At 34.7% G+C, this 57,671-nt stretch carries 54 protein-coding genes and 1 pseudogene (2 of these 55 running past the window's edge); 25 read left to right on the top strand and 30 right to left on the bottom strand.

The window, feature by feature from the left end; genetic code table 11:
• The 4 genes from QWY92_RS14065 to QWY92_RS14080 form a co-directional block, all read left to right on the top strand.
• Nucleotides 1–204, top strand: partial view of a peptidylprolyl isomerase gene (locus QWY92_RS14065; protein ID WP_290272350.1) — the end only. 729 nt of this gene lie to the left of the window's left edge; the window shows 204 of its 933 coding nt (coding positions 730–933); the start codon falls outside the window, past its left edge; the stop codon is at nt 202–204.
• Nucleotides 205–441: 237 nt separating this feature from the next.
• Nucleotides 442–864, top strand: a complete 423-nt coding sequence (locus QWY92_RS14070) for a hypothetical protein (protein WP_290272352.1) — start codon at nt 442–444, stop codon at nt 862–864.
• A gap of 20 nt (nt 865–884) precedes the next feature.
• A complete protein-coding gene (locus QWY92_RS14075; protein ID WP_290272354.1) occupies nt 885–1,430 on the top strand; it encodes a YfiT family bacillithiol transferase in 546 nt (181 codons plus the stop codon).
• A gap of 1 nt (nt 1,431) precedes the next feature.
• Complete coding sequence (locus QWY92_RS14080) at nt 1,432–1,917, top strand: GNAT family N-acetyltransferase (protein ID WP_290272356.1); 486 nt, start codon at nt 1,432–1,434, stop codon at nt 1,915–1,917.
• A gap of 198 nt (nt 1,918–2,115) precedes the next feature.
• Here QWY92_RS14080 and QWY92_RS14085 read toward each other — a convergent pair whose 3' ends face one another.
• A complete protein-coding gene (locus tag QWY92_RS14085) occupies nt 2,116–2,670 on the bottom strand; it encodes a thioredoxin family protein (RefSeq protein ID WP_290272372.1) in 555 nt (184 codons plus the stop codon).
• 47 nt (nt 2,671–2,717) lie between these two features.
• Between QWY92_RS14085 and QWY92_RS14090 the strand changes: the two genes are divergently transcribed.
• The gene (locus tag QWY92_RS14090; RefSeq protein WP_290272374.1) at nt 2,718–3,053 is read left to right on the top strand and encodes a tRNA-binding protein; all 336 of its coding nucleotides are present in this window, start codon (nt 2,718–2,720) and stop codon (nt 3,051–3,053) included.
• A 98-nt stretch (nt 3,054–3,151) separates the two neighbouring features.
• Here QWY92_RS14090 and QWY92_RS14095 read toward each other — a convergent pair whose 3' ends face one another.
• Together QWY92_RS14095 and QWY92_RS14100 are read right to left on the bottom strand one after the other, a co-directional pair.
• Entirely contained in the window at nt 3,152–3,562 is a 411-nt protein-coding gene (locus tag QWY92_RS14095; RefSeq protein ID WP_290272375.1) for a PUR family DNA/RNA-binding protein, read from the bottom strand.
• Between the two features lie 151 nt (nt 3,563–3,713).
• Nucleotides 3,714–5,471 (bottom strand): ABC transporter ATP-binding protein, encoded by a 1,758-nt coding sequence (locus tag QWY92_RS14100; RefSeq protein ID WP_290272377.1) that lies wholly within the window; start codon nt 5,469–5,471, stop codon nt 3,714–3,716.
• A gap of 196 nt (nt 5,472–5,667) precedes the next feature.
• Between QWY92_RS14100 and nusB the strand changes: the two genes are divergently transcribed.
• From nusB to yajC, 3 genes are all read left to right on the top strand, one after another.
• Complete coding sequence (gene nusB / locus QWY92_RS14105; protein WP_290272379.1) at nt 5,668–6,615, top strand: transcription antitermination factor NusB; 948 nt, start codon at nt 5,668–5,670, stop codon at nt 6,613–6,615.
• Nucleotides 6,616–6,702: 87 nt separating this feature from the next.
• Nucleotides 6,703–7,179, top strand: coding sequence for a DUF1573 domain-containing protein (locus QWY92_RS14110; RefSeq protein WP_290272382.1), 477 nt, complete (start codon nt 6,703–6,705; stop codon nt 7,177–7,179).
• 10 nt (nt 7,180–7,189) lie between these two features.
• Nucleotides 7,190–7,489 (top strand): preprotein translocase subunit YajC, encoded by a 300-nt coding sequence (yajC, locus tag QWY92_RS14115; RefSeq protein WP_290272383.1) that lies wholly within the window; start codon nt 7,190–7,192, stop codon nt 7,487–7,489.
• A gap of 108 nt (nt 7,490–7,597) precedes the next feature.
• Here yajC and QWY92_RS14120 read toward each other — a convergent pair whose 3' ends face one another.
• Nucleotides 7,598–8,839 carry a DEAD/DEAH box helicase gene (locus QWY92_RS14120; RefSeq protein WP_290272386.1) on the bottom strand — a complete coding sequence of 414 codons (1,242 nt, stop codon included), beginning with the start codon at nt 8,837–8,839 and terminating at the stop codon, nt 7,598–7,600.
• A 42-nt stretch (nt 8,840–8,881) separates the two neighbouring features.
• A complete protein-coding gene (locus tag QWY92_RS14125) occupies nt 8,882–9,517 on the bottom strand; it encodes an MOSC domain-containing protein (protein WP_290272388.1) in 636 nt (211 codons plus the stop codon).
• 241 nt (nt 9,518–9,758) lie between these two features.
• On the opposite strand from QWY92_RS14125, the gene QWY92_RS14130 reads away from it, so the two are divergent.
• From QWY92_RS14130 to QWY92_RS14150, 5 genes are all read left to right on the top strand, one after another.
• A complete protein-coding gene (locus QWY92_RS14130) occupies nt 9,759–10,766 on the top strand; it encodes a sugar kinase (RefSeq protein WP_290272390.1) in 1,008 nt (335 codons plus the stop codon).
• Between the two features lie 191 nt (nt 10,767–10,957).
• Entirely contained in the window at nt 10,958–11,686 is a 729-nt protein-coding gene (locus QWY92_RS14135) for an energy transducer TonB (protein ID WP_290272392.1), read from the top strand.
• A gap of 210 nt (nt 11,687–11,896) precedes the next feature.
• Entirely contained in the window at nt 11,897–13,240 is a 1,344-nt protein-coding gene (locus QWY92_RS14140; RefSeq protein WP_290272394.1) for a histidine kinase, read from the top strand.
• A gap of 5 nt (nt 13,241–13,245) precedes the next feature.
• A complete protein-coding gene (locus tag QWY92_RS14145) occupies nt 13,246–13,563 on the top strand; it encodes a 2TM domain-containing protein (protein WP_290272396.1) in 318 nt (105 codons plus the stop codon).
• Nucleotides 13,564–13,784: 221 nt separating this feature from the next.
• Entirely contained in the window at nt 13,785–14,540 is a 756-nt protein-coding gene (locus tag QWY92_RS14150; protein WP_290272399.1) for a LytR/AlgR family response regulator transcription factor, read from the top strand.
• Between the two features lie 83 nt (nt 14,541–14,623).
• Here the strand turns inward: QWY92_RS14150 and lpxD are convergent, their stop codons facing one another.
• On the bottom strand, nt 14,624–15,619 hold the full coding sequence (gene lpxD, locus QWY92_RS14155; RefSeq protein WP_290272401.1) for a UDP-3-O-(3-hydroxymyristoyl)glucosamine N-acyltransferase: 996 nt from the start codon (nt 15,617–15,619) through the stop codon (nt 14,624–14,626).
• A gap of 190 nt (nt 15,620–15,809) precedes the next feature.
• Nucleotides 15,810–16,982 carry an LETM1-related biofilm-associated protein gene (locus QWY92_RS14160; protein ID WP_290272403.1) on the bottom strand — a complete coding sequence of 391 codons (1,173 nt, stop codon included), beginning with the start codon at nt 16,980–16,982 and terminating at the stop codon, nt 15,810–15,812.
• Between the two features lie 159 nt (nt 16,983–17,141).
• Between QWY92_RS14160 and QWY92_RS14165 the strand changes: the two genes are divergently transcribed.
• The 4 genes from QWY92_RS14165 to QWY92_RS14180 all read left to right on the top strand — a co-directional run bounded on the left by QWY92_RS14165 (nt 17,142) and on the right by QWY92_RS14180 (nt 21,994).
• The gene (locus QWY92_RS14165; protein WP_290272405.1) at nt 17,142–17,795 is read left to right on the top strand and encodes a DUF4331 family protein; all 654 of its coding nucleotides are present in this window, start codon (nt 17,142–17,144) and stop codon (nt 17,793–17,795) included.
• 26 nt (nt 17,796–17,821) lie between these two features.
• A complete protein-coding gene (locus QWY92_RS14170) occupies nt 17,822–18,379 on the top strand; it encodes a DUF4331 family protein (protein ID WP_290272407.1) in 558 nt (185 codons plus the stop codon).
• Nucleotides 18,380–18,467: 88 nt separating this feature from the next.
• Nucleotides 18,468–19,760: a tetratricopeptide repeat protein gene (locus tag QWY92_RS14175; RefSeq protein WP_290272409.1), complete on the top strand. Its 1,293-nt coding sequence runs from the start codon at nt 18,468–18,470 to the stop codon at nt 19,758–19,760.
• Nucleotides 19,760–21,994: a TonB-dependent receptor gene (locus tag QWY92_RS14180; RefSeq protein ID WP_290272411.1), complete on the top strand. Its 2,235-nt coding sequence runs from the start codon at nt 19,760–19,762 to the stop codon at nt 21,992–21,994. The genes QWY92_RS14175 and QWY92_RS14180 overlap by 1 nt, the downstream gene beginning before the upstream one ends.
• 381 nt (nt 21,995–22,375) lie before the next feature.
• Here QWY92_RS14180 and QWY92_RS14185 read toward each other — a convergent pair whose 3' ends face one another.
• From QWY92_RS14185 to QWY92_RS14195, 3 genes are read right to left on the bottom strand one after another with little or no spacing between them, the layout of a single operon-like run.
• The gene (locus QWY92_RS14185; protein WP_290272414.1) at nt 22,376–23,164 is read right to left on the bottom strand and encodes an anti-sigma factor; all 789 of its coding nucleotides are present in this window, start codon (nt 23,162–23,164) and stop codon (nt 22,376–22,378) included.
• A 38-nt stretch (nt 23,165–23,202) separates the two neighbouring features.
• Entirely contained in the window at nt 23,203–23,733 is a 531-nt protein-coding gene (locus QWY92_RS14190) for an RNA polymerase sigma factor (protein WP_290272416.1), read from the bottom strand.
• 46 nt (nt 23,734–23,779) lie between these two features.
• Nucleotides 23,780–24,397 carry a YceI family protein gene (locus QWY92_RS14195; RefSeq protein ID WP_290272418.1) on the bottom strand — a complete coding sequence of 206 codons (618 nt, stop codon included), beginning with the start codon at nt 24,395–24,397 and terminating at the stop codon, nt 23,780–23,782.
• Between the two features lie 123 nt (nt 24,398–24,520).
• Here QWY92_RS14195 and hemN point away from each other — a divergent pair, with 123 nt between their 5' ends.
• A complete protein-coding gene (gene hemN / locus QWY92_RS14200) occupies nt 24,521–25,885 on the top strand; it encodes an oxygen-independent coproporphyrinogen III oxidase (protein ID WP_290272420.1) in 1,365 nt (454 codons plus the stop codon).
• 63 nt (nt 25,886–25,948) lie between these two features.
• Entirely contained in the window at nt 25,949–26,782 is an 834-nt protein-coding gene (locus tag QWY92_RS14205; protein ID WP_290272422.1) for a universal stress protein, read from the top strand.
• Nucleotides 26,783–26,937: 155 nt separating this feature from the next.
• Here the strand turns inward: QWY92_RS14205 and QWY92_RS14210 are convergent, their stop codons facing one another.
• The 8 genes from QWY92_RS14210 to QWY92_RS14245 form a co-directional block, all read right to left on the bottom strand.
• Nucleotides 26,938–27,639 carry a sulfite exporter TauE/SafE family protein gene (locus QWY92_RS14210; RefSeq protein WP_290272424.1) on the bottom strand — a complete coding sequence of 234 codons (702 nt, stop codon included), beginning with the start codon at nt 27,637–27,639 and terminating at the stop codon, nt 26,938–26,940.
• A 1-nt stretch (nt 27,640) separates the two neighbouring features.
• A complete protein-coding gene (locus QWY92_RS14215; RefSeq protein ID WP_290272426.1) occupies nt 27,641–28,090 on the bottom strand; it encodes a FixH family protein in 450 nt (149 codons plus the stop codon).
• A 187-nt stretch (nt 28,091–28,277) separates the two neighbouring features.
• Nucleotides 28,278–29,702, bottom strand: a complete 1,425-nt coding sequence (ccoG, locus tag QWY92_RS14220) for a cytochrome c oxidase accessory protein CcoG (protein WP_290272428.1) — start codon at nt 29,700–29,702, stop codon at nt 28,278–28,280.
• Between the two features lie 69 nt (nt 29,703–29,771).
• Entirely contained in the window at nt 29,772–30,671 is a 900-nt protein-coding gene (locus QWY92_RS14225) for a cbb3-type cytochrome c oxidase N-terminal domain-containing protein (RefSeq protein ID WP_290272429.1), read from the bottom strand.
• Complete coding sequence (locus QWY92_RS14230; RefSeq protein WP_290272431.1) at nt 30,668–30,853, bottom strand: CcoQ/FixQ family Cbb3-type cytochrome c oxidase assembly chaperone; 186 nt, start codon at nt 30,851–30,853, stop codon at nt 30,668–30,670. Before QWY92_RS14230 ends, QWY92_RS14225 begins: the two co-directional genes overlap by 4 nt.
• Before the next feature lie 24 nt (nt 30,854–30,877).
• Nucleotides 30,878–33,070 (bottom strand): cytochrome-c oxidase, cbb3-type subunit I, encoded by a 2,193-nt coding sequence (gene ccoN, locus QWY92_RS14235; RefSeq protein ID WP_290272433.1) that lies wholly within the window; start codon nt 33,068–33,070, stop codon nt 30,878–30,880.
• 11 nt (nt 33,071–33,081) lie between these two features.
• The gene (gene ccoS / locus QWY92_RS14240) at nt 33,082–33,267 is read right to left on the bottom strand and encodes a cbb3-type cytochrome oxidase assembly protein CcoS (RefSeq protein ID WP_290272435.1); all 186 of its coding nucleotides are present in this window, start codon (nt 33,265–33,267) and stop codon (nt 33,082–33,084) included.
• Between the two features lie 316 nt (nt 33,268–33,583).
• Nucleotides 33,584–35,986 (bottom strand): heavy metal translocating P-type ATPase, encoded by a 2,403-nt coding sequence (locus tag QWY92_RS14245; RefSeq protein ID WP_290272437.1) that lies wholly within the window; start codon nt 35,984–35,986, stop codon nt 33,584–33,586.
• A gap of 117 nt (nt 35,987–36,103) precedes the next feature.
• On the opposite strand from QWY92_RS14245, the gene QWY92_RS14250 reads away from it, so the two are divergent.
• The 5 genes and pseudogenes from QWY92_RS14250 to QWY92_RS14270 all read left to right on the top strand — a co-directional run.
• Nucleotides 36,104–36,781: a Crp/Fnr family transcriptional regulator gene (locus QWY92_RS14250; RefSeq protein ID WP_290272440.1), complete on the top strand. Its 678-nt coding sequence runs from the start codon at nt 36,104–36,106 to the stop codon at nt 36,779–36,781.
• Nucleotides 36,782–36,872: 91 nt separating this feature from the next.
• A complete protein-coding gene (locus tag QWY92_RS14255) occupies nt 36,873–37,997 on the top strand; it encodes a vWA domain-containing protein (RefSeq protein WP_290272441.1) in 1,125 nt (374 codons plus the stop codon).
• Between the two features lie 90 nt (nt 37,998–38,087).
• Nucleotides 38,088–39,554 carry a MoxR family ATPase gene (locus QWY92_RS14260; RefSeq protein ID WP_290272444.1) on the top strand — a complete coding sequence of 489 codons (1,467 nt, stop codon included), beginning with the start codon at nt 38,088–38,090 and terminating at the stop codon, nt 39,552–39,554.
• Between the two features lie 260 nt (nt 39,555–39,814).
• Nucleotides 39,815–41,902, top strand: coding sequence for an HAD-IIB family hydrolase (locus QWY92_RS14265; RefSeq protein WP_290272446.1), 2,088 nt, complete (start codon nt 39,815–39,817; stop codon nt 41,900–41,902).
• A gap of 16 nt (nt 41,903–41,918) precedes the next feature.
• A pseudogene (locus QWY92_RS14270) lies at nt 41,919–43,202 on the top strand (glycosyltransferase); the annotation flags it as partial.
• A 14-nt stretch (nt 43,203–43,216) separates the two neighbouring features.
• Here the strand turns inward: QWY92_RS14270 and QWY92_RS14275 are convergent.
• From QWY92_RS14275 to QWY92_RS14330, 12 genes are all read right to left on the bottom strand, one after another.
• Nucleotides 43,217–43,795, bottom strand: coding sequence for a YdeI/OmpD-associated family protein (locus tag QWY92_RS14275; protein ID WP_290272450.1), 579 nt, complete (start codon nt 43,793–43,795; stop codon nt 43,217–43,219).
• On the bottom strand, nt 43,795–45,441 hold the full coding sequence (locus QWY92_RS14280) for a M1 family metallopeptidase (RefSeq protein WP_290272452.1): 1,647 nt from the start codon (nt 45,439–45,441) through the stop codon (nt 43,795–43,797). The genes QWY92_RS14275 and QWY92_RS14280 overlap by 1 nt, the downstream gene beginning before the upstream one ends.
• A 7-nt stretch (nt 45,442–45,448) precedes the next feature.
• Nucleotides 45,449–46,780 (bottom strand): M28 family peptidase, encoded by a 1,332-nt coding sequence (locus tag QWY92_RS14285; protein ID WP_290272454.1) that lies wholly within the window; start codon nt 46,778–46,780, stop codon nt 45,449–45,451.
• A gap of 243 nt (nt 46,781–47,023) precedes the next feature.
• Complete coding sequence (locus tag QWY92_RS14290) at nt 47,024–47,299, bottom strand: chaperone modulator CbpM (protein ID WP_290272456.1); 276 nt, start codon at nt 47,297–47,299, stop codon at nt 47,024–47,026.
• 13 nt (nt 47,300–47,312) lie between these two features.
• Nucleotides 47,313–48,200, bottom strand: a complete 888-nt coding sequence (locus QWY92_RS14295; RefSeq protein ID WP_290272458.1) for a DnaJ C-terminal domain-containing protein — start codon at nt 48,198–48,200, stop codon at nt 47,313–47,315.
• 310 nt (nt 48,201–48,510) lie between these two features.
• Nucleotides 48,511–50,319 (bottom strand): acyl-CoA dehydrogenase FadE, encoded by a 1,809-nt coding sequence (locus QWY92_RS14300; protein WP_290272460.1) that lies wholly within the window; start codon nt 50,317–50,319, stop codon nt 48,511–48,513.
• A gap of 35 nt (nt 50,320–50,354) precedes the next feature.
• Nucleotides 50,355–50,711: a four helix bundle protein gene (locus QWY92_RS14305; RefSeq protein WP_290272463.1), complete on the bottom strand. Its 357-nt coding sequence runs from the start codon at nt 50,709–50,711 to the stop codon at nt 50,355–50,357.
• A 48-nt stretch (nt 50,712–50,759) separates the two neighbouring features.
• On the bottom strand, nt 50,760–51,956 hold the full coding sequence (locus tag QWY92_RS14310; protein WP_290272466.1) for an acetyl-CoA C-acyltransferase: 1,197 nt from the start codon (nt 51,954–51,956) through the stop codon (nt 50,760–50,762).
• Between the two features lie 29 nt (nt 51,957–51,985).
• Complete coding sequence (locus QWY92_RS14315) at nt 51,986–52,342, bottom strand: four helix bundle protein (protein ID WP_290272468.1); 357 nt, start codon at nt 52,340–52,342, stop codon at nt 51,986–51,988.
• 90 nt (nt 52,343–52,432) lie between these two features.
• On the bottom strand, nt 52,433–54,841 hold the full coding sequence (locus tag QWY92_RS14320) for a 3-hydroxyacyl-CoA dehydrogenase/enoyl-CoA hydratase family protein (RefSeq protein ID WP_290272471.1): 2,409 nt from the start codon (nt 54,839–54,841) through the stop codon (nt 52,433–52,435).
• 8 nt (nt 54,842–54,849) lie between these two features.
• On the bottom strand, nt 54,850–55,296 hold the full coding sequence (locus QWY92_RS14325; protein WP_290272473.1) for a MarR family winged helix-turn-helix transcriptional regulator: 447 nt from the start codon (nt 55,294–55,296) through the stop codon (nt 54,850–54,852).
• A 98-nt stretch (nt 55,297–55,394) separates the two neighbouring features.
• On the bottom strand, nt 55,395–57,164 hold the full coding sequence (locus tag QWY92_RS14330) for an AMP-dependent synthetase/ligase (protein WP_290272475.1): 1,770 nt from the start codon (nt 57,162–57,164) through the stop codon (nt 55,395–55,397).
• A 301-nt stretch (nt 57,165–57,465) separates the two neighbouring features.
• Between QWY92_RS14330 and QWY92_RS14335 the strand changes: the two genes are divergently transcribed.
• Nucleotides 57,466–57,671 carry the beginning of a hypothetical protein gene (locus QWY92_RS14335; RefSeq protein WP_290272476.1) on the top strand. 358 nt of this gene lie beyond the right edge of the window, so 206 of the gene's 564 nt are visible here — the first part of the coding sequence; it begins with the start codon at nt 57,466–57,468; the stop codon falls past the right edge of the window.

The raw sequence follows: 57,671 nt of genomic DNA on the forward strand, positions 1-57,671 counted from the left end.
AAACGTAACCAACCTATCGATTTTCCAATTGGTGTAGGTCAAGTTATTCCAGGATGGGACGAAGGTATTAGCTTATTAAAAGTAGGAGATAAAGCGCGCTTAGTAATTCCAAGTCACTTAGGATACGGAAGTGCAGGAGCTGGAGGCGTTATTCCACCAGATGCAACTTTAGTTTTCGATGTAGAATTAATGGATGTAAAATAAGACATCAATATCTCTATATGATGGTATAGTACAAATGAAAGCGTGAAAATAGCGAAGTGTTAATTTGCTTACCTAAGTCGTATTTGCTTTAATGTACCGTCAGAAATTATTTACAAAAAGCACCTGTAATTGGGTGCTTTTTGCATTTTTGTTTTACCAGTCACCAAGTATCTGATTATTAGTAAATTTCATCGAGTATATTATTTGTAAATAGCGACTGTAATTTACTTTTGCAGTATGATAAGCATAATTGATACAGAGTTTTATTCTCAAGTTTTGAAAGAATTTAATTATTCATTTGGGAATATTTTTATTTTTGACCAGTTTGTCGTTTCAGAAGTTAAACATGGCGTTAACTTCACCTGGGACGAACATGCGAAACCCGTAATTGCCGATGTTTTTGGTTTTCTGGGAAGTACTAATGGTGGTAAAATTAACTTTATATCGAATAGAATAAATTCTTATTCAGTCATGGCTTCAGATTGGGTAAAGTTTTATAATAACAAATACTTTTTGAAGTCTTATAGTGTAGTTTCCGATAAGTCAAGATTTTCCAATGCCAGCATAGAGAAATTATTCTTTAAAGATGATATTAAACATTTTGATGATTTAAGTATTGCCGTTAATTTTATTAAAACCAACACGCTCGCAGTTGCTTAGTATTGTTTTATATTTGTGTTATGACAGATATAGCTTTAGAAAAACTGAAATACCCTATTGGTCAGTTTGAAAGACCAGAAATTATTACTTCACAAGATATTGAGAGTTGGATTGTTGTATTAGAGCAATTCCCAGACAGGTTAGAGCTGTTAGTTCAAAATTTATCAGACGCACAATTAGATACGCCATATAGGCCAGAAGGTTGGACAATTAGGCAAGTCGTGCACCATTTATCCGATAGTCATCACCACAGTTATACTCGATTTAAGTGGGCTTTAACAGAAGATAAACCTCTAATTAAAGCTTATTACGAAGACCGCTGGGGAGAATTAGTCGATTCTAAAAAAGCACCTATAACCATGTCTTTATTACATTTGCGTGCCATTCACGTTAAATTAGTGTATTTACTAAAAACGTTATCGGAAACCGATTTAAAAGCGTGTTTTATCCATCCAGAAACCAATAGCGAAGTGCCGCTAGATGTCAATATTGGTAATTATGCGTGGCATAGCAACCACCATTATGCACACATCGAAAACCTTATGAAACAAAAAAGATGGCTTTAATATGATACGAGCAGTAAAACATAACGATACTGAGGCTTTACGCCGTATTTATAATTATTATGTGTTAAATACAACGGTTACTTTTGATGAGGAGCCTGTGAGTTTAGCCGATTATACAGAGAAGTTGAATGGCATTATTAGCCATTACCCGTTTCTTGTTTTTGAAGAAAATAATGAAATTCTGGGGTTTGCTTATGGTAGTAAATTCCGGCCAAAACCCGCTTATAACACCACTGTAGAATCTACGGTTTACGTTAAGCATGGCGAGCATGGCAAGCAAATAGGCACCCAATTATATGCCAAATTATTACAGTTATTAAAAACTCAAAATTACAGAACGGTTTTGGGCGTTTTAACCATACCCAATGCTGGCAGCGTTAAGTTGCACGAAAACTTCGGGTTTACCAAAGTGGCACATTTAAAAGAAGTCGGTTTTAAGTTTGAAACCTGGCTCGATGTTGGTATTTTTCAGTTAAAGCTAAATTAAGCAACTATTTATATGCGCCATATTCTGTTTAATTTGGGCGTTACCCTAAAAAGGGTCAGGCTTTCGGCAGTCGCTTTTTTGTGTTGCATAAGTGCAACAACACAAAAAGAGCTTCAACAATGCCTCAATCCTTAACGCCAGCAATCTGCCAAGATTTTGTATAAAACTGAGTTTAGCTCATTCCTAAAAAAAAACAAATTACTTCCATTTTATCCCACAACCAATACTTGGTTTTTGTGGTGTGTTATTTGTTTTTCCTTCAATTAAGCAATCTATCGCATGGCTTAAATCTTTAGCGGTAACAGGAATACCATTTCCAGGACGCGAATCGTCTAATTGTCCGCGGTAGGTTAAACTTAAATTAGCATCAAATAAATAAAAATCAGGCGTGCAAGCCGCATCATAAGCCTTTGCAGTATCTTGACTTTCATCATATAAATAGGGGAAAGGATACTTTTCTTTTTTAGAATGAAGGGCCATGTTTTCAGGGCTGTCTTGCGGATAGTTCACCACATCATTACTAGAAATAGCAACGAAGCTAATCCCTTTTTCAGCATAAGAATTTGCCATAGAAACTAACGTCTCATTAATATGAATTACAAACGGACAATGATTGCATATAAACATAATAACGGTGCCTTTTTTACCTTTTAAATCGGAGAGCTTTAAAACCGAATTGCTCACGGTGTCCAAAAGTGAAAAATGCGGTGCTTTTGTGCCTAAAGGCAACATGTTTGAAGGTGTTCTGGCCATAACTAAAAGTTTTATGCTAAGTTCGGTATTATTTGTATTTTTAAAAAATGAACAAAGCAATAACTTTCGACGATTTTACAAAAGTAGATTTACGTGTAGGCACCATAATTAAAGTGAACGATTTTCCTGAAGCTAGAAACCCGGCTTACCAACTCACTATTGATTTTGGTGATTTAGGCGTTAAAAAAACATCGGCACAAATTACCACGCTTTATAACAAGGAAGATTTGCTACAACGACAAATTGTTGCAGTAGTTAATTTTCCGAAGAAACAAATTGCGAATTTTATGAGCGAATGTTTGGTTATGGGCGCCGTAAGCGGAAAGGATGTGATGCTGCTAAACCCAGAACATAAAGTTAAAAATGGCACTGTGGTTTCGTAAGAAATTTAAATTAATAGAATATTATTTTAAAAATATAGAGCATAAAAAAATCCGTTACAAAGTTGTAACGGATTTTTTTTATATCGTATTCGGTTTAATTAAATATCGTCGAAGCTAATATCGGTAAAGCTTTCCGGAGTTTTTAACTCGGCTTCTGTTACTCGAGATCCATCATCTTCCGCAGCGACTATAACATCGGTGTCGTATTCCTTTTTAAAATCTTTTTGATGTCTTTCACTAATTACTTCATCACCTTTTTCGTTGATGATATAATCTGTCATTTCAGCTAAAATATCTTTAAACTCAGTGAAATCTTCCTTATAAATATATATTTTGTGTTTTTTATAATGAAACGATCCGTCGTCATTTGTGAATTTTTTACTTTCAGTAATTGTTAAGTAGTAATCTTCAGCCTTCGTTGATCTTACGTCAAAAAAGTAAGTACGTCGTCCTGCCCTTAATACTTTTGAAAAAATTTCCTCTTTCTCCATCATGCCATTATTGTTCATAATTATATAGAAATTTGTTTTTAATTCTAGTGTTTCAAAAATCTAAAAAAAACATAAGGAAAGCAACAAATTATGGAGTTTCTTTTTGTTAAAAAGTGTTTTTGTTGTCGAATCGTCAAAAACGACAGTCTTTACTAGATGTTTAAAAGCTTTATTTTGAGGAGGTTTCGCTCAATTGTTTTAAGTACAAGTGTTTGTAATAGCCTTCTGTCTCAATTAAAGTATCGTGTGTACCTTGTTGCACGATTTTACCTTCATCTAAAATAATAATTTTGTCTGCATTTTTAGCTGAAGACACGCGGTGGCTCACAATAACTGTTGTTTTGCCTTGCGTAATTTTATATAAACTTTTAAGGATTTTCTCTTCGGTTTCGGTATCTACGGCAGATAAGCAATCGTCGAATAATAATATTTTAGGCGATTTAATAATAGCACGAGCAATAGAAACACGTTGTTTTTGCCCTCCAGAAAGTGTAATACCACGTTCGCCTAAAATGGTATCATACCCTTTAGAGAATTTGGTAATGTTTTTGTGTACTTGTGCATTTTTTGCAGCTTGAATTACTTCTTCATCGGTCGCGTTTTCTTTTCCAAACTTGATGTTGTTTTTTAAACTATCAGAAAATAAAAAGGCTTCCTGAGGCACATAGCCCATATTATCTCTTAAATTATTTAAGTTAAGCTGGCTAATTTCTTTGTTGTTTATCAATATGGATCCGGAATCAATATCATAAAGGCGACCAATTAAATCTAAAATAGTAGATTTTCCTGAGCCTGTTTTCCCTAAAATGGCCAGGGTTTCGCCTTCTTTAATGTCAAAACTAACATTGTTTAAGGCTTGTATATTAGTATCATCATAAGTGAAGGAAACATTTTTAAAAGTAATGTTACCATTAATTTCTGTTTCGGCTTCTACCGTGTTTTTAATTTCTGGTTCTATTTTTAGGAAGTGGTTAATTCGTTTCTGCGATGCTTCGGCTTGCTGTACAATAGACGTTACCCAACCTACAGTAGCTACTGGCCATGTTAATAAGTTAACGTAAATAATAAACTCGGCAATGGTACCTAAACTTTCAATTTCACCATTAATATATTGCATGCCTCCAATGTAAATTACAATTAAATTACTGGCGCCAATAAGGAGTACCATCATTGGGAAAAACCAAGCTTGTACGCGGGCTAAACTAATTTGTTTTTCCTTACTTTCGGCTGCTAAAGTTTCGAAATTAAGGGCCGTTTGAGTTTCTATACCATAAGCTTTTATGACTGAAATACCACTGAAGGATTCTTGCGTAAATGATGATAGTTTAGATAAATACTCTTGAACAATTGTACTGCGCTTATGTATTTCTTTACTTAATTTATAGATTACAACCGATAGAATAGGCAACGGCATAATGGTGTAAAGCGTCAACGATGGTGATTCTTTAAACATATAAATAAGGGCAATTACAAAAAGAGTTATTGTGTTTATACTGTACATTATGGCTGGGCCTGCGTACATGCGCACACGAGAAACATCTTCACTAATGCGGTTCATTAAATCACCAGTTCTATTCTTCTTATAAAAATTTAAAGAGAGTTTTTGGTATTGCTCGTAAATTTCATTTTTTAAATCGAATTCAATATAGCGCGATACATTAATAATGTACTGACGCATAAAAAAAGTAAGCACGCCACCAATAAAGGCTGCTCCAACAATATAAATGATGGCTTCGAGCAATTCGGCTTTAAAAACTTCGGTAGAAATACTATTCGCAAAATATTGTTCGATAACAATAAATACTTTTTTTACATATCGAGGTGTAAACAATAAAAACATTCGGGCAATAATAGTGATAATTACCCCTGCTATAAGATTGGTTTTGTATTTTAGAAAGTACTTATTTAAATGTTGTAATTCTTTCATTTATTTTAAAGGAAATAAGAGGCAAAGATAGGTTATTCATTATAATTAAGGAATGTCTATTTATAATGCATTTGTTAAATATAGCTTAAAGTATTTAATGAAATTAAAATGAATATTAAGCGGTGTTTTTTAAATATAGTGTTATTTTTGCCGCACGAAAGCAATAAAAAATTTCAACTTAAATAAGTTCTTTGTAATGATGCTAAATAGACGACATATTCGTGTAAAAGTAATGCAAACCATGTATGCCTTTAAGGGTACCGAAAGTGATGATTTTAGTAAAGATCAAAAATTCTTACTGTTTAGCATTGATAATATGTATAATTTATACTTATTATTAATTTCGCTTATTATCGAGGTTCAAAAAAGAGCTGAAAGTAATATCCAGAAAAAACAGAATAAACATTTAGCAACTAAAGAGGACATTGACCCAAACCGTAAGTTTGTAGATAACGCCGTTTTTAAAGTTTTATTGAATAATTTAGACTTAAAAGATAAGTTAGAACTTTACAATATCAACGATTGGGATTTGGATAGTGAATATGTTGATGTTATTTTTAAAGCCATTGTTGCTAGCGATTTGTATAAAGAATACATGGCAGCCGAAACTTCAAGCTTTAAAGAAGATAAAGATTTTATAGTAGATGTCTTTAAAGAAATTATTGCACCAAACGATAAACTTTACGAATATTTAGAAGACAAGAATTTAACTTGGTTAGACGATTTACCTACCGTGAATACAACCATTTTAAAAATTCTTAGAAAAGTAAAGCTAACATCTGCCGAAAATCATTTTACACCACGATTGTATAAAGATTTAGAAGACAAGGAATTTGCAATTTCGTTATTTAGAAAAACACTTTTGAATAGAACGGCGATTAATAAGGAAATAGATCTTAAAACTCAAAACTGGGATTCAGATCGTATTGCAAACGTCGATTTTGTGTTATTACAAATGGCTATTTGCGAAGTGAAAAACTTTCCGTCTATACCAGCTAAAGTAACTATTAACGAGTATTTAGAAATAGCTAAAGAGTATTCTACACCAAAAAGCAGTATTTTTATCAATGGTATTTTAGATAAACTGGTGAAAGAATATACAGAGGCCGGAACGCTTAATAAAATTGGGCGTGGCTTAATGTAATAAGGTTTTGTTAAGACTTTTAACAAAAATTTCAATTCGAATAAATAATTGTTATTTTTACGGTCTCAAATTTAAAATACATTTAAAATGAAAAAAGTAATATTAGGATTAAGCACATTATGTTTGGTAGCTTTTACATCTTGTAAAAACGACAATGCAGCAAAGAAAATTGAAGAAGCTAATGTAACAGCTGCAGCAGTAAGAGATGCTGTTTCTTCTAATTTTCCAGTGATTACGTTTAACGAAACAACTCACGATTTTGGAGAAATTGAAGCAAACAAATCGGTAGAAACTGTTTTTAGCTATACCAACACAGGTGATGCACCTTTAGTAATTACTAATATAGCTACAACATGTGGATGTACAGTACCTCAAGATTGGTCTAGAGAGCCTTTAGCTGTTGGTGAAACAGGAAAATTTACAGTAAAATATAATGGAAGTGGAAAAGGAAAAGTTTCTAAAAGCTTAACACTTACAGCAAATACTGAAAAAGGAAAGGAAGTTGTTAAAATTACGGCTTTTGTAAAAACTGATGACGCTGCAATATCTGCAGCAATTAAATAAATAAAAAATAATGGGAGAAGGTATTGGTAGTTTATTGCCGTTTGTATTAATGTTTGTAGTAGTGTATTTCTTTATGATTGCACCACAAATGAAACGTGCAAAGAAAGAAAAGAAATTTGCAGCCGAATTAAAACGTGGAGATAAAGTAATCACCAAAAGTGGTTTACATGCTAAAATTTTAGAGCTTAACGACAAAGATGGAAGTTGTGTTTTAGAAACCATGTCAGGCAAAGCAAAGTACGAACGTTCTGCAATTTCTTCGGAGATGAGCGAAAAGTTAAATGCACCAGCAGCAGTAGCAAAAAAATAAAGTATTTCACTTTATTTACTATATAAAACAAAAAAAGAACCTCAAATGAGGTTCTTTTTTTGTTTTATAATAAAGTTATAATTATTAAGTTGAAATGAGAGAAACGACTTAATACCAGCGTTTTTTCTTCTTTTTAGAAGCTTCACTTTTTCTACCTTTTTTGTGTTTGCTACCTGTTTTTGGAGACTTATGTATAATTGGTTTTGCTTTAGGATCTAAAGGATAAGGATGCTCATCAATCACATCAATTTGCATTTGTATCAGTTGCTGAATGGTCTGCACATAAGGTTTTTCATCTGCTGAACATAAGGAGTATGCCATTCCTGTTTTTCCAGCTCTAGCCGTTCTTCCAATACGGTGTACGTAGGTTTCGGGTACGTTAGGTAAATCGAAATTTACAACCGCATCGATATCGTTAATGTCAATACCACGCGCCGCAACATCCGTTGCAATTAAAATATTGACGGTTCCTTTTTTAAATTTATCTAAAGCGTCTTGTCTAGCCGTTTGACTTTTGTCGCCATGGATACTATCGGCATTATAGCCGTTTTTTACTAATGTCTTTTCAAGTTTATCAACACCGAATTTGGTGCGTCTAAATATAATGATTTGTCCTTTTATAGTATTTCGAAGGAGGTGCAAACCCAATTCAATTTTACTCTGTTTAGGGACGAAATATAATAACTGATTAACGTTTTTTGAAGTTGATGAATTTTGGGCAACCTCAATACGTTTTGGTTCATTTAAAATAGTATTTGCTAGTTGTTCTACCTTATAAGGTATGGTGGCCGAAAATAATAAGGTTTGCTTTTCCTTAGGGCACAGACGTTCAATTTTTTTAACATCGTCAATAAAACCCATATCGAGCATTAAATCGGCTTCGTCTAAAACTAAAGTTTCAACATAATCTAAATTAATAACATCCTGTTTATGTAAATCGAGCAAACGGCCTGGAGTTGCAATTAAAATATCAACACCTTTTTTTAGAGTCGCTATTTGTGGCTCAATGGCAGCACCACCATATATAACGGTACTTGTTAATTCGGCGTAAGTAGAATATGTTTTAAAATTATTTTCAATTTGAATGGCCAATTCTCGCGTTGGGCTAACCACAACCGCTTTTATCTTTTTACCTTTTTTAGAGGCGATTTGCTTATCAAATAATAATTGTAAAATAGGAAGTGCAAAAGCAGCTGTTTTTCCTGTTCCGGTTTGAGCCGAAACAATAACATCCTTTCTGTCTAAAACAAAAGGAATGGTTTTTTCTTGTACCAAAGTAGGATTATCATAACCGGCTTCGGCAATGGCTCTTAAAATGGGACGATTTAATTGTAAGTCTTTAAATGACATCTAAAATAATTTACTGCAAAGATACTATAAACCCCATCAACCTTATTTTATATATGTGGCTAATTTGTTTCTTTTTTTCTGCGGAAGCGCTTCATTGATAACTGCTAAAGCCAATAGCTTTTGATCTTTTTCCTTATCAAAAATCAATTTATAAGTTTCAGCAACTGTTAAAGAGTTCTGAGCTTCTTCAACTAAAACCATGGCATCGCCAGTTTTTACATGTCCTGTTTTTAAAATACGCACATAAGTTCCCGGCATACCGTGATCTATAAAGGCTTTCAATATATTTTGATTTTCGAATCTTACACCTAGCTTAAAACAAGGTTCTCTAGGTTGTGTTATTTGTACTAAGGTTTCCCCTATTTGATAGATGCTTCCAACTAAAAGTTGAGTTTCGTCTAAATCGGTAACCGTGAGGTTTTCACCAAACATACCCCAGTTCCAATCTAAATCGGGGTACTGTTTTTTCCAATAATCATAATGCTTTTCAGAAAACAAATAGCAGGCTTTAAACTCACCGCCATGATATTTTCGGTCACTAACTTCATCATTCTTAACAAGGTCTTCACCTAAAAATATAGGTGTACTGGTTGGAGTTTTATAAATACCAGTGATTACGTCTTTACCATGCCAATGGATGGTGGTCGGTTTCGCAATATTGGTGGCTCGTATGTTCATGTTTATTGAATAAAAGGTGAAATGATTTTAATGCTGTAAGTATTCTAGTAAATGCTGAGTATTAATTTTAATTCATCAATTTAACGAAAATGATTTAAATTAATTAGTTAATTGGTCTTTTATGAGAAAATCAAACATTAAATTTGTTAAAAGTTATATTTATTGCTGATTTAGTGAATTTGTGTAAAAGATTTATTCAATAAATTTAGTAAAAATAACGTTCTAAACTAAACTATATTTTATGAGTCAGGTAATCACTTTTGGAGAAGTATTAATGCGCATTTCACCGCGTGGACACAAAAAATTTATTCAATCAAACATGGTCGAATTTTACTTCGGGGGCACCGAGTTAAATGTCGGTATTTCCATTGCAAATTTCGGCGGAAGTGTAAAACACATCAGTTGCGTATCGGATGATTTTATTGGAGAAACCGCTGTGTCTTATATTAGTAAATTTGGTGTAGATACCTCGGCGCTGTGTTTTTCAAAACGTCCGTTAGGCGTATACTTTTTTGAAGTAGGGGCTGTTATGCGGCCGAGTAATATTTCGTATAACCGATCGCATTCTTCGTTTTCCGAAATTTTGCCATCCATGGTAAATTGGGAAGCATCGTTGGAAGGCGGTAAGTGGTTGCATTGGACCGGAATTACTCCAGCCTTAACTCAAGGAAGTTTTGATACTTTGAAAGAAGGTTTAAAACTAGCCAAAGCTAAAGGGTTTACCATTTCGGCCGATCCAACGTATAGAAGCGGTTTATGGAAATATGGAAAGGATCCAAAGGAAGCTTTAACGGAATTATTAAATTATTCAACCATTTTTATAGGAGGTATAAATGAAATGAACGAAGTTTTAGGCACCGACTTCTCTTATTCTAACGACGACTTTATTGAAGCAAGTAAACTACTTATAGAGCAATTTCCTTCCATAGAAAAAGTATTCGATAAAATTAGAACATCGGTAAACGCTTCATGGCATAAAATACGTGCTAGAATGTGGAACGGATCGGAATTTAGAGAAACTGAAGATTTAGATATTACTCACGTTGTAGACCGTATTGGTACGGGTGATGCCTTTGCAGCCGGTTTAATTCATGGTTTACAAGAGCTTGATAACGATTATGCAGCTATGGAATTTGCAAGTGCGGCCTGTGCTTTAAAACACACTTACGAGGGCGATGTGAACTTAGCTACCGTAAAAGAAGTTCTAGGTATTTTAGGCGGAAACACTTCAGGACGTTTAAATCGATAGACGTTTTTTTAATAAAAATTCAATTTATAAAGCAATATAAGAGGCTACCTTCATAGGTGGCCTTTTATATTATTGAAAATGAGTGGTGTTAATTAGATTCTTAAATTATCATTATTATTTTAGGAATATGATAATTATCATAGTAGTTCTCTGTCAATTCTAATAATTTTATGATACTAAAAAAGGTAATCATGGAAGTTAAAAAGAACCCAGAAATCGAAGTCGGACGAAATAGTAGTTTGTATTTTGCCATTGGACTAAATTTAATGTTATTCCTGTCTTGGCTAGCCTTAGAGCATAAAACTTATGTTTATGAGGATGTTGCTGTAGAAACTGTTAATATGGAAGTTATTTATGAAGAAGATATTCCAATTATAACATCAAAAATACCGCCAGCACCAGCACCACCGCCTATTGTTGTTAGTCAGTCTATAGAAATTGTGGACGATATGGTGGAAATAGAGGAAACCGTTATAGAAAGTACCGAAACCGGACAAGACGATGCTATCTCTGAGCATATTGTTGCTGTAGGTGATGTTATTGTGGAACGCATGGAAGAAGAAGTGGAAGTTGCTTTTGCTGTTATCGAAGAAGTACCCGTTTTTCCTGGCTGCGAAGGTTTAGATAGAGCACAAACTAAAGCATGTTTTCAAAAGAAAATGCAAGCACATGTGGTTAAAAACTTTAATTATCCACAAACCGCATTAGATATGGGAATACAGGGGCGTGTATCCGTAGTATTTATAATAAATTCAGAAGGAGTAACAACCAATGTACGTTCTCGTGGCCCAGATAAAATTCTAGAAGTAGAAGCTGAACGCATCATTAGCTTATTGCCAAAAATGCAACCCGGAAAACAACGTGGTAAAGCGGTAAAAGTAGCTTATGCTGTTCCTATATTTTTTAAATATGAAAGTTAACCTGAGGTAAATTGGTTATTTATAAAGCAGACTAATATTTTTTTAGTCTGCTTTTTTATGCGATAAACTTTCGTTTTTTTTAATGTTCAACAATTCATCCTGTAAAAATAACAATTCGGTAAATCTGGTTTTAAAACACGGCATCGCTACCCGATATTTGTAGTATAAGTTTTATTAACTTTAAACGCAAAAGTGTAGAAGCATTAAATCATGACAAAATCAAATAAATATATTATAATTACTTTCCTTCTAGGCTGTGTCGTTTTTTTAATCGGAGGTTATTTTTTCAACGATTTTAATTCGGGAAACATAAAAGAGTTAGTTACAAAATTTGCGTTTTATCAACTATACGCTTTTGTTTTGGGGTATTCAAACATGATGTTTTTCGACTATATGGAACGCCGCTCATGGGAAAAAAGTACACCGGCTACAATACAGCGTGTGGTTATTGGTATTTTAGGTTCTACTATAATTACCTTAATAGGATTGTTTTTTTTACGAGCCATAACCGCTATATATTATTTTAATCAAAGCTTCTCAGACTTTTTAGGGAATCAAAAATGGCAGAATTATCAATTCGGTTTATGGATAACCTTAAGTATCGTCATTGGTTTTCATGTGGTGTTTTTTTACAACCGTTATCAACAAAACCGAGTAAAGGAGCAAAAAGTAATTGCTGGAACTGCCAGCGCAAAATTCGACGCATTAAAAAATCAATTAGATCCGCATTTTCTTTTTAACAGCTTAAATGTTTTAACCAGTTTAATTGAAGAAAACCCGGTAAATGCTCAGAAATTTACAACTGCGCTATCCAAAGTATATCGCTACGTATTGGAGCAAAAAAACAAAGATCTTGTACTAGTAGACGATGAGTTAAAATTTGCAAAAACCTACATGGCACTACTAAAAATGCGCTTTGAGGATAGTATTATTTTCACCATGCCTGAAAAAGCACAAAACCCCGAAAGTAAAGTCATTCCATTATCGTTACAATTATTACTCGAAAATGCCGTAAAGCACAACATTGTAACCGCCAGCAAACCACTAAAAATAAAAATTTACGAAAGTGGCGACAATCTGGTAGTCGAAAACAATTTACAAGTTAAACAAATGGTGAAAACAAGTAGTGGCGTTGGACTAAACAACATAAAACAACGCTACCAATTACTCACCGATAGAACCATAAAAATCAATCAAGAACCGAGCACATTTGCAGTTAGCATCCCAATGCTCACCAAAACAACAACCATCATGTACACACAATCAAAATCAGAATTAAACGATCAATATTTGCGAGCTCGAAATCACGTCGACGAGCTTAAAGGTTTTTATTATAGCCTCATTACATACTGTTTAGTCATCCCATTTTTAGCCTACGTAAACTACAAAACCTTCTGGCAAGTCCAATGGTTTTGGTTCCCCATGATAGGTTGGGGAATCGGAATAGCTACACAAGCCTACCGCGTATTTGTAAACAATGGCATGCTAGGTAAAAACTGGGAAAAGCGAAAAATGGAAGAATTTATGAGAAACGAACAAACCAAAAACAACTAGAAATTATGACACATAACAATAGCAACAATTTCAATCAAGAAAACGCTTATATACAAGCTCAAAAACGATTAAAAGACCTCAAGGGGTTCTACTGGCACGCTTTCTTTTACGTCTTAATAAATCTGTTTTTACTCGTTATGATAGCCATTAACTCTGGCGATAATTTCTGGCATATCGGCACCTTTAGCACGCCCTTTTTCTGGGGCATTGGTCTTGCAGCGCACGCTATGGGCGTGTTCGGTAAAAACTTAATTTTTAGTAAAAACTGGGAAAACCGCAAAATCCAAGAATACATCAATAAAGATAAAACCCGTTGGGAATAGACCAGTGACATAACCCAAAAAACAAATTATTTAATTAATTTGGGCGTTACCCTGCGGGTCGGGCTTTTCGTTACAAGTCCTCGCACTTCCTGCGTCAGGCTGTGGGCTTTTCACTGCAATCCCTAACGTGGAACAAAGCGCAGTTATAAGCCGAATCATCAATCAGAACAGCGGTAATTTCGACGGCAGAAGAAATCACATAACAGTAGAAAAAATAACACATGAAAGTCATTATCATAGAAGACGAAAAACCATCAGCAAGGCGCTTACAACGCATGTTAAAAACTTTAGACATTCACGTAGAAACCTTGCTGCATTCCGTAGAAGAATCTATAGATTGGTTTCAAAATAACAATCATCCCGATTTGATATTCCTTGACATTCAATTAAGCGACGGACTTTCATTTGAAATCTTCGAAACCATCGACATCAAAAGTGCCGTGATTTTCACTACTGCTTACGATGAGTATGCGCTGCAAGCCTTTAAACTAAACAGTATCGATTATTTATTAAAACCCATTGACGATGACGATTTAGAAACGGCAGTACAAAAATATCAAGAACGTACGGCACCAAAACAAGGCGTTACCTTAGATTTCGACGATATAAAAAAACTTCTTGTAAACCCTATTGATCGTGTTTATAAAAAGCGCTTTTCAATAAAAGTAGGGCAGCACCTAAAACTTATTAATATAGAAGATATCGAATGTTTTTATAGCGAAAATAAAGGGATTTATGCTCACACAACAACAGGCCGAAATTATCTTTTAGATAGCACACTCGATCAATTAGAAAAGGAATTAGAACCGCAAACCTTCTTCCGTATAAACCGAAAATTCTTTGTAAACATCAACGCCATAAAAGACATGTTAAGCTATACCAATTCACGTTTGCAAATAAAATTAAATAACTATAACGCCGAGGAAGTTATCGTGGCTCGGGAGCGCGTAAAAGATTTTAAGAATTGGTTGGAATAGGGGATAAAAAAATAGCCTCAATTTATTATTCTTGAGGCTAAATAGTTATTTTGATATATGTTTTATTGAGAACTAAATTGGTTTTACTTTTTCACCATACGTCTCACAGCAACCCATTGTTTCAGCATATCTCTGGCATCTTGCGCAGGGTACCCTAATACAGTTTGTCCTGGTTTAATATCGCCTACAACACCTGATCCAGCACCAACCGTGGCGCCCGAACCTATTTTGGTATGGTCTTTTATAGAGGCACTTCCGCCAATAATAACGCCATCTCCTAAAGTCACCGAACCGGCAAGACCACTATGCCCCGCCATAATACAAGCGCGTCCCATAATACTGTTGTGAGCAATTTGAACGAGGTTGTCAATTTTACAACCATCGCCTATAATAGTAGAACTAAACTTGGCTCTATCAACACAAGAATTTGCGCCAATTTCAACAAAATGCCCAATAATCACGTTTCCTATTTGTGGTATTTTTACTAAACCTCTGCCATCGTCGCTAGGGTGATATCCGAAACCATCAGCACCAATACTCACGTTGGTATGAAAAATACAATGACTACCAATAATACAACGCTCGCGAATTACGGTACCCGACCAAATCGTGGTGTTATCGCCAATACTTGTTTCGTCAAAAATGCAAACATTAGGGTATAAAATAACACCGTTTCCTAATTCAACATCTTTACCAACGTAGCAGTTAGGACCAATTTTACAGCCATTTCCAATTTTTGCGCTTTCGTGAATTACAGCAGTTGGGTGAATATCGGTATCGAAAACCGGCGCAGGCGGATTGAAAAGCTCTAAAATTTTAGCCATGGCTAAGTCGGCATTTTTCACCTTAATAATAGCACGAGTATCGTCGGCTTCAATTTTTAAATTATCGTTTACTACAACAGCACAAGCTTTGGAATCGGCCCAAAGTTTTACGTATTTGGCACTTCCTATAAAGGTAATTTGGTTATTATTTGCATTTTCTAATTGCTCTGGCCCAGTTATATTTTCGGCTGTATGCCCAATTAATTCGCCTTGTAATACCGCATTAATTTCTTCTATAGTGTATGATGTCTTCAAATTTGTAGTGTTTAATTTATTATGTAGTTGTAAATCTAAAGGAAATAATATAAAAATGATAATAAATCATGAAATTAGTTACACAGATTAATTGTGTTTGCTTTTCAATTTTTAAGACTTCTTCAATTAAAATACTAAAACCAATGTGGTAGTAAGATGTCTAGGAATAGCATATTCAGAATAAAGTGTGCTACTCCTTGATTCTATTCTCATCAAAAGCCGATGGTAATAGTTTGGGAATAAATTTAATAACCAGTGGTAATAAAATAGCACCTCCAGGTAGTAAAAAGATAGCTAAACTAGGAATGGATTTAAAAATATCTAAAAGCTGATCTTGAACTTTTTTTTGTTCTTCTTTATTTAAATCGCGTACAGTAGATTGTGTTAGTAAAACCATGAGTTCCTTGCTATCCTTGAGCTCTTGATACAATCGTTTGCTGTTTCGGCTAATAAGTTTGTACACCATTTTACTGGAGTTATTGTAAAAACTCTGCACAATGTTTTTAGAACTTAGCAGTGCAATATTGTCTTTATTGGCCGTGTAAAAAGAGTTTACAGTTTCAATAGATTTTCGAATGCGTTTCGAGTCTAGGCGTACATCATTCCCTAAATTTAGTAAAAATTGATGTTCTTTTTCGTCAATTAACTCATCGCTCCATGATGCCATACAAGCTATATCTAAAATATAATAAGCTTCTTTAGAGGTTTTTACCGAGGCAATGGCAGTGTCATAATCTAATAATTTGTCTTTTTGATATCTTAAAGAGGATTCAAAAAGTTTAATTAAACTATCGTCGTATTTATTTTTTGAGGCTTTAGAGTTTAAAACTTCCAAAGAAATAGAGGTAATCGCTGCTTCTAAATTTTTTAAATATTCAACCGAAATCGTGTGGTTTTTCAAATAGGTTTTATAGGCTAACACATCTATATATAAGAGTGCGTTTATAATAAAGTAGTTGAAATTCTTTGTGAGCACATTAGCATCTAGCTGTACGCGGTTGTTAAAAATTTTCTCTAGTTGCTCGCTAGATTTTTTTCCACCTAATAAATCTTGAAAGAAAGAAATTTTCAATTCGTTAATGGCCGTATAGAAGCTTACAACGCTGTCTGTGAAAGGGATGTCTTGTTCTGTTTCTTTATAAGTGTATAAAAAAGCAAGACATAAATTGGTTTTACAGCGCTCGTCTTCAGTGAGTTTCGTTTTGTCAAAAGCTTGCCCAACAACCTCCTGATTACTTCCGTAAATAAAACCAGAATGCCTTAAGGCTTCATAAAAAGCGGTTTTATCTAAACTAAAGAGTGCGTCGTTTTTACTAACATCTAGCAGTAATTTATTTATCCAACCTGAGGCTGATGGGTTCATGTAATAATGAGGTTTTAATATTGTGTAAAGATAAATTTTATCTCGAATAAATCGGTGGTTTTTCGTTTTAACATAATTTTAACAAAACCGCTCGTTTCATTTCTTCGTAGGTATGCGTGAATTCAAAATAACAATAACAGTAACCAAAATTTCAAAAACATGAAAAATTTAAAAAAAGTATTAGGTATTGGAGTGGTAGCAGTGGCTAGTGTCTTCGTTTTAGCAGCAGATCATATCGATGCGCCTGCCGTTCAAGGTGGCACAAGTGATATTACCGATTTTTATGCCTTTCAAGGTGAAGACAACGACAATTTAGTTTTTGTAGCCAATGTGCAAGGTTTAATTAGCCCCAGTGGAACGGCAAGTGCCGCTTTTGACGAAAATGTATTAGTAGAAATTAATATTGATACGAATGATGATAAGGAGGAAGATTTAGTAATTCAAGCCATTCCAAGAGATGGTAAAATGTATTTCTTTGGTCCAACGGCTCCATCTCAAACCGGATTAAACAGTACCGTTCAAACTATGGCAACCAATACTGGTGTTGTAGATGTAACCACGTACGGGGCGGCTGCTCAATTAGGAACAAACACGATGGGCATGAAATTTTTTGCAGGCCCACGTGACGATCCTTTCTTTATGGATTTTGCGCAGTATTCTGCCATTATTGCTGGTGATGCCACAGGCTTCAATACGCCTGGCGATGATACATTTGCTGGAACTAACGTGATGTCTATTGTAGTAGAAGTACCAAAATCAATGATTGGAACTTCGGGAACAATTAACACTTGGGTAGAATCTAAATCAAAATAATTAACAACCAATTTAAAATTAAAATTATGAAAACTATAAAGAAAATAAGTATTGTATTCGGATTATCACTTTTAGCGTTTAACTGTTCTTCGGATGACGATAATACAGAAATGATGGTTGTAGAACCTGATTTCTCTGGAACCTATGTTCAAAAAGATCAAATGGGACGCCCTGCTGTAAATACCGTATTTGTATCGGCAGCCAGTAAAGATGCTTTTAATGTAACCATTCCTTCGGAACAAAACGCCGCTTTCCAAAGCATGTTTCAAACTAATTTAGAAGCTTTAAGTCCTGCTTACGGTAACGATGGCGATAAAAATGCTTTACAATTAGATGCTGCAACATTTACGGGGCTTTTGGCTACCGATGTTTTAAATGTATCCTTAGACGGAACAACCACATTTTACGATGGCGATAATGTTTTAACGGGTCGTAATCTAACTGATGATGTTATTACTGTCGAATTATTATTGATTTTTGGTGGTGAAACTTTTATGGAAAACCCAGAATTATCTAATGATAATGTTGATGCCAACGACAAAACCTTTTTGACCTCATTTCCTTACCTAGCTTCGCCTTGGTAGTACCTACTTGAGGTTGTCTGGATGGATTTTTTATCTAGACAGCCTCTTTTTTTTTCACCTAACAAATCACTCAAAAAACTAATAAATCATGAAAATTATAAACATATTTACGGTTATAGCATTAGCGCTGCTAAGTTTTAACTGTAATCAAACAGATAAGATTATTACAAATGCAGAAGAATATAATGTCTATTTGAATCTCGATGAAAACAAAGAATTAGAATTAACAAAAGCCGATTTACATTTTTGGACTAAAAAACTAGTGGCACACCCAAACCAGTTTCCTTATTTGTCTAAAATTTCAGCATCACAATCGCAAATATTTAATAAAACCGGGCAAATAGCCTCTTTAATAGAAGCCGAAAATAGCTTGATTCAAGTTAACGAAACCACACACTATAATAAAGCGGGCTATTTAAGAGCTTTAGCTAGAAATTATATTTCTCAACATAAATTTAAACCAGCCTTGGATTTGCTTAAAAAAGCAGAAGTACATGGTGAAGGTTTAGAAAGTTCCCAAAAAATGTTATTCGACATTAATTTAGAATTAGGCGATTTTGAAACGGCTAAAGTCTATTTAGAAAAATTTAAAGATTTTTCAGATTTCGATTATTTAATTCGTTTATCAAAATGGTCCGATCATCGTGGTGATTTGGGTGCGGCTATAAAGTATATGGAACAAGCCAAAACCATCGCAGAGCATGCTAATATACCTGTAACTAAACAGTGGGTTTATACTAATTTAGCCGATTATTACGGACATGCTGGTGAAATTTCAAATTCTTATATCCATTATTTAAAAGCTTTGGAGTTAGATCCAGAAGATGCTTATGCTAAAAAGGGAATTGCATGGATTGTATATTCTCATGAGAAAAATGCCGACGAAGCGATGCGTATTTTAAACAGTATTACCAAAACCTATAATGCGCCCGATTATTTTTTATTGAAAGCAGAATTGGCCGAGTATTTAGGAGATAATATATTGAAAGAAGAGCTGTTGAAATTATATAAAACTGCCGTTAATAACCCACAATATGGAGTGATGTACAATAAATATAACGCCCTTTTATATGCTGAAAATAAAGCAACAGTAAATGAAGCTTTAGAAATTGCTTATCAGGAAATTGAAAATAGACCAACACCGCAATCATACGATTTATTGGCTTGGTCACTTTACAACGATGGTAAAGCTGAAAAAGCACTAGAAATTATGGAAATACATGTCGTAGGGCACACCTCAGAACCGGATGTTTTATTACATTTGGCGCAAATTTATAAAGCTAACGGTAAATTGAAAGAAGCTCAAGCTTTAAAAGCAGAATTAGATTCAAGTATATTCGAATTAGGCCCTTTAACCGCAGTTGCAATTAATAATATTTAATGGATACTTTACAGAAAATTTTTATTTTATCGGTCGTTTTTTTTACGCACTTAACTCATGCTCAAGATTTAAAAGGTTGGGTTTTAAATGAGGAAAACCAACCACTAGAAGCGGCTTATTTATATAATTTAAGCTCGAAAACTCACGCGCATACTGCCGAAAACGGCTTGTTTATTTTAGAACGTAGCCAAGTTGGTGATTCTATAAAAGTGGGATTATTAGGTTATCAAAACCGAATTTTAGTTTTAGATACATTGGCTTTTAATTCAGCCTTAAAAATCAGCTTAAAGACGAAAGTGTTTCAGCTAAAAGAATTGCAAATTAACGAGCAGTTAAATGCCTTGAATACCATTTCTAGGTTAGATTTAAATACGAGCCCTGTAAATTCTTCACAAGAAGTTTTAAGGCAAGTGCCTGGTTTAGTTATTGGTCAGCACGCAGGTGGAGGTAAAGCGGAACAATTATTTTTACGTGGTTTCGATATCGATCATGGTACCGATGTGGCTATTTCAGTAGATGGAATGCCAGTAAATATGGTGTCGCATGCACATGGACAAGGTTATAGCGATTTACACTTTTTAATCCCGGAAACGGTAAGTAAAATAGATTTTGGAAAAGGGGCATATTACGCCGACAAAGGAGATTTTAATACCGCAGGCTATGTCGATTTTAAAACGAAAGATTACTTAAAAGATAGTGAGATTTCAGTATCTATAGGACAGTTTAATGCGTTAAGGACTTTAGGTATGTTCGATTTATTGGGCGATACCAAAAACAAAAGTGCTTACATGGCTATTGAATATTTAGAAAATGACGGCCCTTTTGAGTCGCCTCAAAATTTTAATAGATTGAATGTGTTTGGTAAATACACCACATTTTCACCATTGAATAATAAATTCAGTTTAACCTTATCTCATTTTACAAGTCGTTGGGATGCGTCGGGACAAATTCCGCAGCGCGAAGTAGACAATGGAAATATTTCTAGATTTGGTGCTATCGATGATACCGAGGGAGGTACCACGTCACGCACTAATTTAAACGCAGAGTTTAGTAAATATATTTCGGATAAAACCCGTTTAAAAACCAATGTGTTTTATACGCATTATGAGTTTGAATTGTTTTCCAATTTCACGTTCTTTTTAGAAGATCCTATTAATGGCGATCAAATTAAGCAAAAGGAAAATCGTGATATTTTTGGTGCAAACACGGTATTGACACACAATACTTATGTAGGGAACATGCCTGTAACTATAAATTCTGGGCTTGGTGTTAGAAATGATATTGCAAATGATACGGAGTTATCTAAAACATTGAACAGAACGTCTACGATAGAACAGGTGCAACTTGGCGATATTAATCAAACCAATTTAAATGCATTTGTTAATGCCGAAATAGAATTGGGTAAATTTAAAATAGCGCCTGCTTTACGCTTAGATTATTTTAAGTTTATATATGATGATAAGTTGCAGCCAACCTATACATCGCTTTCTGAAACTAAAGCGATAATTAGTCCTAAATTGAATTTCTTTTTTGAAGCGCAAAACAATTTGCAGTTGTATTTAAAATCGGGTATTGGGTTTCACTCAAATGACACACGTGTTGTGGTTAGTAATCTTGATAAACCGGTATTACCAAAAGCTTACGGCGTAGATTTAGGAACTATTTGGAAGCCTATTCCAGAATTGGTGGTGAATTCGGCCTTATGGTATTTGTTTTTAGAACAAGAATTTGTTTATGTTGGCGATGCTGGAATTGTTGAGCCAAGCGGAGAAACCAGACGTTATGGTTTAGATTTAGGTTTACGCTATCAGTTTAACGATTGGTTGTATTTAAATTCGGATGCCACTTTAACCAAAGCGCGAAGTGTTGCCGATCCTGATGGTGAAAACTACATTCCTTTAGCTCCCGATTTTACATTGTCTGGAGGGGTTTCTGTTAAGAATTTAAAACATTTTTCAGGCGGATTTCAGTATCGATATATAGATGATAGACCTGCAAACGAAGATAATAGCATTGTTGCAGACGGCTATTTTATAACCGATTTTAATGCAAACTACACGATAAAGGATATCACTTTTGGTGTTAGAATAGAAAACGTATTTGATACCGAATGGAACGAAACGCAGTTTGCTACCGAATCGCGTTTGCAAAATGAAGCACAATCGGTTGAAGAAATTCATTTTACACCGGGGACTCCATTTTCTTTAAAAGGAACGATCTCGTATCGGTTTTAAAAATGATTAATCCCATTCTATTAAAAAGGTTTAGTTGAATAAAATTTAAATATAATACAGTTACAGAGCCAGGATTTTTAGTGATTTATTGTTTTGGTTTATGTTAGGTGAAGGCACTTGGTTATAGAAATATAATCAAGTGTTTTTTTTGTTATATGATAATATGATGTAATTTTTTTTATTGAACTTATTTAGATCGAAGTTGTTCAGTTTGAAATACCTCATGTTAGCCGTCTTATAAGGATAAAGTTGAGGTCTTTTCATATAAATCAATATGATTTATATAGCCAATTAGGCTACGATATTTAAGAATACAAAGTATCCCATTCCAAAATGAATTCAATATTAAAAGCTTAAATAATAGGTGAGAAAGATGCGGAATTAACTAACGACTCCTAGCGTGTATAGAAACTCCATCGTTGGCGATTCACTACCTCCGGCAGGCTCTAAAGTGATACCAAAGGCTTCACTGTCGTTGTTATTTGCAATTTCAAATATTTTATTAGCATCTGTTGCAAAATTGTCTATCGTACCTAAACTTGTAGGTGTTAACGGACTCATTTTTAAAGACCAAACTTGATAAACCTTGCCTTCAGGAGGTTCTGGTAAACCTTGAGCATCTAAAAATATACGCTGCGCTTGTTTGTCCCAATATACTTTAGCATAAGTATTGGCGAAGTTGCCTTGCCCGGCTAATGGTATTTTTGCTATGGCATCGTCTCGTAAAACGCTAACCAAAGTATTGGCTTCTTTTAAACTGTTCTTAGAATTTGCAATTTGAGTTTCTAATAAGGTTTGCGAGCTTTTCGCTACTTCAATATCCGATTGTAATTGGTTGTTTTGGTTTACCATCCAAAATAAACCTGTGGCAAAAACTACAGAAGCAGCCCAGCCAGCATAAGTTACCCAATTGTATTTAGAGATGAATATAACTTTTACATCAGCATCAAATCCTAAAGTTTTTTGGATGTTTTCTAAAATAGTATGTTTTCTCTTTGGAGCAGTTGCGCTGGTAAGTTTAATAACCGCGGCTTCAATATCTAAAACTTCTTGTAAAACTTCTGGATGTTTTTTCATCATAGCATGCACGTCTTTGTTCTCTTCTTCAGAAAGCGAACCAGCTACGTAGAGCTCTAAAATTCCGGATTGTATGTATGCGTTAATATCCATAATGATTATAAAAATAGTTTATAAAGCGAGTGTTTGCTTTAGTTTAAAACCATATTTCGAAGTTCTTTTATACAATTTCTATTTCTTGTTTTAATGGTGCCAATAGGCATGTCAAGAGTTTCCGATGCTTCGGATTGTGTGTAGCCTTTAAAATATAGAAGTTCAATAACTTCAATACATTTTTTTGCGAGCTTACTCACATAATTTTTTATTCCTATTGCATCTGTTTTGCTATCTAAACTATCGCTGGTTTCAAGGATATCTACGAAAAAAGTAGCATCAAGGTTTTGTTTGGAGTTCTTAAAACTTTTTGAACGGGTTTTATCAATGGCAGCGTTTCTGGCAATATTTAATATCCACGTAAAAAATCGACCTTTAGTACTAGAGTAGGTATCGGCCTTATGCCAGGCTTTAATAAACACATCCTGCATCACTTCTTCAGCAATGTCGTGGTTTCTAACAATATTGTAGATAACACCATGCATGCTTTCACTATACATAGTATACAAACTCTCAAAAGCTTTTTCGTCTTTCTGTTTAAATTTTTCAACTAGAATATCTAGATTCATATAAGCTCTTGAGAGTTTGTTAATACTGGTTTTTTATGCTGAAATTTTATTTATCGCGTAAAAAAGTGGTTACTTTAATAGCCACATCTTCCCATGTTTTACTAACACCATCTGGGCCTTTATGTAAATCGAAACATACTTTGTTTAAAGATTCTAAGGCACCAAGGGCATCCCAATCTTTTAAGCTCATAACACCTGATAAGGTTACACGTCTTTCATCGGTAATACTTACTTCTAAAAGTAAATTGTTTGTTACACCATTCATGGTAATTGATGCTACGTAAGTATCATTTTCAACAGAAATGGTTCCTTTTAAAATTTCGGTGTCTAACATGGCTCCAAAAAATGACGCTTTAAGTTTTACATCACGCGTGTCATCTTTAGTAAATAAACTGCTTACAGGTATAGAGAACTCTAAATTGTTTAAAGCTTCTTGTGGAGTTGTTCCCGATTGTTCTTCAAAATTTACCGTTGTAAATTCACCACCAACAGGTAATTTTTCGGTGGTTTTGTAGGCCGTCCAAGTTACCGAAGTCCCTTCAGACTTAATTACAAAGTTTTTAGCCGCTTCAGCTTCAGCAGGAGTGGCAGTCTCTTTTTTTTCATTTTTACAAGATGTTAAGCTCATGGCTAACACTACAAAAAGGATACTGATATTTTTCATTTTAATAAGATTTTTATTTAGTCGAAAGTTAAGTCAATAATACGGGACAAGCAAGATTATACATGATATATATCATATTTTTAACAATCATTTTCTTGTAATTTTGAATATTAAATGTTAGGTATGAATAATTTATTGATTAATAAGTATAATGTTTCGGGACCGCGATATACAAGTTATCCCACGGTGCCGTATTGGGATAATGAAACCTTTTCGCTAAAATTGTGGAAAGCGTCTTTAAAACAATCATTTAAAGAAAGTAATGCTAAAGAAGGTATTGGTCTTTACATTCATTTACCTTTCTGCGAAAGCTTATGTACGTTTTGCGGATGTAACAAGCGCATCACCAAACAGCACAGTGTAGAAGCACCATATATTGATGCCGTTTTAAAGGAATGGGATTTATATTTAGAGTTGTTTGACGAAAAACCAGTGATTAAAGAGTTGCATTTAGGAGGTGGTACTCCAACCTTTTTTAGCCCAGAGCATTTAAAACGACTGATTAATGGCATTTTAAAACGATCGGTTTTAGCCGATAATTATGAGTTTAGTTTTGAAGGGCACCCCAATAATACCACGCGCGAACATTTGCAAGCGCTTTTCGATGTTGGGTTTCGTAGGGTGAGTTATGGTGTGCAAGATTATAATGAAACGGTACAAAAAGCCATCCATCGTATTCAGCCTTTTGAAAACGTAGAACGCGCAACTAATTTGGCTCGAGAAATAGGATACACTTCGGTGGGGCACGACATTATTTTTGGACTGCCGTTTCAGAATTTAGATCACGTGAAATCTACTATTTTGAAAACAAAAGCATTGTTGCCCGATAGATTAGCATTTTACAGTTATGCCCATGTACCATGGATAAAAGGTAATGGACAACGTGGATTTAATGATAACGATTTACCAACACCAGAATTAAAAAGAAAGCAATACGAATTAGGAAAACAACTCCTTGCTGAGGTAGGATATCACGAAATTGGCATGGACCATTTTGCATTAAAAACCGATAGCCTTTTTCAGTCTATGGAAAATGGAAATCTACATCGAAACTTTATGGGCTATACGGCCTCTAAAACACAGGCGATGATTGGTTTGGGCGTGTCATCCATTAGCGATAGTTGGTATGGCTTTTCGCAAAATGTAAAAGGCATAGAAAGTTACTATAATTTACTGAAGGATGATATTATTCCAGTATATCGAGGACATATTTTAAATGAAGAAGATTTAATCATCAGGCAACATATTCTGAATTTAATGTGTCGTTTTAAAACCAGTTGGGAAGACACCAATTTATACTTTAAAGAATTGCCAGATGCCTTAATTATGTTGAAAGAAATGGAAATCGATGGTTTAGTTAATATACACGCTAAGCATCTTGAAGTTACTGAAAAAGGACAACCCTTTGTACGAAATATTTGTATGGCTTTCGATGTCTTATTACAACGTAAACAACCCGACGCGCAATTGTTTTCCATGACAGTTTAGTGCTTCGGAATATTAAAAAATGATTAAATTAAAAAGAATTAATAACTTCTAAAACCTTAAAAAATGAAACGTATCATTGTACCCATCGATTTTTCAGAACAGTCAGAATATGCATTAAAAACCGCTGCAAGATTGGCAAAAAAACATGATGCAGAAATTTTGGTTTTACACATGCTAGAAATAGACAATTTGGCACTCACAGCATCTGCGTCACGCCTTGGAGAGCAAACTGTTTATTTTCTAAAAATAGCCGAACAGCGTTTCGAGAAATTCTTAAATAAACCCTATTTAAAAGATGTTAAAATTACGCCTATTATTAAACATTTTAAAGTGTTTAGTGAGGTTAATGATGTTGCCAAAGAACGTGAAGCCGATATTATCATTATGGGGTCTCATGGCACCAGCGGCGTGCAGGAAATGTTTATAGGTTCCAATACAGAAAAAGTAGTGCGTAACTCCGAAATACCTGTGTTGGTTGTAAAAAACAACATCCCAGATATTAATTTTGAAGTTATTGTTTTGGCTTGTGATTTTAGTAAAGAGTCTATGGCACCGTATATTAACACGGTTAAAATGTTCGAAAAAATTGTGTCAAAAATTTACGTAGTACATGTTAATTTACCAAACGAAAAATTTAGAAGCTCGGTAGAATTAGAAAAAAGAGCAGTTGACTTTTTCAACAAAGCAGACGGCCATTTAAAACGTATGGAGGATGTACATTATGTTGCTGATTACACCGTAGATGAAGGCATTTTAAGCTTCTCTAATAAATATGGAGCCGATTTAATTGTAATGCCAACACATGGCAGAAAAGGCTTGGCTCACTTCTTTCAAGGTAGCGTGAGCGAAGATGTTGTTAACCATTCTACATTACCCGTACTTACCTTAAAAATATAAAGAATAAGGTTCTGTTGTGAGAGGTATAATTTCGTCAGCCTTCAAAGTAGGAAGGTTGGCGAGGTTATATTTTTTAAAAAGCCAAATTTTTAAACTCTAAAGTAGATTCTATTTTAGAGTTTTTTTTGTATTGTAAAAGAGGGTAGAAGTGAGGTTTAATGGCAATCAATACTATTAGTAACCAGATCGTAAACAGGAGTAGGCGATAGGTAAGGAATGCCTAACCCTAAACCGCGAATAATAAATAGAACACCAATAATCACCACAAAAACAGGAATAGCTTTCTGTATTTTTTGGCGTGCGGCACCTTTTAAAAATTGCGAAAAGTAAATCGCTGTGGTCATTAACGGGATGGTTCCTAAACCAAAAACCGCCATATATAAAGCACCATTTAAGGCATGTCCGCTAGCAATAGCGGCAAAAACCGCCATATAAACCAAACCACAAGGTAAAAAGCCGTTTAAAAAACCAATAGTTAAAAAGGTATCCATTGTTTTTTTCTTCATGGCCGCTCCTAAGCCCGATTTCACTTTCGAAATAATACGATAAACCGGTTTGGAGAAATTATATTTATTGAATGTTTTCTGTGGAATAATAACCACTAAAATCATTAAAATGCCAATAAAAATAGAAAGCTGTTGCTGAAATCCAAAAATAAATAAACTCTTTCCTATAAGTCCGAAAACGAGTCCAATAACACTGTAGGCAAGCAGTTTACCAAAATGATAAACGCCAATTTGCAATGCTTTTTTTAGAGGATTGGTTCGGTCTACCGGAAGCATGAAAGCAATAGGGCCACACATGCCAACGCAGTGAAAACTACCTAGAAGTCCGAGTATAAATGCCGAAACAAGCATATTAATAAATTATAGATTCTTTGAATAGGTACGAATTTCCATTATATTGCCAATCAATTTTAATGTTCCAACGACCATCTACCAAACGTTTGTCAGGTATGAGCAAAGTAGAATCAGACAGTGAAACAATAGAAGTTTCAAAGTCTAGTTGTTTGTTAGATGGTCTATATAGGAACACTTTTCCTGTAATTTTTTTGTAATCGAAACCCTTTGGGAATACCACTTTTATGCCCTCGTTAGTGCGGAAATAATTGACATTAACCGTTAATTCTTCCGCTTTTTCAAGCTTATATATATCCTTTTGGTACAAAACTTCTGCGCCATAATAATCTTCGGTAACCAGTTCGTTTTTAAATCTATTGTCCGAAAACATGGTTATAACAAAGTATAAAATAAAGGCTATAAAGCCTATAAATGCTAGTATTATTCCGGTTCCCCAATTAAATTTCATCTCAATAATATTTTTTTATTTCCGCGAAAGCGAAAACGTCATTATTACTCGTTTTATGTTTAGGGCATTACCCTACGGGTCGGGCTATCACTACTCGCTCCCTTCCTTTGGTCGGGGAGCTCAAACATACCGTTCTATCCCTAATGCAACTACCTGCCAAATTACTTTTCAGTTCTTAACAGCAGGCTTACTTAAAACTTCTTGGGCCTAAAAAGTTAGCTGTAGTGGTTTCAATTAATTTATCTCCAGAGTAAACTCCAATTTTAATTTTATTTCTATCGCCACTTAAAGCCGAGTTATTTATTTCAACAAATAAAGTCCCTTTAGATATTTCTTGTTTAGGTACTACAAAGTGATCGTTTGTTGCCACCAATTTTAATTCTCCTTTATGTGAAAGTAATTTAAAGCTTACGCCCTCAATAGCTTCCGATGTTTTATTTACTAATTTATAAGTAAACACATTACTAATAATATTGTTATCCTTGTGCTCGTATAGTTGACCAGGTAATCTTAAAATAGTAGCTTCTACATCGTTTCGTAAAAAAAGCATACCTACAAGTAAGCCTGTTAAAATGGCTAATACCGCGATGTAACCTTTAATTCTTGGAGTTAGTTTAAACGGTACTTTCTTTTCTATATTTTCTTCACTCGTATATCTAATTAAACCTTTTGGCAGGTTAATGCTTTCCATAATATGGTCGCACTCATCAATGCAAGCCGTACAGTTTACACATTCTAACTGTGTACCGTTTCTAATGTCTATACCGGTAGGGCAAACATTAACACATTGCATACAATCGATACAATCGCCATGGCCTAAAGCCTCACGATCTTCAGTTTTTCTGAATTTTTTTCTACCATTTTCTGCCTCTCCACGTTTATGGTCGTATGCCACAACAATAGATTTTGTGTCTAAAAGAACACCTTGCAACCTACCGTAAGGGCAAGCAATAATACAAACCTGTTCTCTAAACCAAGCAAAAACAAAATAAAATACGGCTGTAAATATGGTTAACGATATTAACGTACTGGAATGTTCTGTAGGGCCATCGGTGATGTAAGATATAAGCTTGTCGCTTCCTATTAAATACGCCAAAAACACATTGGCGATGATAAAGGAAATCAAAATAAAAATAATTGTTTTTATTGTTTTTTTTCTAATCTTCTCGGCATTCCAATGTTGTTTGGCTAACCGCATTTGTTTACCACGATCGCCTTCAATCCAATATTCAATACGTCTAAATACCATTTCCATAAAAATGGTTTGTGGACAAATCCATCCGCAGAAAATACGTCCGAAGGATACTGTAAAAAGTGCAATAAACACAACACCAATAATCATCGAAATTACAAATAGATGAAAATCTTGAGGCCAAAACGGGAAACTAAAAATATTAAAACGCCTTTCTAAAATATTAAACATTAAAAACTGGTTGCCATTAATTTTAATAAATGGTGCCAATAGTAAAAATGCTAATAAGGCGTAGCTTACGTATTTACGATACTTGTAAAACTTGCCACTTGGTTTTTTAGGAAATACCCATGCGCGTTTACCGTCTTCGGTAACCGTGCCTATGGAGTCTCTAAATGTTTCGTTGTCTGGCGTTTCCACGTTGTTTGGTGTTTATAAACCTGCTAGTAAAAAACTAACAGGTTTAAGGTATATTGAGTTAGTGTATGCTTAATTTACAGCTGCAGGTGCGTCACTTTCAGCTGTCCAAATATCGCCTTGTGGCTCTTTTGGGTTTGCAGGCGTTGTACCTTGCAGACTTAAAACGTAACTAGAAACCTGAGCAATTTGTGCTGGTTTTAGTTGTGCTTTCCAGGCAATCATTCCTTTTCCAGAACGTCCACCTTCAGATATGGTTTTAAATACATGTTTAACATCGCCACCTAAAATCCAGTTCGGGTCGGTTAGGTTCGGGCCAATTCCACCACCACCATCAGCCATGTGGCATGCCACACAGTTAGTCTCGAAAATGGTTTTTCCGGCTTTTAAGTCTGATGCTTCAGTTAATAACGTTACAGTATTAAAATCGACTAAATCTTTTGCCGTTTTTTTGTATTCTTCAATGGCTATTCTAGCTTCTGCTAATTCTGTTTCTAATTCATCAATTTGATTGTCACCATTAAAAACTTCATATTTCAACATGTAAACAATAGCAAAAACGATGGAGATGTAAAAGGCGTATACCCACCATGGTGGTAAATTGTTATCTAGTTCTTTGATGCCATCGTAACTGTGATCTAAAATAATTTCAGCTTCTTGTTCTATTGGTTTTTGACCTAGTAATTTGGTATAAGTTTCTTTTATCCAAGTGAATTTATAGCCCAATTCTTTTTCAGCTAAAAAACGAGCTTTAGCCGCTTCGTCTAATTTATGAAGCATTACATTTTCCAATGCTCCAACAACACCTTCAATAGCTATTAAAATTAGAAGTACTAAAATTAAAAATAATTGAACGGCAGTATATTCAATAAAAGCCGGCTTTTCGCCAGAATCTACACAGTATTCTGTTGCAGCGAAAATTATTAAAAAGGCTACGGGAATTCGTATCCAAGATGGAATTAGTTTTCTCATAATGTATCGTCGTTTTGAGTTTCTAAAGGCAGGTTGCTAACGTTTTGTATATAGTCTTTTTTCGCAGTAATAACCCACCAAAAAAGGAGTACAAAAAATGAAAAGAATATCACTAACGAAATTATTGGATAAATCTCGATACCGTCAATAGTTTCCATGTGGTATTTTATAAATTTCAACATGATTTTATATTGTTTTGGTGGTTATTATTTTTGTTCTGGTTTCACGTGAATATCGGTACCTAAGCGCTGTAAATAAGCAATAAGTGCCACAATTTCTCTGTTTTTCATTTCTATAAAAGGCTCTCCATTGTCGGCTGCATATTTTTTATCCGCTTCATAGGTTTTTGCAAAATCAGGATCTTGATATAGGTTTTGCTCAATTTGCCCACCTTGCTCTAACATAGCTTGTTGTGCATTATTAATTTCCTCTTGCGTGTATGGTACGCCTAGGGTTACCATAGCTTCCATTTTTCTTTCGGTTAACGATTTATCTAACTCACTACCTTCTCCGGTGATTAACCAAGGGTATCTTGGCATAATAGAACCTGATGAGGTACTTTGTGGATCGTACATGTGGTTAAAGTGCCAGTTATCTGAATATTTAGCGCCAATTCTATGTAAATCTGGTCCGGTACGTTTTGATCCCCAAAGGAATGGATGATCGTAAACAAATTCTCCTGCTTTAGAGTATTCACCGTAACGTTCAACCTCGTGTCTAAACGGACGAATCATTTGAGTATGGCAGCCTACACAACCTTCACGGATATAAATATCACGACCTTCTAATTCTAATGGTGAGTATGGTTTTACTGTTGAAATGGTTGGTATATTAGATTTTACCATAATGGTTGGTACAATTTGAACCACACCACCAATTAAAATAGCAATAGTTGCTAAAATGGTTAATTGAATTGGTTTACGTTCTAACCAAGTGTGCCATCCTTCATTAGCTGTTCTGCTTTTAGAAACACGTTCTAATGCTGGAGCTTCGGCTAATTCATCTTCAACTTTGCTACCTTGTCTAACAGTCATAATCACGTTATAAACCAAGATAAACATACCAATAATATATAAAGTACCACCAACAGCACGCATCATGTACATTGGCATAATTTCAGTAACGGTTTCTAAAAAGTTACCATAAACTAAAGTACCATCTGGATTAAATTGTTGCCACATAGAATACTGAGTAAAACCGGCAACATATAACGGTAAAGCATACATGATAATACCTAATGTGCCTACCCAAAAGTGCACATTAGTTAAAGATGCAGAATACATTTTTGTTTTAAATAGACGTGGAATTAAGTAATAAATTAATCCAAAAGCCATAAAACCGTTCCAAGCTAATGCACCAACGTGTACGTGGGCAACAATCCAATCTGTAAAATGCGCTACCGCATTCACACTTTTTAGCGAAAGCAATGGGCCTTCAAAGGTCGCCATACCATAACCGGTAATGGCAACAACCATAAATTTTAAAACAGGATCTGTACGAACTTTATCCCATGCACCACGCAAGGTTAATAAACCATTGATCATACCACCCCAAGACGGCATTAGTAACATTACTGAAAATGCAACACCTAAATTTTGTGCCCATTCTGGTAATGCCGTATATAATAAATGGTGAGGTCCAGCCCAGATATAAATAAAAATAAGAGACCAAAAGTGTACAATAGATAATCTATAAGAGTATACAGGTCTGTTTGCTGCTTTAGGTACAAAGTAATACATCAAACCTAAATACGGAGTTGTTAAAAAGAAGGCTACCGCATTGTGGCCGTACCACCATTGCACTAAAGCATCTTGAACACCAGCGTACACAGAGTAACTTTTAAAAGCACTTACAGGAAGTTCTAAACTATTAAAAACATGCAGTACTGCAACAGTAACAAACGTTGCTAAGTAAAACCAAATGGCTACATATAAGTGGCGTTGTCTACGCTTTAAAATAGTCCAAATCATGTTGATACCAAAAACCAACCAAATAATAGTGATTGCAATATCAATAGGCCATTCTAATTCCGCATATTCTTTAGTTGATGTATAACCTAAAGGCAATGTAATAGCTGCTGCAACAATAATAAGCTGCCAACCCCAAAAGTTAATGTTACTTAATAAATCACTAGCCATTCTCGCCTTAAGCAAACGCTGTAACGAGTAATAAATACCCGCAAACATCGCATTACCAACAAAAGCAAAAATTACAGCATTGGTGTGTAGTGGTCTTAAACGACCAAAACTTAACCAAGGAATACCATCGGTTAAATTTGGGAATAAAAACAAGAACGCCAGTAGCAAACCTACCGCCATACCTACAACGCCAAACACAATCGTGGCGTAAATAAATTTTGTAACGATTTTATTATCGTACTTAAACTGTTGCATTTCCATAAATTAAAATGTTAATCTTTCTTAGTTAAAATTGTTTTATCGGTTTTCTTTTTTACCAGTTCGTCGTCAAAAAGAATTCTGACAGACGGCGTGTAGCTATCATCGAACTGTCCGCTTCGTACAGCCAAAATGAAAGCAATAAAAAAGCCAATAGCAACAATAATGCTAATAGTTAGTAAAATGTATATAACGCTCATACCTATTTGAAGTTATGGTTCAAAAGTACTCGAAAGCCCTTTTGTAAAACATGATAAATGTCATGTTTTTTGGTTTTTATAAACATTTTTTTGGCGTTCCCTAACGGTCGGGCTTTCACTACTCGCTCCCTCCCAAAAGGTCGGGGAGCTCAAGCATACCGTTCAATCCCTAACGCACCATTCCGCTAAAATTTGTTTTTAATAACGACTTTAATATGGTCATTTCACCTATAGCCTAAATGACGTAAAAATATTCTCAAACTGTTTTTAAAAACCAGGAAGTCATTTATTTGAGAATTCTTGACGCAAACACAAATTAATCCTCCAAATCAATCGCTCGACTTTGTTTCGATAAACTCGGAATAAAATTCGTAGCCAACGTAGTAAACGCCACAATACTAACCGAACTCAAAGGCATTAAAATAGCCGCAATTACGGGAGATAAAGCACCAGTAACCGCAAAGTAAAGGCCAATACTATTGTATACCAATGAAAGCGCAAAACTCCATTTAATAATTTTTATAGACGATTTAGCAGCTTTAATAAAATGAAACAATTCATTAAATTTAGACGCATCCAAAATAGCGTCACAAGCCGGAGAAAACACATTTACATTTTCCGAAATAACAATACCCACATCACTTTGAGCCAACGCTCCTGCATCATTCAATCCGTCACCAATCATTAAAATCTTGGCACCCGAATTTTGGTGATGTTTAATATACTCTAATTTATCTTCAGGTTTCTGATTAAAAAATAATTTCGTCTTCGCAGGTAATAATTTGGTTAAGTTTTCCTGTTCGCCAGCATTATCTCCCGAAAGGATCACCAAATCAAAATGCGATTTTAAAGCATTAAAAAGACCCGATAAACCTTTTCTATAAGCATTATGAAACGTGAATTTTCCTTTGTAAGTGTTGTTTGTACTCACATGCACTGTGGTGTTCAAATTGGCCGCATCTTGCAAATGGCCAACATAAGGTGCCGACCCAATTTTAATAGAATCTAAAGCGTGTTTTGCCGAAATACCTTCGCCAATATGCTCCTCATAAGTGTCTAAACTTACAATGTCATGCGATTTTAAAAGCTCGTATAGTGATCTGCTTAACGGGTGATTCGAATTGCGAAGTGTACTTTTTAGTAGCGATTCTTCGTCACCCGAAAGCGTCATGCCATCATAGTTTATCGTGGTTTCTTTGTTGGCGGTAATGGTGCCTGTTTTATCGAAAATAATAGTGTCAATTTCGGCTAATTGTTCAATAACCGAAGCATTTTTTGCGTAAAACTTCAACTTACCAAAAATACGTAGCAAATTTCCGAAGGTAAAAGGAGCAGCCAACGCAATAGCACATGGACAAGCAATAATAAGTACCGAGGTAAACACATTTAAGGCCTTAGAAGGATCGAAAACCAACCAAAACGCCGTAGCTATAAACGCAATACTAAGTACGGCAATGGTAAAGCGTTTACTAATTTTATTGGTGAGCGTGGTAAAGCGGTCTTCCTTGTTTTTATTAAACACATCGTTGCTCCAAAGTTGCGTAAGGTAACTTTGTTCCACGGTTTTTAAAACATCTATTTCAATACTACCTTCCAATTGTTTTCCACCAGCAAATAATTTATCGCCCGATTTTTTAGAAACAGCTTCCGATTCTCCGGTTACAAAACTATAATCAATACGAGCTTTTCCCTTTATTAAAATACAATCTACAGGGATTAATTCTTCATTTCTAATTAGTAATCTGTCGCCTTTTTCAATATCATAAACTTGAACGGATTCTTCCGAACCATCGGTGTTTAATCTAGTGATTCCGATAGGGAAATACGATTTATAATCCCGTTCAAACGATAAAAAATTATAGGTTTTTTGCTGAAAAAACTTTCCTAATAATAAGAAGAATACTAGGCCAGATAAGCTGTCGAAGAAACCGGTACCTAGGTCGAGCATAATTTCAGCCGAACTGCGAACAAACAAAACAATAACGCCTAAAGCGATAGGGACATCAATATTTAAAATGTTAGCGCGTAAGCCTTTATAGGCCGAAATAAAATAATCTTGTGCTGAATAAAAAACCACCGGAAGCGAAAACGTAAACATGAGCCACCTAAAAATTGGAGAGTACGTTTCTATCCAAAAGCCAGAGACCTCAAAATACTCTGGAAACGATAAAAACATAATGTTGCCAAATGCAAAACCAGCAATACCTAATTTGTAAATTAGTGAACGGTTTACGTTTTTTTTGCCAACGCTATAATCGTCTAAACTAATAAAAGGTTCGTACCCAATACTGCTGAGTAATTTTACAACCTGTTTTAAAGAAAAGGTTTCGCTATTGTAAGTTACGCGCACGGTTTTTAGACCAAAATTAACCATGGAACTGCTAATTTGTGGCGCGAGTTTGTTGAGGTTTTCAAGTATCCAAATACAGGAACTACAATGGATGTGCGGAATAAAAAGCGTCGCAATTTGTGTTTTGTCGCTATTAAATTCTAATAGACTCTCAACAATTTTAGTATTGTCTAAAAAATTGTACTTTCCATCTATATCTGTGGGTTTTGCACCTGCGGACTCCTGTAAGTCGTAGTAACACGTTAAGTCGTTTACAGTGAATATTTCGTAAATGGTTTTACAGCCATTGCAGCAAAATGCTTTGTCGTCGTAAAAAATATTTACGGCAGACGCATCTAAACCACAGTGAAAACATGTGTTTTTGCTCATTATTATTTGCTCAATTATACCTAATGCAAATATTGTAAAACTTGTGAGTATTAAATATGATAATTGTCATGTTTTCATTATTTTTGTGAGAATCCGTAACCCTAGCCTTTTTAACCAATGAGTAAATGTGAGCAGTGCATCATCAAACAATTTAATTCCTTAAAGTCCTTAACTAAGAACGAGTTATTGCGCATTTCTGGTTGTAAAACTTCAAAAAAGATAAAAAAAGGCGAAATTATTTTTGAGGAAGGCGATAGTGTTAATGGTGTTTATTGCATAAAAGATGGTATTTGTAAGTTGTCTAAATTAAGCGAAAACGGTAAGGATCAAATTGTGAAAATGGTTGTTAAAGGCCAGCTTTTAGGACAACGCTCACTAATTAGTGGAGAGTCTTCAAATTTACAAGCAATCGCTTTAAATGATATGGAAGTTTGTTTTATACCTAAAAATGAAATAATTTCGGATCTTCAGAAAAACCCAAAATTCTCATTTGATGTGCTTCAGGATATGGCTCGCGACTTAAAAGAATCGGACGATATTATTGTTAATATGGCTCAAAAATCAGTAAAAAAACGTCTGGCGGAAACCTTAATTTATGTGCATAAAAATTTCGGGGTAAATGCTGATGGTATGTTAGCTGTACTATTGTCTCGTGAAGATTACGCTAATATTGTTGGAACGGCGACTGAATCGGCTATTCGTGTTATTTCACAATTGAAGAAAGAAAAGTTAATATCTACCAAAGGGAAATATATTAAAATTGAAGATTTGACGGGATTACAGCGTGTAGAATAATCTTCTATACCAAAATAGATATGGCTCTATAGATAATTCTGATTATCTCTTGGTGCTTTTTTTATTCAAAATGTAGTACTTTTATAGTGTTATGAATAGAAAAACATCAAGAAAAGGCTTCGTTTTTAAAACTTACGAAGCACCTTATCAATCTCCTTTTGATAAGTTATTCGATATTTTTAAAGAACTTATTACACATACTTCTGGCGATTTCGATGAGGCCATAAGTTGGTTGCGCGAACTCGATAAGGAATACACCTTAACTACTGCAGAATATACTATAGACGATTTTATTGAAGACCTTAAAAAGAAGGGCTACATAAAAGAAGAAATAGATCCAGATGGTAATGGCGGTATCGCGATTACAGCAAAAACCGAACGTGCTATAAGGCAGCAAGCCTTAGACCAGATTTTTGGTAATATAAAGCGCAGCGGACAAGGGAATCATAAAAGTAAAGGGCAGGGCACAGGCGACGAGCATACTGGCGATTTTAGAAACTATCAGTTTGGTGATGCTTTAGATAAAGTATCGATGACGGAGAGTCTAAAGAATGCGCAAATTAATCATGGAATTTCTAATTTTACCTTATCGGAAGATGATTTGGTAGTTGAAGAAACCTTGCATAAAGCGCAAATGAGTACTGTGTTAATGATTGATATTAGCCACAGTATGATTTTGTATGGTGAAGATAGAATAACACCAGCTAAAAAAGTAGCTATGGCTTTAGCCGAATTAATTACCACGCGATACCCAAAAGATACACTCGATATTTTGGTGTTTGGTAACGATGCTTGGCAAATAGAAATTAAAGATTTGCCGTATTTAAAAGTTGGTCCATACCACACAAATACCGTTGCTGGTTTACAATTGGCTATGGATTTACTCCGAAGAAAACGAAATACCAACAAACAAATTTTTATGATAACCGACGGCAAACCAAGTTGCTTACGTCTTCCGGATGGTCAATATTATAAAAATAGTAATGGTCTAGATACCTATATTGTAAATAAATGTTATGCCATGGCGCAACAAGCGAGGCGTTTACATATTCCTATTACCACCTTTATGATTGCACAAGATAACTACTTAATGCAGTTTGTTCGTGAGTTTACAAAGGCCAACCAAGGGAAAGCATTTTACACCGGTTTAAAAGGTTTAGGTGAAATGATTTTTGAAGATTACGAAACCAATAGAAAGAAACGAATTAAAGGATAAAAAAGATAAAATTAAGAGTTCAGAAAAAAGATATGGAATAGTAATGAGTCTATTTTCTTTTTTCGATCATCTCTTTTCTAAAGAATAAATATGAAAATAGAAAACATAAAAACATTAGGTGAACTTAAAAAGTTAGGTTACAGTAGTAAATCGATAAAAGATGAATTGAGAGATAATTTAATCGTAAAAATTAAAAATAAAGAAACCACTTTCGAAGGGGTTCATGGTTATGAAAATACCGTGATTCCTGAATTAGAGCGTGCAATTCTATCAAGACATAATATTAATTTATTAGGATTACGCGGACAAGCAAAAACACGTTTAGCGCGTTTAATGCTTAATCTTTTAGATGAATACATACCGTTTGTAACAGGTTCGGAAATTAATGACGATCCGTTACAACCTATCTCAAGATTTGCTGTAGAATTAATAAAAGAACAAGGCGATAATACCCCAATTTCTTGGTTACATAGAAGTGACAGGTTTGCTGAAAAATTAGCAACGCCAGATGTTACGGTTGCCGATATTATTGGAGATGTAGATCCTATAAAAGCTGCAAATTTAAAGCTTAGTTATGCCGATGATCGTGTAATTCATTATGGTATGATTCCGAGAGCAAATCGATGTATTTTTGTAATTAACGAACTTCCCGATTTACAAGCTAGAATACAAGTAGCCTTGTTTAATATTTTACAAGAAGGCGATATTCAAATTAGAGGTTTTAAGCTGAGGTTACCTTTAGATATTCAATTTTTATTTACGGCAAACCCAGAAGATTATACCAATAGAGGGAGTATTGTAACGCCTTTAAAAGATAGAATTGGGTCGCAAATATTAACGCATTATCCTGAAGATATTGAAACGGCTAGACGTATTACGGAACAAGAATCTAATTTAGTTGAAGGGCAAAAAAGCGCTGTGAAAGTTCCTGATTTTGCTAAAGACCTTTTAGAGCAAATTGTTTTTGAAGCTAGAGAAAGTGAATATATAGATGCTAAAAGTGGTGTAAGTGCTAGATTGAGTATCACTGCGTTTGAAAACTTATTAAGCACAGCCGAAAGACGTGCACTAATTTCTGGAGATGATAGTACTACGGTTCGTTTAAGCGATTTTTCAGGTATTATTCCTGCAATAACTGGTAAGGTCGAGTTGGTTTATGAAGGTGAGCAAGAAGGTGCTGCTGTGGTGGCTTACAATCTTATTGGTGAAGCTGTAAAGAGTCTTTTTGAAGAATTTTTTCCGAAGATAAGTAAACTTCAAAAGCAAGATGAGGAAAGTCCGTATGATGATATAGTATCATGGTTTTTTAATGAAAAGGATGGTTTTGAATTGTTAGACGATTTAAAAAACAAAGAATACACTAATGTATTAGATGCTATTTCTCCTTTAGATGATTTACTTGGTGAATATCAACCTAATTTAAAACCTGAAGATGCTTATTTCATGAAAGAGTTTGTGCTTTGGGCATTAGTAGAGTTTAAATTATTAAGTAAACAGCGTTTTTCCGAAGGCACCCAATTTAGAGATCCTTATGGAAGTTTTATAAGTGGGATTTAATCACTTGATAAATAAGTTTTTAATTATGAAAGCGATAAGAAATAAATTTTCTTATCGCTTTTTTTGGGTTCACCAATTATCATATACTCAAAAATTATAGTACTGTTTTTAATATTTCGTAGTCTTTATCTTTCTATTTTTCATATAAGGAAAACACTTTTGGTTTAATCCGTTTTCTTTGGTTTTTTGACGAAAAATCGTTAGTTTATACTCAAAAACAGAGTAAAAATTGACAATAATCGATAAATTTTAAAGATTTTATGGAAAAACCTAATAGTGAAATTCAACATGATATCAATTTATTATCTTTTGATATAGATAACACGCTTATAGATTTTAATACTCATAAAAGTAACTTTCGGAAAGTATGGAAAAAACACAAGCCAGAACAAGGTGTATTACTGGCATACAATACGGGGCGTTTGGTTGATGATGTTATTCATTTAATAGAAAAAGGGACATTGCCAGAGCCCGATTATATTATTTCTGGTGTAGGTACTCATATTTATGATTACAATAAAAAATGTGTTGTTAAAGAATTTAATGACGTTTTAGACGATGGGTGGGATTTAAAATTGGTTGAAGATATTATACAAAATATCGATGGCCCGATAAACGAACAGCCAAGTAAATATCAGCATGATTATAAGCGTAGTTATTATTTTCATAATGCTACAGAAGCTGTTATTACCGAGATTGAAAATACTTTTGTTAGAGCCAATATGGATATTAACGTGGTGTATTCTCAAGAGCAATTTCTAGATATTCTTCCTAAGTGGGCCAATAAAGGAAATGCTTTGCAATGGCTTCTACGAAAGCTGAATTTAAAAGCTTCGAACGCTTTGGTTGCTGGAGATAGCGGTAACGATTCTGCTATGTTCGATATGGAAGATATTAAAGGAATCGTGGTAGCGAATGCTCACGAAGAACTTTATAAATACACCAAATACCGTCAAATTTACCATGCAGAAAAAGATTGTGGAGATGGTGTTATAGAAGGTTTAGTGTATTATGGTATTCTACCAGAAGAGGCTATTGTGGCAAGCAATACAGATCATACCGAAGATTATATTATTCAACAGGAATTAAATAGTATTGCTTCCGAAGATGATAAAGAAAAACTAGATCTTATTTTAGAAGGTTACGAGAAAGCCATTATTGCTTTAAAGAAAAATATAACACCTCTCGGGTTTTCCGCATGCTCTATTGAAGATAATATTACCCATGGAACCGATGAAAACTACCATAGTGTTTGGGCCAGAGATGGCGCCATTACAGTAATTGGTTCGTTGTCTTTAGTGGATGATGAAGAGATACATAAATGTCAACGGCAGACTTTAGTAACATTAATTGAGAATAGCTCGAGAAACGGGCAAATCCCTTCTAACGTACGTTTAAAAGATAATCAACCCGATTATTCTGGCGTAGGTGGTATTTGCTCTATAGATAGCGGTATTTGGGTTGTAATTGCATTTTACGAATACGTAAACGTTACAAAAGATATTAAGTTTTTACGTAAATATATTGGAGATATTAAAGAAACCATGCGTTGGCTTGGTGCGCACGATAGTAATAATGATGCTTTATTAGAAATTCCTGAAGCCGGAGATTGGACGGATTTATTTGGCGGAAGCTACAATATTTTATATGATGAAATTCTTTGGTATCGCTCTAATGTGTGTTTTGGTAGAATGTTAGAAATGCTTGGCGATTATGATGAAGCTGGAGAATACATCCGTTGGTCTCAAGTTATTAAAAAGGAAATTTTACAGAATTTCTGGCCATCCACGCAGCAAAAATTATTTCAAACGGTGTCATTCGCAGAGCGTCAGTTTACACTAGGTGATACACCTTATTTAATTCAACAAACTACTCCATTCGATTTTAGTTGGCGTTGTGATGTCTTCGGAAACGTGCTCGCCTTTTTATTTGGTACAGTCGATGCAGAAAAAGCGCATCAAACCTTTAAATTTATGTTAGGCGTAGGGGTTAACGATCCTTTTCCGGTATCTAATGTGTATCCGGTTGTAACACCAGGAGATCCCGATTGGAAACCTTATTACACCGTTAATTTATTGAATTTACCAAACCACTATCACAACGGCGGTATTTGGCCTTTTGTAGGTGGTTTTTGGGTGAAATTTATTGGGAAACTTGGTTTTAGAGATATGGCTATTTCCGAGTTGCATAAGCTGGCTTTAATAAATAAGGAAGGTTTAAATGATGAGTGGGAGTTTAACGAATGGGCACACGGTGTCACCGGAAAGGCGATGGGGAAAGCCTATCAGGCTTGGTCTGCAGCTCAGTATATTTCGGCTTGTCACGCTTTAAAAATAATTAAGAAATAATTTAACAAACTATAAAACTATGAAATCAATATTAATGATCTCTTTACATGGATATGTAGGAGCAAATCCGGAATTAGGTAAACCTGATACAGGAGGCCAAGTAGTTTATGTTTTAGAACTTGCAGAACGTTTTAGTCGGTTAGGTAAGCGGGTAGATTTGGTAACACGTCAATTCGAAGATCAACCAGAGTACGATAATGTGCATGAAAATTATAGTGTTTGGCGTATTCCTTTTGGAGGTAAAAAATTCATTAGGAAAGAGGATATGCACGACCATCTTAAAGCTTTTGTAACAAATACTTTAGCAGCCATAAAAAAAGAGAATAAAAAATATGATGTCGTCTATTCGCATTATTGGGATGCTGGTTGGGCAGGTCAAAAAATAGCTGAAGAACTGGGCATATCTCACGTGCATACACCGCATTCTTTAGGTTGGTGGAAACAACACAGTATGGGAAGTGATATGGACGAAAAGGAAATGGAAAAGACCTATCGTTTTAAGGAACGTATTAGAAAGGAATATTTCGTTTACCAAATGTGCAACCATATTGTAGCCACAACATTACCTCAAGTCGATTTATTGACGCAGCAATATGATGTGCTTTCCCGAAACTGTACTATGATTCCTCCGGGAATTGATGAAAATCGATTTTACCCGGTACCTACAAAAGAAAATGATAAAATTCGTGTTAAATACGATATACAACCTACAGATATTTTGGCTTTAGGGAGAATGGCGCACAACAAAGGTTACGACTTACTGATTAAAGCTCTTCCTACCGTTTTTGAACTTTGCCCCGAAGCGCGATTAGTTGCAGCTATTGGAGGCGACCAGTCTGAGCAAGATGATAAAGGGGTTGCTGGCTTAAAAAAGTTAGCAGGAGAGTTAGGTGTTTTAGATCGAATAACATGGAAAAATTATATTGCCGATGAAGATTTAGCTAACGTATATCGAGCGGCTAATATTTTTGCCATGCCTTCACGTTACGAACCTTTTGGTATGGTGGCTATTGAAGCTATGGCGTGCGGAACACCAAGTGTAGTTACCGTACACGGCGGATTATACGATTTAATAGATTTTGGAAATCAAGCCTTATTTGCAGACCCGCATAGACCTACCGAATTTGGAGCGATGATGGCCATGCCTTTATTGTATCCTAAAATGCGTAATGAATTATCTGTGGAAGGCGCGCGTTTTGCTAGACGTAATTTTGGATGGACAGGTATTGCAAAGCGTATGCTGCGAGTATTTACAAGCTCTATTAACCAAAATACCATGGAATCTAATCTGTTTTATTAATATAGGTTTTTAGTTTACCAAGTATCTCTACTTTTGATATTATTAGCGCATAATCGAATAATTTCGGTTATGCGTTTTTCTTTTGTAGCATCGCGTTTAGCACTGTGTAACCAAAATAAATAGTGCTTTTTATAGGAAGGTGCAAAATTTTGGTAGTTTTTAAAAGCTTCTGGATTTTCATCAAAGGCCTTTTTTAAGGCTTCTGGTATAATGCCTTTTTCTATGGGATCAAGAGCTGTCCAGCTGCCGTTTTGTTTTCCAATTTTAATAATGTCTAGTCCTGATTTGTGCATTAAACCTTCTGCAGTAAGGGTTTTTATATACTTTTTGTTTAAGGCGCTCCAAATACTTTTATGATTTCTTGGAGAGAAATATTGTTTACGCTTTCCGTTACCTAAACTTTTTACTGTAGAATCTATCCAACCATAGCAAATGGCAACTTTCACGGCTTCTTCCCAGCGCATGGAAGGCTCTTCATTTTCAACTTTGTAAAAAATCAAATAGATACCTTTAAATTCTTTATGGTTTTCATGTAGCCATTCGCGCCAAGCGGTATCTGTTTTAAAATAAAGTTCGGGAGTTTCCAAAGGCATTATAGTTTCTTGGTTTCAACATAAAAATCGATATCCACATCGAAAGTTGAAATGTTCGAGTTAAAGTCTAGTGTTTTCCATTCAGAAGTTGGTTTTAACCAAGTGTTTTCATTATTTATTTTAACTTCAAGAGGCATGTCAAAATCGGCAACAATGTTTGTCCATCTGTATTTTAGTGCTTTCTTGTTAATAGAATATTCAAAAGTAGGGATTTTTACAGATCTTAAATATTGATTGAAAAAAGCTGTTAAATCAATGCCTGATTCTTCAGATAAATAATCTTCAATTTGCTTGGTCGTTACTGTTTGGTGATAGAATGTTACGTTCATTTCACGTAATATTTGTCTCCATTTTTCATCGTCTTCAATGAGTTGACGTAAGGTGTGTAAAATGTTAGCGCCTTTAAAATACATATCTCCAGAACCTTCATGATTTACATGGTAGTCTCCAATAATTGGGCGGTCGTTATTTATGTTTTTTCGGGTACCAATAACATATTCCGAAGCGGCTTGTTTTCCGTAGTAATAATCTACAAATAAATTTTCAGAATAGGTGGTAAAGCTCTCGTGGATCCACATGTCGGCAATGTCTACGTTGGTAATATTATTAGCAAACCACTCATGACCAGATTCGTGAATAATAATATAATCGAATTTTAAACCCCAACCGGTTCCTGATAAATCGCGGCCTAAATAGCCATTTTTAAATTTGTTACCATAAGTTACCGAGCTTTGGTGCTCCATGCCTAAATACGGCACTTCAACAAGTTTAAAGCCATCGACATAAAAAGGATATTGCCCAAACCAATGCTCAAAAGCTTTCATCATTTTTGGAGCATCTTTAAATTGTTCTTTGGCTTTTTCTAGGTTGTCTCTTAAAACATAATAATCCATGTCTAAATTTCCTCCTTGACCATCATAAACTTCAGAGAAATGAGCATAATCTCCAATGTTTATATTAACTCCATAATTATTAATCGGATTTTTTACAAACCAACTGTAGGTTTTAGTGTCTCCAATACGCTCCACAAGACGCAACCTACCGTTAGATACATTTATTAAATCTTTTGGTACATTTACACTTATCAGCATGCTATCTACTTCGTCGTACATATGGTCTTTACAGGGCCACCAAACGCTAGCGCCTAAACCTTGGCAAGATGATGCAATAAAATCATTTCCATTTTTATCTTTTTTCCAAGAGATCCCACCGTCCCAAGGTGCGTTAACAGCTTCTTTTGGGGTCCCTTCATAATAGACATCTAAACTTTTTACAGTGTTTAAATCTTGGTTTTCTTGAAGCTTTATAAAATGCGCATTGCCGTCATGTCTAATATCTAGTTCAATATTATCTTGAATAACTTTGGTGATTTTTAAAGGCGATTGCAAATCAATCTGCATTACGGAATCCGCTTTCAATACTTTATATTGAATGGTGTTTTTACCTGAAATAAATTTGTTTTCAGGATCTACTTTGATGTCCAAATGATAATAGGTTAAATCCCACCATTCACGTTCTGGAGTAATACTTCCGCGGAGGGTGTCTTGATGTGTAAAGCTTGTTTTTTTGCTAAGTAAGCCTTGTGCATTGGCATTAAAGCAAGCAGAAAGGGCGAGTGCTAAAATTACAAATAGTGTTTTATTCATTTTAAAATTATCTTATTATTTGGTTTGGGAATACAACAGGACTTTCAAAGCCATCCTTTCCCACAGAAGCTATTCCGAAGAAGTAATTATCAATGACAATGCCATCGAGCATAAATTCTAATACATTACCAACATAGCGGCTCTTGTCCCAAGTAGGCGAGGTGGTGTCTCTCCAATATATTTTATAACCAATTGCTCCTTCTACTTGACTCCATTTAAATTTAACAGAAGGTTCAACTATTCCTCCAATTGCGACCGTTTTTGGTGTAGACGGTGCCCAAGCTAAACTGGCTAAATTTATGGCATTAACAGTGGTTAGTTTTTTAGCATAGTTAAAGTTAACATGTTCTATTACATCACCATATTTAATGCCGTTTTCTTCACGAATATCTTGGTGTTGTTGGGTGTAGTTTTCATGTGCTTCCATAATGCGTATTCCGGCAAAACCTAAGTCGTTAAAAGGTCTATGATGTCCGCCACGACCAAAACGATCTAATCTATAAATCATCATTGGGTTCATTTCTGGCATATATGTTTTTACAGTTTTATGAACGTAGCGCGCTAATTGACGGGAAACACCATCGACCTCACCGCCATAAAAGCGTCTCATGGTTCGTGCTTTTTCAGTTTCGTTAGCTGGAACAGGTTCAGAAAATATTCTAAAGCTTCTATTATCAATCACGCCATCAACGCCTTTTATATTTCCAATCATGTCATTGTTGAGAATTCCAATAATATCCCAACCTTGTTCCTTTGCGTATTTGGCTAAGCCTCCTCCTCCAAACAAGCCTTGCTCTTCACCAGATAAACCAACATAAATAATGCTATTTTCAAATTCATATTTAGAGAGTACTCTTGCTGCTTCAATAGTGCCGGCCATACCCGAAGCATTATCATTTGCTCCTGGAGCATCTTTAGTAAAATTCATAGTGTCGCTACCACGAGAATCAATATCTCCACTCATTATAATAAAACGGTTTGGATATTTTGTTCCTTTTTGAATGGCAACCACGTTCACAATCCAAGCATCATGCGGTACGCGTTTGTTACCTGCTTTGGTAACAAAATCTTTCTGATAAAAAACATCTAAACAGTTTTCGCAATCTGATGAAATGGTTTCGAATTCAGATTTTATCCAGCGCCTTGCAGCTCCAATACCTCTGGTGTTAGAAAGGGTATCACTAAAAGTGTTTCTGGTTCCAAAATTAACCAAAGTTTGAATGTCATTTTCTATACGCTCTGCTGAAACGGCATCAATAATATCATATATTTTTTGATTGGTTTGTGCTGTAGTTATTGTAATAAATAATAGGGTGAGTGTGTTAAAAAATAACTTCATTATTTTGGAGTTTACGGCGTATCATTGAAAGCTAAAGTTTCAATACTATCGGTTTTCCTGACGAATATCGGTATAAATATTCGTATTATAAAGTTGACGCTAGAGGATTGAGTATAAAATCTTGTTAATATGTTAGACCTAACAGGAATCGATTTCATCTTTTTCTATTAGTATTACACAGAAAAGTAACTTTGAAGGAAGTGATTTATCCGCTTGTAAAATTATTTTGTTACAAGAAAATTTTTATTCATTTTCATAAAGCCTTAATCTGTTTTTTATTGCGTTTAATTCTTGCTGTAACTTCCGTTCTTTTTCCAATAAATTAAAGACAACATCGATACCTTCAAGATTTACGTTTAGTTCGTTATGTAGTCTAATTATTTTTTCAAGATTACCAATTTGGTCTTGATGGATAAAGTGTTTTTGTTCTATAATTTCAATTTGAATAAGCCCCATGGTATTCAAAGTATCAACAAAAGCAATTTCTATGTTATAATGAGAACATAGTGTTTCTATCAATATTAAAGGTTTATCATCCATTTTGATTAAGTTTTTGTAATTCCTTGAATAGTTCTATTTCTTTTTCATTGAGACCGGTTGGAATCTTGATATGGTAAGTGATAATTAAATCGCCAAAGGCGCCTTCTTTTTTATAAATAGGAAAACCTTTGCCTTTCAATTTTACTTTAGACTCGTTTTTTGTTTCAGGCTTTATTTTTAGTTTAACCTTACCATTAAAAGTATCTATTGTAATTTCACCTCCCAGCATAGCGGTGTACAAATCTAAATCGACATCAATATATAGAGTATTACCTTCTCTCTTAAATTGGGTATGGTTGTTAATGGTGAATTTAATGTATAAATCACCATGAGGACCACCGTTGACGCCTAAGCCGCCTTTGCCTTTAATTTTTATAACTTGTCCATTTTCTACACCTGCAGGAATGGTTAGTCTAATTTGTTTGTCATTAACGGTAAGTACTTGTTTTTGACTGGTATAAATATCTTTTAAATCGAGATGTAATTCGGCATTATAATCTTGCCCTTTAAATTTTGGACTACGACCTTGGTTATACGATTGCCCTCCAAACATAGATTCAAAAAAATCTGAATATGCTTCATTAGAGTAACTTTGTTGATTGCTCTGCTGATTAGAGTTTTTATGTTGTTGCTGTGCTTTTTGATAAGCCTCGCCGTCTTTCCAGTTTTCGCCGTATTTATCGTATTTTTTACGGTTCTCAACGTGACTTAGAACTTCGTTGGCCTCGTTTATTTCCTTGAATTTCAGCTCTGCATCTTTATTGTCGGGATTTAAATCAGGATGATATTTTCGTGCCAGTTTTCTGTAAGCTGTTTTTATATCCTTTTCAGTTGCAGTTTTTGGAATGCCCAATATTTTATAATAATCTATAAATGCCATTGGATGATGTTATTTTCTTATTAATTATTTTTTCGGATAGAACGGCTTTGTGATATAAGATTTTTTATAAATAAATACCTGTTGCTTAACGAAGTTATCGATTTTTTATGACAAAATCAAGGATTGTATAGGCTTAATATGTGGTGGTTTTTTTAGAGTTTTAGTTTGCCTTAGTAGTTAAATTTTAATGTTGACGCTGCATTGGGTAATTTTATTATTACACCTCATTTTAGCTTAAAAAGAAAGCGCCTCGAAAATTAATTCGAAGCGCTATTACATTTGAGTTAGTCACACAAATTTAATTATTTTATTAAAAGCAATATTTGTTTTCTGCTTTTACTTTTTCTGCTATTTCATTACGTAAGTCAACGATGTCTGGGTAGTTTTGGTATTTGGTAAAACGCTTAAGCCCCATGAGCATCATGCGTTGTTCGTCGCCTTCAGCAAAAGATATAATACTTTCTTTTCCTTTTTCTTCAATAATATCAACGGCGTGATATAAGTATAATTTAGACATGGCTATTTGTACCGATTGTGAATCTTCACCAAAACGTTTGGCATTTTTCTCGGTTCTTAAAATAGCCGATTCCGCCATGTAAATTTCAATTAAAATATCGGCAGCAGCTATAAGTAATTGTTGATGCTTGTCTAGGTCTGGACCAAATTTTTGAACAGCTCCTCCGGCAACCATTAAAAAGGTCTTTTTCAACTTATTAATCATTACTTTTTCTTCAGAAAATAATTCTGAAAAGTCTGGCGTATCAAAAGAAGGAATGCCCATTAATTCTTCTTGAACTTTTTGAGCAGGGCCTAATAGGTCAACATGGCCTTTCATAGCTTTCTTTACAAGCATACCAACAGATAGCATTCTGTTAATTTCGTTAGTTCCTTCGTAAATACGTGCAATACGCGCATCTCTCCAAGCAGATTCCATAGGGGTTTCTTCAGAGAATCCCATTCCCCCGAAAATTTGAATACCTTCATCGGCAGCGTGCTGTACATCTTCCGAGACAGCTACTTTCAGAATAGAACATTCAATAGCATATTCTTCAACACCTTTTAATTCAGCTTCCTGATGTGTGTTTCCAGCCGCTTCTCTTAAAGCAATTCTATCTTCAATATTTTTTGCTGCTCTATAAGTTGCCGATTCACCGGCGTAAGCATTGGTTGCCATTTCTGCCAATTTAACTTTAATAGCACCAAAATCTGAAATTGGCGTTTTAAATTGTTTACGCTCATTAGCATAATTTACTGCTGTAGATAAAATACGTCTTTGAGAATCTAAACAAGCAGCAGCTAGTTTAATACGACCAACATTAAGAGCGTTCATGGCGATTTTGAAACCTTCACCACGACCAGCTAGCATACTGTCTACCGGAACAATGGTATCATTAAAAAAGACTTGGCGCGTTGATGATGCACGAATACCTAATTTATGTTCTTCTTCACCTAGAGTAATTCCATTTGGATTTTCTTTATCGAATTCAACAATAAAACCTGTGATATTTTTATCATTTTCTATACGAGCAAAAACAATCATCAACTTACAGAACCCGGCATTTGAAATCCACATTTTCTGTCCGTTAATTTTGTATGTTTTTCCATCTTCGGATAGGGTAGCGGTGGTTTTTCCAGAATTGGCATCACTACCAGCACCGGGCTCTGTTAAGCAATAAGCTCCAAACCATTCGCCAGAGGCTAATTTAGGTACGTATTTTTGCTTTTGTTCTTCTGTGCCATATAATGTAATTGGCATAGTACCAATTCCTGTATGCGCTCCAAAAGCAGTACTAAAAGAACCGGTTCCAGAAGAAATATAATCGCATGTTAATACCGTAGAAACAAAGCCCATTCCCATACCACCATAAGCTTCGGGAACAGCAACACTTAAAAAGCCCATATCTCCAGCTTTACGCATAACGTCTTCAGTTAATGCATAATCTTTAGCTTCAAAACGCGCTTTATGAGGAATGATTTCACGATCGTTAAATTCCATTACGGATTCTTTCATCATGGTTTGTTCTTCTGAAAAATCTTCAGGGGTAAACACATCTTCACAATTTGTTTCTTTTACAAGGAATTGACCTCCTCTTAGTATGTCTTTTTCTTCTGTTGCCATGTCTTTTTTAGATTATTAGATTTAAGAACCAAGAATCAAGACTGTTGAAGTCCGGATTTGAAACTTGAAATCATTTTTTGTATTTGTTTAATTTTTTGTTCTAGGTGTTTAAATTTTTCTTCAGAAATATAGCTTTGGTTAAAAGCCACATTCAGTTGTGTTTCCCATTCAAAAGCAGACCCTAAACTGTGTTCTAAATAATTAGCAAAATGTTTATCTGAACTTTTACTAGTGCCTTCTGATATGTTTGAAGGAATAGAAACAGCACATCGATTCATCTGACTCATTAATCCATAAGTTTCAAACTTTGGAAAACTTCTAGTGATTTTATAAGATTCTGAAACTAATACCATGCTTTCACTCCAAATTTTTAATTTCTTGAAATTATGCATGGTTTTTGTTTTTTTAATCTTGTCTCTTGGTTCTAATTGTCTTGATTCTTAATTAAGAAACTCGAATATGCCGCAAGCACCTTGACCAGTACCAACACACATGGTAACGGCACCATATTTGCCTTTCATGTCTTGCTTACGCATTTCGTCAAATAGTTGTACGGATAGTTTTGCTCCAGTACATCCTAATGGATGACCTAATGCAATGGCTCCACCATTTACGTTAATAATATCGGGGTTAAGATTTAGTTCTCTAATTACTGCTAAGGATTGAGAAGCAAAGGCTTCATTTAACTCAATTAAAGATAAATCATCTTGTTTTAGTCCTGCTTGTTTTAATGCTTTCGGAATTGCTTTTACGGGGCCGATACCCATAATGCGAGGTTCCACACCTGCAGCAGCATAGTTTACCATTCTTGCAATTGGCTCTAAACCTAGTTCTTTAACCATGTCTTCACTCATTACCATAACAAAAGCAGCACCATCACTCATTTGTGACGAGTTACCCGCTGTAACGCTTCCGCCAGCAGCAAATACAGCTCTAAGTTTGGCTAAAGCTTCTTTACTGGTCCCTGCACGAGGTCCTTCATCTTTAGTAACTGTGTAAGATTTTGTCGCTTTCTTTCCGTTAGCATCAATATAAGTTTGTTCCACTTCAATAGGTACTATTTGATCTTGAAAACGATTTTCGGCCTGTGCTCTTAATGCTTTCATGTGCGAATTAAATGCAAATTCATCTTGGTCTTCACGAGATACTTTAAACTGTTTTGCAACAGCTTCTGCAGTATTTCCCATGCCCCAATAATAATCTTCGTGACCCATTTTTACAATAGCATCATAATTTAGTTCCGGCTTAAAACCTGTCATTGGAACGCTACTCATGCTTTCTGCACCACCAGCTATAATACAATCTGCCATTCCGGCTTGTATTTTCGCTGTAGCCATACCAATAGTTTCAACTCCCGAAGAGCAAAAACGGTTTACGGTGACACCGGGAACATCAACAACTTCTAATCCCATTAGCGAGATTAAACGCGCCATATTTAATCCTTGTGCACCTTCTGGCATGGCATTACCAACAATAACATCATCGATACGCTTTGGGTCTAAATTTGGCAATTCTTTCATCATATATTTGATGGTTTCAGCTGCTAATTCATCTGTTCTTTTAAAACGGAACACGCCTTTTGGTGCTTTACCAACTGCGGTTCTATATGCTTTTACGATGTAAGCTTGTTTGCTCATAGTAGTATTAAGATTTTTAGAATTAAGTATTAAGACTTGCTAAGCGTTCTTTGAAGTGAATAATTCATTTTTGTTACTTCTAAAACTTCATTTATTATAGGTCTTACTTTTTCTTCTGTTATTAAATTTAATCTTTTAGATAAATATAATTGTGTTAATAATTCGAATGAAGAACCATTTGCAATTCCTAGAAATTGTCTAAACTCTCCATTAGTATTTCTTCCAGCTCCTTCTGAAATATTTGAAGGAATAGAAACTGCACTTCGTCTTAATTGAGATGTTAAACCGTATTTTTCCTCTTTAGGAAAATTATCGGTAGCTCTATAGCAATGCTCGGTTATATCCATTGCTTTTTGCCATATTTTTAACTCTTCAAATCTGTGCATCTTTACTTAAGTATTAAATTTTTAGTATAAAGTACGAAGAATTAACGGTGAACTTGTCTTTGTACTTAATACTTTATACCAAGTGATTTTTTAATTTCTAAGTGGTTTACCTTTGGTTAACATGTGCTGAATACGCTCTAAAGTTTTACGTTCTGTACATAAACTTAAGAAAGCTTCACGCTCTAAATCCAATAAATATTGCTCGCTAACTAAAGTTGGTTCAGATAAATCTCCACCAGCCATAACGTAAGCTAATTTATTAGCAATTTTCATGTCGTGTTCAGAAATGTAATTGGAGTCTTTCATAGAATCTGTTCCTACTAAAAACATACCTAAAGCTTGCTTACCAAGTACTTTTACATCTGTACGTTTTACCGGTTGTGTGTAACCAGAATTAGCCATTAACATAGCATGTTGTTTAGCAACTGCAATTTGACGGTCTTTATTAACAACTACAACATCCTTTCCTTTTTGTAATACGCCCATATCAAAAGCTTCGTAAGCTGAGGTTGATACTTTGGCCATACCAATAGTTAAAAAGTATTCTTGAAGTGTATTTAATTGCACATCTCCTTTTCTGAAAGTATCTGATGCTCTTAAAGCCATTTCTTTAGAACCACCACCGCCAGGGATAACACCAACACCAAACTCTACAAGTCCCATGTAAGTTTCTGCTGCTGCAACTACTTTATCGGCGTGTAAGGATAACTCACAACCACCACCTAAAGCCATGCCGTGAGGTGCAGATATAGTTGGAATAGAAGAGTAGCGCATACGCATCATAGTATCTTGAAAATATTTAATAGCCATGTTAAGCTCATCATATTCTTGCTCTGCAGCCATCATGAAAATCATTCCGATGTTTGCACCAACAGAGAAGTTTGCAGCTTGATTACCAACAACTAAACCATCAAAATCTTTTTCGGCTAAATCAATAGCTTTATTTAATCCAGCAAGTACATCTCCACCAATGGTGTTCATTTTAGATTGGAATTCGCAGTTTAATATGCCATCTCCTAAATCTTCAATAACTACACCAGAATTTTTAAATACTTCGTTAGATTTTCTAATATTATCTAAAATAATGAAACTGTCTTGTCCTGGAATTTTTTCTTGTGATTTCTTAGGAATATCATAAGCATAACTTGCGCCTTCTTTAATGGTATAAAAAGAAGAATTTCCAGATGCTAACATCTCGTTTACCCAAGCAGCAGGCTCTAAACCTTCAGCTTTCATAATTTCAATTCCTTTTTCAACGCCAATAGCATCCCAAATTTGGAAAGGACCATGTTCCCATCCAAACCCCGCTTTCATGGCATCATCAATTTTATATAAATCGTCTGTTATTTCAGGAATTCTATTTGAAACATAGGCAAATAAAGCAGCAAAGCTCTTTCTGTAGAATTCACCAGCTTTATCCTTTCCTTTTACTAATACTTTAAAACGGTCAACAACTTTATCAATCGTTTTCGTAAGTTCTAAAGTTGCAAATTTTGCTCGTTTAGCCGAACGATATTCTAATGTATTTAAATCTAATGATAAAATTTCTTTAGATCCATCTGCAGATACTTGTTTTTTATAAAAACCTTGACCTGTTTTACTTCCTAGCCATTTGTTTTCCATCATGGTATTGATGAAATCTGGTAGTTTAAATAATTCTAAACTTTCGTCATTCGGACAGTTTTCTCTAATGCCGTTTGCCACATGAACTAAAGTATCTAAACCAACAACATCTACCGTACGGAAGGTCGCCGATTTTGGACGACCAATTACTGGTCCAGATAATTTATCGACTTCCTCAATAGTTAAGTCTAAATCCTTTACCGTATGGAATAAACTTTGAATACTAAAAATTCCAATTCTGTTACCAATAAAGGCAGGCGTATCTTTAGCAACTACCGATGTTTTTCCAAGAAATTGCTCACCGTAACCATTCAAGAATTCTAATACAGAAGCATCTGTTTTTGGTCCAGGAATAATTTCAAATAATTTTAAGTAACGTGCTGGGTTAAAGAAGTGTGTTCCACAGAAATGCTTCTGGAAATCTTCACTTCGTCCTTCGCTCATAAATTTTATAGGAATACCAGAGGTGTTTGATGTAATTAACGTGCCTGGTTTGCGATATTTTTCTAAGTTTTCGAACACCATTTTTTTGATGTCTAGTCTTTCAACTACAACTTCCATAATCCAATCTACATCTGCTACTTTAGCAATATCGTCTTCTAAATTACCGGTGGTAATTCTACTAGCGAAATCTTGATGATAAATTGGAGATGGTTTTGATTTTAACGAAGCCATAAGGGCATCATTAACCAATCTATTTCTAACTATTTTGTCTTCTAAAGTTAAGCCTTTAGCTTTTTCTTTGTCGTTAAGTTCTCTCGGAACAATGTCTAATAATAGAACATCAACACCAATATTAGCAAAGTGACATGCAATGCCGCTTCCCATAATTCCGGAACCAATAATGGCGATTTTTTTTATTCTGCGCTTGCTCATTTTTATAATTAGTTATCGTTTTGGTTGAATATTTTTTTGTTGCTTACCATTTCTGAAATGACATCTGCTACTTCGTAAAAGTGGTTCAGTTTCTCATCAGAAATATTACTTCTAATGGCTTCATTAAAGGTTAAAACGTGTGTTTTAGAATAGTTTCGTTTTTCTAATCCGCAGGGCGTTAACTTTATGATAACACCGCGTCCGTCTTCAGGATTTGGATGCCGCTCTATCAGACCTTTTTTCTCCATATTCTTTATAATTCTAGACAAGCTGGTGGCTTCCATACCCATTTTAGGACCTAAAGCGGTTGAAGGTGTGCCTTTCTCTGGATCTATACTTAGCAGAGTAAATCCGGTTGCCATAGTACTATCATATTTTAAAGCTTCTTCATTGTACATTTTTTGAACGGTAAGCCAAGTAGTTCTTAATATATAATCTATAGTTCTATCTTTCATAGGCGGATGTGTTTTCCAAATATACTAAAATATATTATGCATGCATAATATATTAATAAAATTTTAGCTTAATTTTTGTTAATAAAGGAATTTTCACCTTAGTTTCTGTAAATCTTCTCGATTAAAGCCAAGTATTTTTGCTTAATTACTTTACGCTTCATTTTCATGGTCGGCGTTAAATGTCCGGCGTCAATAGTCCAAACATCAGGAGTAATTTCGAATTTTTTAATTTGTTCCCATTTACCGAAGTTGGCATTGGCAAAATTAATTTCTTCTTGAATTCTCTCTAGTAGTTGGGGGTTTAAGATTATGTCTTCATTAGTTGTAAACGGAATGTTGTGGCGCTTGGCCCATTCTTTTACGAAGTCATAATTTACTTGTATTAAAGCTGCTGGCATTTTTTCGCCTTCACCGATAACCATAATCTGTTCAATAAATCGAGATTGTTTGAATTGATTTTCAAGTAGGGTAGGTGCAACATATTTTCCTCCCGAGGTTTTAAACATTTCTTTTTTTCTGTCGGTGATCTTTAGGAAGCCATCGGCATCTATTTCTCCAATATCTCCGGTGTGGAAATAATCATTTTTTATAACTTCGGCTGTTTTCGTTTCGTCTTTATAATAGCCCATCATAACGTTTGGACCTTTTACGAGAATTTCGCCATCTTCAGCTATTTTAACTTCAACATCGTCAATTATTCTACCTGTTGTTCCTACCCTAAAACCTCCATTTCGCATATCGTTTACCGATACAACAGGAGAGGTTTCTGTTAAGCCATAGCCTTCCATAATAGGTAATCCTGCTGCCGCAAATACTCTGGTAAGTCTTGGTTGTAGCGCGGCACTACCTGAAACCATAAGATCTAGATTTCCGCCAAGTCCTTCTTGCCATTTGCTGAAAATAAGTTTTCTAGCTATTTTAAGTTGAAATTCATACCACCAACCATTTTGTCCGTAAGGCTCATATCTTAGACCTAGGTTAACTGCCCAAAAGAAAAGCGATTTTTTTATTCCTGATAAATCGCTGCCTTTAGCAATGATTTTATCATATACCTTTTCATAAAGACGAGGCACAGCCGTCATAACGTTTGGTTTAATTTCTTTAAGGTTATCGCTCATTTTATCGATAGACTCTGCAAAGTAAATTTCTGCACCACAATATTGGTATAAATAAAGAATCATGCGTTCAAAAACATGACAAACAGGAAGGAAACTAAGGGTTTTAGCGACGCCTAATTCAAAAGGAACACGGTTTTGACTATTTAAAACGTTTGAAACAAGGTTGTTATGAGATAACATAACGCCTTTCGGTCTTCCGGTAGTTCCTGAAGTGTAAATTAATGTGGCTAAATCTGTGGATTTTACATTGTTTTTTCTAGCCTCAACTTCAGGTTGAATACTTGTGTCTTCACCTAACTTAAGTACTTCGTTCCAGCTAGATTCATTTTGAATATCATCAAAAGTGTACACGTGTTTTAGTTTTGTGTTTCCTTTTATTGAATTTAGTTTAGTTAGAATTTCTTCATCTGAAACAAAACAATATGTAGATTCTGAGTGATTTAAAATATATTCATAATCTTCGGCGCAAATAGTTGGGTAAATTGGTACGTTTTGTGCGCCTATTTGTAAAACTCCAATATCTAAAATATTCCACTCTGTTCTGTTTGTGGAAGATATAACCGCAATTTTGTCGTTTGGCTGTATGCCTAATTTTAATAAACCACGACTTATGGCATTGGCTTGATCTACATATTCTTGAGAAGAAGTAGATTGCCACTTTCCATTATGTTTTGTGTTAAAAGCCTTATCTAAATTATATGTTTTTAATTGGTAATAAGGAAAGTCAAAAAGTCTGGTGATTTCGGTCATGTGCTATAAGTATTCTAGAGTGCAAAATAGGAAATAAAATAAGATTATCAAATAATGTACCAAAAAAGTATTGTATTCGTATAAAACTTTGTTGATTTCTATCAATTTTATATTCTCTCTACGTTTAGTTTTTGAAGTAATTTAATTGCTTAGCAGTTATTAAAATACAATATTATTGTTAAATATAAGCTTGTTTTAACTTGCTTTTAAGACGTATAATTTTTTGTGTAAATACCTAGCTGTTTATTCATAATATTTCGTTGATATTCTGTACTTTTGATGTTCTTATTAAACCATTTGTATGTTTAAAAAACATGTAAAAAATCTTTCTTTTTTTTTAATAATTTTATGCCATTTAGGGTTTTTAGCTGCAATTTTATTCGAAAATCAGAATAATATTTTTGTTTCGGCTTTTATTATTCTATCCTTAATCTTGCTTTTTATTACTTATAAAAAAACACCTTTAAATTCCGTAGATCATAGTTTTGAACATGTATTAACTATTGG

Source organism: Algibacter miyuki (assembly GCF_030409805.1).
GTDB lineage: Bacteria > Bacteroidota > Bacteroidia > Flavobacteriales > Flavobacteriaceae > Algibacter > Algibacter miyuki.

Bases quoted from the DNA above. Each gene is read 5' to 3' on its own strand.
- QWY92_RS14070 (WP_290272352.1), top strand. From the start codon at position 442: ATGATAAGCATAATTGATACAGAGTTTTATTCTCAAGTTTTGAAAGAA.
- QWY92_RS14075 (WP_290272354.1), top strand. From the start codon at position 885: ATGACAGATATAGCTTTAGAAAAACTGAAATACCCTATTGGTCAGTTT.
- QWY92_RS14080 (WP_290272356.1), top strand. From the start codon at position 1,432: ATGATACGAGCAGTAAAACATAACGATACTGAGGCTTTACGCCGTATT.
- QWY92_RS14085 (WP_290272372.1), bottom strand. From the start codon at position 2,670: ATGGCCAGAACACCTTCAAACATGTTGCCTTTAGGCACAAAAGCACCG.
- QWY92_RS14090 (WP_290272374.1), top strand. From the start codon at position 2,718: ATGAACAAAGCAATAACTTTCGACGATTTTACAAAAGTAGATTTACGT.
- QWY92_RS14095 (WP_290272375.1), bottom strand. From the start codon at position 3,562: ATGAACAATAATGGCATGATGGAGAAAGAGGAAATTTTTTCAAAAGTA.
- QWY92_RS14100 (WP_290272377.1), bottom strand. From the start codon at position 5,471: ATGAAAGAATTACAACATTTAAATAAGTACTTTCTAAAATACAAAACC.
- nusB (WP_290272379.1), top strand. From the start codon at position 5,668: ATGATGCTAAATAGACGACATATTCGTGTAAAAGTAATGCAAACCATG.
- QWY92_RS14110 (WP_290272382.1), top strand. From the start codon at position 6,703: ATGAAAAAAGTAATATTAGGATTAAGCACATTATGTTTGGTAGCTTTT.
- yajC (WP_290272383.1), top strand. From the start codon at position 7,190: ATGGGAGAAGGTATTGGTAGTTTATTGCCGTTTGTATTAATGTTTGTA.
- QWY92_RS14120 (WP_290272386.1), bottom strand. From the start codon at position 8,839: ATGTCATTTAAAGACTTACAATTAAATCGTCCCATTTTAAGAGCCATT.
- QWY92_RS14125 (WP_290272388.1), bottom strand. From the start codon at position 9,517: ATGAACATACGAGCCACCAATATTGCGAAACCGACCACCATCCATTGG.
- QWY92_RS14130 (WP_290272390.1), top strand. From the start codon at position 9,759: ATGAGTCAGGTAATCACTTTTGGAGAAGTATTAATGCGCATTTCACCG.
- QWY92_RS14135 (WP_290272392.1), top strand. From the start codon at position 10,958: ATGGAAGTTAAAAAGAACCCAGAAATCGAAGTCGGACGAAATAGTAGT.
- QWY92_RS14140 (WP_290272394.1), top strand. From the start codon at position 11,897: ATGACAAAATCAAATAAATATATTATAATTACTTTCCTTCTAGGCTGT.
- QWY92_RS14145 (WP_290272396.1), top strand. From the start codon at position 13,246: ATGACACATAACAATAGCAACAATTTCAATCAAGAAAACGCTTATATA.
- QWY92_RS14150 (WP_290272399.1), top strand. From the start codon at position 13,785: ATGAAAGTCATTATCATAGAAGACGAAAAACCATCAGCAAGGCGCTTA.
- QWY92_RS14160 (WP_290272403.1), bottom strand. From the start codon at position 16,982: ATGAACCCATCAGCCTCAGGTTGGATAAATAAATTACTGCTAGATGTT.
- QWY92_RS14165 (WP_290272405.1), top strand. From the start codon at position 17,142: ATGAAAAATTTAAAAAAAGTATTAGGTATTGGAGTGGTAGCAGTGGCT.
- QWY92_RS14170 (WP_290272407.1), top strand. From the start codon at position 17,822: ATGAAAACTATAAAGAAAATAAGTATTGTATTCGGATTATCACTTTTA.
- QWY92_RS14175 (WP_290272409.1), top strand. From the start codon at position 18,468: ATGAAAATTATAAACATATTTACGGTTATAGCATTAGCGCTGCTAAGT.
- QWY92_RS14180 (WP_290272411.1), top strand. From the start codon at position 19,760: ATGGATACTTTACAGAAAATTTTTATTTTATCGGTCGTTTTTTTTACG.
- QWY92_RS14185 (WP_290272414.1), bottom strand. From the start codon at position 23,164: ATGGATATTAACGCATACATACAATCCGGAATTTTAGAGCTCTACGTA.
- QWY92_RS14190 (WP_290272416.1), bottom strand. From the start codon at position 23,733: ATGAATCTAGATATTCTAGTTGAAAAATTTAAACAGAAAGACGAAAAA.
- QWY92_RS14195 (WP_290272418.1), bottom strand. From the start codon at position 24,397: ATGAAAAATATCAGTATCCTTTTTGTAGTGTTAGCCATGAGCTTAACA.
- hemN (WP_290272420.1), top strand. From the start codon at position 24,521: ATGAATAATTTATTGATTAATAAGTATAATGTTTCGGGACCGCGATAT.
- QWY92_RS14205 (WP_290272422.1), top strand. From the start codon at position 25,949: ATGAAACGTATCATTGTACCCATCGATTTTTCAGAACAGTCAGAATAT.
- QWY92_RS14210 (WP_290272424.1), bottom strand. From the start codon at position 27,639: ATGCTTGTTTCGGCATTTATACTCGGACTTCTAGGTAGTTTTCACTGC.
- QWY92_RS14215 (WP_290272426.1), bottom strand. From the start codon at position 28,090: ATGAAATTTAATTGGGGAACCGGAATAATACTAGCATTTATAGGCTTT.
- QWY92_RS14225 (WP_290272429.1), bottom strand. From the start codon at position 30,671: ATGAGAAAACTAATTCCATCTTGGATACGAATTCCCGTAGCCTTTTTA.
- QWY92_RS14230 (WP_290272431.1), bottom strand. From the start codon at position 30,853: ATGTTGAAATTTATAAAATACCACATGGAAACTATTGACGGTATCGAG.
- ccoN (WP_290272433.1), bottom strand. From the start codon at position 33,070: ATGGAAATGCAACAGTTTAAGTACGATAATAAAATCGTTACAAAATTT.
- ccoS (WP_290272435.1), bottom strand. From the start codon at position 33,267: ATGAGCGTTATATACATTTTACTAACTATTAGCATTATTGTTGCTATT.
- QWY92_RS14245 (WP_290272437.1), bottom strand. From the start codon at position 35,986: ATGAGCAAAAACACATGTTTTCACTGTGGTTTAGATGCGTCTGCCGTA.
- QWY92_RS14250 (WP_290272440.1), top strand. From the start codon at position 36,104: ATGAGTAAATGTGAGCAGTGCATCATCAAACAATTTAATTCCTTAAAG.
- QWY92_RS14255 (WP_290272441.1), top strand. From the start codon at position 36,873: ATGAATAGAAAAACATCAAGAAAAGGCTTCGTTTTTAAAACTTACGAA.
- QWY92_RS14260 (WP_290272444.1), top strand. From the start codon at position 38,088: ATGAAAATAGAAAACATAAAAACATTAGGTGAACTTAAAAAGTTAGGT.
- QWY92_RS14265 (WP_290272446.1), top strand. From the start codon at position 39,815: ATGGAAAAACCTAATAGTGAAATTCAACATGATATCAATTTATTATCT.
- QWY92_RS14275 (WP_290272450.1), bottom strand. From the start codon at position 43,795: ATGCCTTTGGAAACTCCCGAACTTTATTTTAAAACAGATACCGCTTGG.
- QWY92_RS14280 (WP_290272452.1), bottom strand. From the start codon at position 45,441: ATGAATAAAACACTATTTGTAATTTTAGCACTCGCCCTTTCTGCTTGC.
- QWY92_RS14285 (WP_290272454.1), bottom strand. From the start codon at position 46,780: ATGAAGTTATTTTTTAACACACTCACCCTATTATTTATTACAATAACT.
- QWY92_RS14295 (WP_290272458.1), bottom strand. From the start codon at position 48,200: ATGGCATTTATAGATTATTATAAAATATTGGGCATTCCAAAAACTGCA.
- QWY92_RS14300 (WP_290272460.1), bottom strand. From the start codon at position 50,319: ATGGCAACAGAAGAAAAAGACATACTAAGAGGAGGTCAATTCCTTGTA.
- QWY92_RS14305 (WP_290272463.1), bottom strand. From the start codon at position 50,711: ATGCATAATTTCAAGAAATTAAAAATTTGGAGTGAAAGCATGGTATTA.
- QWY92_RS14310 (WP_290272466.1), bottom strand. From the start codon at position 51,956: ATGAGCAAACAAGCTTACATCGTAAAAGCATATAGAACCGCAGTTGGT.
- QWY92_RS14315 (WP_290272468.1), bottom strand. From the start codon at position 52,342: ATGCACAGATTTGAAGAGTTAAAAATATGGCAAAAAGCAATGGATATA.
- QWY92_RS14320 (WP_290272471.1), bottom strand. From the start codon at position 54,841: ATGAGCAAGCGCAGAATAAAAAAAATCGCCATTATTGGTTCCGGAATT.
- QWY92_RS14325 (WP_290272473.1), bottom strand. From the start codon at position 55,296: ATGAAAGATAGAACTATAGATTATATATTAAGAACTACTTGGCTTACC.
- QWY92_RS14330 (WP_290272475.1), bottom strand. From the start codon at position 57,164: ATGACCGAAATCACCAGACTTTTTGACTTTCCTTATTACCAATTAAAA.